The following is a 56,026-nucleotide window of genomic DNA, read 5'->3' on the forward strand; positions in this document are numbered from 1 at the left end:
CGCAGCAGAGAACGGGTCGAGGCCAATTCTTCCTGCATGCTCAAGTAGCGTTTGAGCATCGGCGACAGCGTGCGCAATTCGTCGAACAGGGCAAACCCGATCGCGCCGATCACCGTGCCGGCGTCATCGTGGATCGGCAGGCGCATCACCACCAATGGCTCTTTCGGCGTGTCCTGCATGTCCAGAAGGATGGGGCGACCGGTGCGCACGACTTCGCGCAACAGACTGCCGGGGATCACGCTTTCACAGGGCTTGCCGATTGCGCCTGCCGCCGATTCAAGACCAAAACGCCGGGCGTAGCGCTCGTTCATCCAGACGATGTTGGCATCGCGGTCGACAATCACCGTGCCTTCGCTGGACTGCTCGATGATCTCGAACAACGAACGGATCGCCAGGCTGCGAACCCGTTGGTAGTCCTTGAGGCTTTCGGTGGTGTTCATGGCGGCTGATCCTGATTGTGTATGGCCTGTGCCGGCCCCTTCGCGAGCAGGCTCGCTCCCACAGTAGATTGGGTCGTTCCCAAATTTTGTGTCCGGCGTGAACCTTGTGGGAGCGAGCCTGCTCGCGAAAGCCTCGACCCGGTTTCAAGCCGAACACATATGACGCCTACCCCGGATGCGCCGCCGCCAACAGCTCTTTGGTGTACGGATGCTGCGGCGCGTCGAACACATCATGACTGGCGCCACGCTCGACCACTTTGCCGTCCTTGATCACGATCATGTCGTGGGCCAGCGCGCGTACCACTGCCAGATCATGGCTGATGAACAGATAGGTCAAACCGTGTTTTTCCTGAAGCTGACGGAGCAAGGCGACCACTTGTTTTTGCACCGTACGATCCAGCGCTGACGTCGGCTCATCAAGCAGGATCAGCGCCGGTTTCAACACCAGCGCCCGCGCGATGGCAATGCGCTGGCGCTGACCACCGGAGAACTCGTGGGGGTAGCGATGGCGACTATCCGGGTCGAGGCCGACCTCTTTAAGCACGCGGATCACTTGTTCATCGCACTCATCGGCAGTCGACTCGCAGTGCACTTCCAGGCCTTCGCTGATGATCTGCGCCACTGACATGCGCGGGCTGAGGCTGCCGAACGGATCTTGAAACACCACCTGCATCTGTCGGCGCCACGGACGCATCTGTTTCTGATTGAGACCGTCGAGCGCCTCGCCCTGAAAGCGGATACTGCCTTCGGAGTCGAGCAGGCGCAGGATCGCCTGACCCAGCGTCGACTTGCCGGAACCGGACTCGCCGACGATGCCCAACGTCTTGCCACGCTGGATGCTCAGGCTGATGCCATCCACCGCCCGCAGGTATTGCTTGCGCTGGAACAGGCTGCCGCCGACGACAAACTCAACCTTCAGATCATTGACCTCCAGCACGTTTTCGCGTTCATCCCGGGGCAGGGCTTCGCCTTCGGGTTCGGCGTTGAGCAGCACGCAGCTGTAAGGATGTTTCGGCTCGGTAAACAGGGTTTCGCAGGGCGCCTGTTCGACGATTTCCCCGGCCTTCATCACGCACACGCGCTGAGCAATGCTGCGCACCAGATTGAGATCATGGCTGATCAGTAGCAGCGACATGCCCAGGCGTTGTTGCAGGGATTTGAGCAGCAGCAGGATCTTGCGCTGCACGGTCACATCGAGCGCCGTGGTCGGTTCGTCGGCGATCAACAGCTCGGGTTCGCAGGCCAGGGCCATGGCGATCATCACCCGTTGCCGTTGCCCGCCAGAGAGTTGATGCGGGTAAGCCTTGAGGCGTTCCTTGGGTTTCTGGAGGCCCACCAGACCGAGCAGTTCGAGGATGCGCGCCTGCGCCGCTTTGCCGCCGAGGCCACGATGCAACAGCAGGGTTTCGCCAATCTGTTTTTCGATGGTGTGCAGCGGATTGAGCGAGGTCATCGGCTCCTGAAAGATCATGGCGATGCGGTTGCCGCGCAATTCGCGCAAGACCTTGGGATCCGCACCGATCAGCTCCTGTCCGCGATAGCGAATGCTGCCAGTGGTTTGCGCTTCGCTTTCCGGCAGCAATTGCAGAATCGAATGAGCGGTTACCGATTTGCCCGAGCCCGATTCGCCCACCAACGCCAGACATTCGCCGGGGCGAATGTCCAGACACTGGTCGCGCACCACGTTCTGGCCATGGAAGGCAACGTTGAGGTTACGGATTTCAATCAGGTTGTCAGTCATGGCCACGCTTCAGGATCGAGGGTCGAACGCGTCTCGCAACGCTTCGCCGATAAACACCAATAAGGAAAGGATCAGCGCCAGGGTGAAAAACGCCGTCAACCCAAGCCACGGTGCTTGCAGGTTCTGTTTGCCCTGACCGATCAACTCACCCAGCGAAGCACTGCCGGCAGGCATGCCGAAACCGAGAAAATCCAGCGCGGTGAGGGTGGAAATCGCCCCGGTCAGAATGAACGGCAAGTAGCTCAGTGTCGCGTTCATGGCGTTGGGCAGAATATGCCGGAAAATCACCTTGCGGTCGCTCAGGCCCAGCGCACGGGCGGCTTTGACGTACTCCAGATTGCGTCCGCGCAGGAACTCGGCGCGCACCACATCCACCAGTGCCAGCCAGGAAAACAGCGCCATGATCCCCAGCAGCCACCAGAAATTCGGTTCGACAAAACCGGAGAGGATGATCAACAGGTACAACACCGGCAGCCCTGACCAGACCTCCAGCAAACGTTGCCCGAGCAGATCGACCCAGCCACCGTAGTAGCCCTGCAATGCCCCGGCGGCGATGCCTATCAGGGCGCTGACAAAGGTCAGCATCAAGGCAAACAGAATCGACACCCGCGCGCCGAATATGACCCGTGCCAGCACATCCCGCGACTGGTCGTCAGTACCCAGCCAATTGACTGACGTCGGCGGGCTCGGCGCCGGTTTGGTGAGGTCGTAGTTCGGCGTGTCGTCACTGAACGGGATCGGCGGGAACAGCAGCCAGCCACCGTCCTTGCGAATCAGGTTCTGCACGTAATCGCTGCGATAATCAGCCTGGAACGGCAGTTGTCCGCCGAACTCCTGCTCGGTGTAGCGCTTGAACACCGGGAAGTACCATTGGCCTTGATAGTTGACGACCAGAGGCTTGTCATTGGCGATCAACTCGCCCCCCAGTGTCAGCACAAACAGGCCGATGAACAGCCACAGCGACCACCAGCCACGACGGTTTTTCTTGAAGCGCTCGAAGCGCCGACGGCCCAGAGGCGAGAGCTTGAGCATCAGGCGTTCCTCGCGGCGAAGTCGATACGCGGATCGACCAGCGTGTAACACAGGTCGCCGACCAGTTTTATCAGCAGGCCGAAGAGGGTGAAGATGAACAGCGAACCGAACACCACCGGGTAGTCCCGCGAAACCGCGGCTTCGTAGCTCATGCGCCCGAGACCGTCGAGGGAGAAGATCACTTCGATCAGCAACGAACCGGCGAAGAACACACTGATGAACGCCTGCGGGATACCGGACACCACCAGCAGCATCGCATTGCGGAACACATGGCCGTACAGCACACGGCGTTCGCTCAGGCCTTTGGCGCGGGCGGTTACCACGTACTGGCGAGTGATTTCATTGAGAAACGAGTTTTTCGTCAGGATCGTCAGTGTGGCGAAACCACCAATCACCAGCGCCGTGACCGGCAGCACCAGGTGCCAGAAATAGTCGGCGATTTTGCCGAGAGTCGACAATGATTCAAAGTTGTCCGAGACCAGGCCACGCACCGGAAACCAGTTCAGCGACGTGCCGCCGGCAAACACCACGATCAGGAACATCGCAAACAGAAACGCCGGCATCGCGTAGCCGATGATGATCGCCGTGCTGCTCCAGATATCGAAATGACTGCCATGATGCACGGCCTTGCGGATCCCCAGCGGGATCGACACCAGATAGGTGATCAGCGTCGCCCACAACCCGAGGGAAATGGTCACCGGCATTTTTTCCAGGATCAGATCGGTGACCGTCGCGCCACGGAAAAAGCTCTTGCCGAAATCCAGTTGCGCGTAGTTCTTCAACATCAGCCACAAGCGTTCGTGGGCCGGTTTGTCGAAGCCGTACTGTTTTTCGATGTCCTTGATCAGTTGCGGATCGAGGCCGCGACTGGCACGCGAAGTGCCGCTCATGGTTTCGCTGGCGCCGCCACCGACACTCGCGCCGCCGATCCCTTGCAGGTGGGCGATGGCCTGTTCTACCGGGCCGCCGGGCGCGGCCTGAATGATCACGAAATTGACCAGCAGAATGATCACCAGCGTCGGGATGATCAGCAGCAGGCGCCGCAGTATGTAACCCCACATCAGTGCGGCCCTCCGGGTCTGCCACGGGCAATTTTTTCGGCGGTCATCTGCTGATTGGTCAATGGTGTGCTGCTTATTTCCCACCAGCTCTCGATGGCTTCGTCATTGCTGGCTTGCACCGACGGTATGCCGAAACGGTTCCACCAGACGGTCGAGGTGCCGGGTGGATAGTAGTTGGGAATCCAGTAGTAATTCCATTGCAGCACCCGATCCAGAGCATGGGCGTAATGCAGCATGTCGGACTGGGTTGAGGCGCGAATCAGGCCGTTGATCAGCGTATCCACCGCCGGGTTTTTCAACACCATGTAGTTGTTCGCGCCCGGGTCGTTGGCCGACGCGGAAGCAAAGTAATTGAGCAACTCGCCTCCCGGCGAAGTGCTGACCGGGTAGCCCGTGACGATCATGTCGTAGTCGCGGCTCATCAGGCGATTGACGTATTGCGAGGAGTCGATGCGGCGAATGTTCAGGTCGATACCGATCTGTTTCAGCGTGCGCTTGTACGGCAGCAGCAAGCGATCCATGCCGTTCTGGCTGACCAGAAAGGTAAAGGTCAGCGGCTCGCCCTGGGCATTCACCAGTTGATCGCCATCCGGTTTCCAGCCAGCCTGTTCGAGCAATTCGAGTGCTTGCAATTGTTTGTCGCGGATCAGGCCGCTGCCGTCGGTCTTCGGCGCTTCAAAGACTTTGCTGAAGACTTCGTCGGGAACCTGGCCGCGCAGCGGTTCGAGGATTTTCAGTTCCTGTGCATCGGGCAATTCGCTGGCCGCCAGTTGCGTGTTGGAAAAGTAGCTCTGCTGGCGGATATACATACCGCGCATCATCTGCCGGTTGCTCCATTCGAAGTCCCAGAGCATGGCCAGGGCCTGGCGCACACGGCGATCGGCGAATACAGGTTTTTGCAGGTTGAACACAAACCCCTGGGCTGATTGCGGCGCCTCGGTGGCCAGATGAGCTTTTTGCAGGCGCCCGTCGCTCAGTGCGGGACTGTCGTAGCCGATCGAGTAGCCGGTGGCCGAGAACTCGCGGTTGTAGTCATAGGCACCACCGCGCAGCACTTGCCGAGCGACGTCGGTATCACCGAAGTACTCGATGCTGAAATGATCGAAATTGTAGAGGCCGCGACTGACCGGCAAGTCTTTGCCCCACCAGTCGGCGTTGCGCTCAAAGGTGATGCTGCGCCCCGAATCGACTTTGCCGACTCGATAGGGGCCGCTGCCCAGTGGCGGTTCATAGCCACCACCCCCGGCGAAATCGCGGCTCTTCCACCAATGTTCGGGAAATACCGGAAGGGTCGCGACGTCCAGGGGCAGGGTGCGGTTTTCATTGCTCTTGAAGTCGAACCGCACGGTCAACGGGCCTTCCACTTCGACGCCTTTGACGTCAGCAAACTGGGTGCGATAACGCAGGCTGCCCTGAGTCATCAATAAATCGTAGGTGTAGCGTACGTCTTCGGCGGTAATCGGCTTGCCATCGGCAAAGCGTGCCTTGGGATTGATGAAGAACCGCAGCGACAGACCATCGTCCGAGCGCTCCATCTTTTGCGCAACCAGGCCATAGACGGTGTAAGGCTCGTCCAGCGAGCGCTGGGCCAGTGGCGAATAAAGCAAGCCATCGATCTGAGTAACGCCGATGCCTTTGTCTATATAAGGAAGGACATGGTCGAAGTGGCCAATCTCGATGGCCGAGCGGCGCATCGTTCCGCCCTTGGGGGCTTGCAGGTTGGTGTAGTCGAAGTGGCTGAAACCGGCAGGGTACTTGGCAGGTTCGCCGTAAACGGTCAGCGCGTGTTGCGGTGCAGCGCTCACGCCAGCGGCACCCGTCAGCAGGGTGAGGGCGGTGAGCATCAATGTGGGGAAAACCAGTCGCATTGTCAGCCTTGGAACCGGGAAATCGATAAGCGCAAGTTGTACGCGAGAGGCGCGTGAGCCGCCAGCCGTATGTGTAACTGAAACGCAACGGCCCACCAGAAGGCGGGCCGTTGGTAAACAATCAGGCGACGGATCAGTCCTGACGGCTGGTGACTTCCAGCAGGTGATAACCGAACTGAGTCTTCACCGGACCTTGCACAACGTTGATTGGCGCGCTGAAGACCACGGTGTCGAATTCCTTGACCATCTGGCCAGGACCGAACGAGCCCAGGTCGCCGCCCTGACGGCTGGACGGGCAGGTGGAGTTGGCTTTGGCGACTTCGGCGAAATCAGCGCCGCCTTCGATCTGGGCCTTGAGTTCGTTGCACTTGTCTTCGCTGGAAACCAGGATGTGGCGGGCAGTGGCTTTAGCCATGGGGAAACTCTCCAATCTATTTCAGTAAAGTGTGGAGCCTACCGGATTCAGTGGGCGAATTCTCGGCAAAGTTCCGTTCGATTGTCCGTGGCTTTGATCAGAGATTCGCGGCGCACAGACGTTCGGCATGTTCAACGTACAGTCCAATCGGATCGGGCACAGCCGTGACGGGACTGGCTGTGCGGCGCAGGCTGCCCAGATGGTCAAGCGGATAGTCGGAGCGGATCACCTGTCCCAAGTGAGAGCTGAAACGGCCGACGAAGCCATCGTTCTGCTGCGTCTCGGTCATGAAATATTGCGACAGTGCATGGCAAATGTGCTGGGCGGGATCGAGTGTCGACGGGCTGTTTGCCGGCAGGACGCCGCTCCATGAGTAATAACGCACGCCGTTGACCTGTTCCGGGCCGTGTCCGCCCCAGGTCTTGGGCAGGCCCTGCGGAAATTTGTCGTTGAAATCGCCCACTCCTTCGGTCGTCAGCGCATTGAGCGCCGCCAGCGCGTTCTGCGGCAACGTCATGCTGCCGCTGAGCAACGAAAGGAAGTTGGCAAACAGCGTCGCGACGTTCTGTGCGACAGCCTCCGGCAGGCGCCCGGGTACCAATGCCTTGCGCAGAAAATCAGCCAGTTCCGAACCGTGGTTCGGCCCGCTGACGGAAGTCACCGAGGCTACGGCGTGTGGTGCAAGCGCAGCAGCGTATCGAGCCGCCAATGCTCCCTGACTGTGTCCGATGAGATTGACTTTGTCGGCACCTGTGCCACGCAGGACACGATCAATCTGTGCAAGCAGTTGCTCACCCCTTGTTTCGTTTTTGTGGGTGGCAGAAAGGTGTGGAACAAACACTCGGCTGCCGGCTGTTTTCAAGGCGTCCTTTACATCATGGAACAGCTCGAAATGACCGATGCGCTCGAATCCGAACAGGCCGTGTACCAACAGGATGGGATAGCGAGTTGAAGCATTCCGTTGCATGTTCTTACCTTTTTCACAGAAGTTCATCGGGGAATCCGGAGGCCACTCTAAAACACTCATCTCGTTGAAGAAGTAGGAAGAGACTTCTCTTGGCCGATGAATCTGGACTAGGAGTTGTACGAATTTTCAGATACTTGTGAAATCCGAATCGGAACTTGCAGCCATCTATCGCTGGGTTGATCGCGTTTTTGTGCAGTTTGCCTACCGAGTTCGATGCCTTTGCCGAGTGCCTGCGGCGGAGCCGGCTGACATCGGAAATGTGAGGGGTAGCGTTCAATGTTGGTTGTCGGCGCCGCCCACGAAGCGGCGTTTTTTCCAAGGAATGGAGGCACTAATGAACACGCACGAAGTCGAGTTTTGCTACCGGATGCGCCACCACGTCAGTCCTTGTGTGGCGAGCGAGTTGCTGCCAGCGGTCACCATCGATTCTCTGGAGGGAACGGTGCTGGATCCTTCGCTGGGCAAGGTCGTTGTCCGAATCGCTCCTTATCCAGGCATGGCTTGCGGCGATCAGTTGCTGTTGAGTTGGGAGGGCCTCGATATAGAGGGCTTTGCTTATCAGCATGAGATGGTCCGCCATGTCAGCGCAGCCCAGGTCGGCAGGGATGTGATTTTCGTCATCAAAGGCCTGCATATCGCGGCGCTGGATGGCGGTTCGCTGCAGATCCACTGGAAGTTGCGCAGTGCTGGAGCCGAGCCTGCGCTGTCTTCGCCTGTGCAATTGTCTGTCGGAGATGCACGGTCGCAGTTGCTCGCACCGATTGTCGAGGGGCTGATCGGCGGGACGCTGGATCCGGCGCGAGTGCCCGAAGGCACGCTTGTCGTGCTCCAGCCTTATGCTCGAATGGCGGCGGGGGATCGGATTACGTTGCAGTGGGGCGCAGATGCATTGCCGGCAACGTTCAGCGATTGCTTGAAGGTCGAAGCCTTTGCAGTCGCGGAGGTGTTGTCATTTTGGGTGGACGGGGCGCATATCGCTGAGCATCTTGGTGGCGAGGTGATGGTGCGCTATCGCGTCGAACAGGTCGATGGAACGGTTCGCGAATCCGAAGCTGCAAGGATTCTGGTCACCCCGTTTCTGCGTGGTGAACTGGACGCTCCTGATGTGCTTGAGGCTGAAGATGGCGTGCTGTTGAAAGAGGATTCGATCGATGGCGTCACCATCGTGATGGGTAATGCTCAGACGCAGGAAGGCGAGTTGGTTTACCTCAAGTGCGACGGGGATCTTTTCAATCACCGGGATGACCGCGAAATCACTCGTGAGTCGGCGGGAAAACCACTGATCTTTATCGTGCCGCACCGATTCTGGCGTGAGCACCATGGCACGACTGTGCGTGTGTCTTACACGGTTGAGCGTCTGGACGATGTCAGTCAGGAGTCTGCGGTGGCGCGGGTGCGAGTGGAGGTTTAGCGGCAGCGTCGCCCGCCTTCCGGATTGCAATCAATTCGGAAGGCGGGCCTGGCAATCAGCCTTTGGCGTGTGCAGCAAGACGCTGCGCGGCGTCAAGGAGCAAGTGTTCCGTTGCGCTGAAACCGAGGCAGCCATCAGTAATCGAAACCCCGTAACGCAGGGATTCGCTCAGCGGTTGGCAACCTTCGAACAGGTGAGACTCAATCATCATGCCGATCAGAGCACGATCACCTTGCAAGCGTTGCTCAAGCACTTCGTTGAATACGGCAGGCTGACGCAATGGGTCCTTGCCGCTGTTGGCGTGGCTGCAATCGACCATGATCCGGCTCGGAATTTTCAGTCGGTTCAGGTCGGCATGGATTTTTGCCACGCTGTCGCGATCATGGTTCGGCCCTTTATGGCCCCCGCGTAGCACCAGATGGGTGTCGGGGTTGCCTGGCGTTTGGATGACGGCCGGATGCCCTTGGCTGTCGACGCCGAAATGCCGGTGCGGATGGGCGGCCGAACGCATGGCGTCAACGGCAATGGCGGCGCCGCCGTCGGTGCCATTCTTGAAACCGACCGGCATGCTCAGTCCACTGGCCATCTCCCGGTGGATCTGCGATTCAGTGGTGCGGGCGCCAATTGCGACCCAGCTCAACAGGTCATCGAAGTATCCGGCCGCCATGGGTTGCAGCAACTCGGTGGCCACCGGCAAGCCGAGGCGGATCATTTCCAGCATCAGCTCGCGCGACAGCGTCAGGCCGCCAGCCATGTCGTCACTGCCATCAAGATGCGGGTCGTAGGCCAGGCCTTTCCAGCCGACCGTGGTACGCGGTTTCTCGACGTAGGCGCGCATCACCAACAGCATTTCGCCGCTTACGTCTTCAGCCAGTCGAGCGAGCTTGCCGGCGTACTCAAGTGCAGATTGTGGATCGTGGATAGAACAAGGGCCAACGATGACCAGCAGTCGCGGGTCCTGGCCATTGAGAATGGCGCGAATCGCCTGACGATGGGCGGCGACTTGCAGGTTCAGGGCATTGCTCAGAGGCAATTGCTGTTTGAGTTGCAACGAGCTGGGCAGACGCAGGGTCAATGCTTCGTTGGCAGAGTTCAAAGTGGACAGCGGCAGAGCAGAAACGGACGAGTTCATATTTGGTCTTCCTGGGCTGGCGGCGGGTTCTTCCCGCTCGCTCGGCCCTACTGGGGTGTTCGACAGTTGGCCGTATTGGCTACGTGTATGTGCTTGCCACCTGTAGGTGACCGATCGGAGGCGGCAGGCTGTCCCGAGCGGAAGCTGGTAAATCGCCAGGCGCTGGAGCTGTCGTAACGGTAATAAGTGGCGTAGTTCATGTCGTGAATCCTCAAAATGTCTGGTGTGTTGCGGAAAAAGTCTGGGGCTGAAAAAACAAAACCCCCGGTCGGGAGGCCGACCGGGGGTTGAGAATTCTCTGGTAGGCGACCCGTTTTCATGGGCGCCGTTTGGGTATCAGGCGCGCCAGTGGCTAAACCAATACCCAAAATAAAAGCTGACCGGAGCGCAAACGTCATTTACCCGGGCAGCCGCAACCGAGCGCAAGGCGCTGGCGGTACGAAGCTGTGAAAGGGCGTTGAACATGGTCTGTCTCCGATGAATGGGCCGAGCTTACTAGAGGCCGATATGCCTCAGCAATCAGAAATTGCTATCGCATAATCAACAAAACGCCTATTGCTCGATTCACGCAAGAGTTGTGACACTCTGCGCTTCGCTTGATTGCCAAGGATGAACCGTGTCGACATTGACCATTGCCGCAGCCCAGAGCATTTCCATTGCCGGTGACCTCTCCGGGAATATTGCCCGACATCGTCGCTTCCTTGAGGCAGCAGCAGAGCAGGGTGTCGAGTTGCTGGTTTTTCCCGAGCTGTCGCTGACTGGCTACGAAGGAGAAACGGCCGCAGCGTTGGCGATCGAACCGCAAGATGCCGTGCTGCAACCGCTTAGGGATCTGGCCCGAAAGCTTGGGGTGACTGCCGTCGTCGGCATGCCAGTTCGGCTGGAGGACAGTGATTCGGTGCGCATTGGTGCTCTGGTCCTGGGGGCTGATGGTTCGCTCGGCGTTTACAGCAAGCAGCATTTGCACGCGGGCGAGGAATTGGTTTTTGCACCCGGTCTCGGCGGTCCGACATTGAACATCGGCGGCGAAGTGGTCGCGCTGGCAGTGTGCGCCGATTTCTCACATGCCAGCCATGCCGCGACGGCCGCAGACCAGGGCGCAGGCTTGTACGCGGCCGGCGTGTTGATCAGCGAAAAAGGTTACGCGGCCGACACAGCAATACTTCAGGGCTACGCCCGGCAACACGCAATGGCTGTGTTGATGGCCAATCACGGAGGGCTGACGGGTGGTTGGCAATCCGCTGGGCGCAGTGGCATCTGGTCTGAAGACGGTTCACTGATCGTCGCAGCTGCGGGGGCGGGCGACCTTTTGGTCGTGGCTCAGTGTAACGATGGTGTGTGGCAGGGACGGGTTGTCCCTGTGGTTGGCACGCCATGACATTTCAGCTTCGAGAGGCAGTGCCAGAGGATCTGGCGTTTGCCCGCGATCTCACCTGTCAGAACATGTTGCGCTATTACATTCGCCATGACCTGTTATGGCAGGACGAAGCGTTTGACGTGGCATGGTCAGGGCGGCAGAACTGGCTGGTAGTGCAGGGCGGGCTGACGGTGGGCTTTCTCAGTCTCAGCCGGGATATGCGCGCACTGTACATTCGTGAATTGCAGATTGCTGAAGCGTTTCAGGGGCGAGGTGCGGGTTCCTGGGCGATTGATCAGGTTATCGACATGGCCCGCAAAGAAAGGCGCCCGGCTTTGCGACTGACCGTATTCGAAAACAATCCGGCAAGAAACTTGTATGAAAGAAAAGGACTACAGGTTCAGGGTGCGGACGAGTGTTTTCTGCGAATGCAGCTTGATATCAGTACACGTGTGCTCTGAAAGCCACGGCCGGCAAGCCCTCAATGATGAATTGAAACTTTTTAAATGACGCATTCTGCTAGGTCTGCGTGGCACTTTTTGCTAAGGTGTCCGGCATTCCAATATGACCATATCGCGAGGTGTCTGCTTGATTAGGGTGCTAGTGGTCGATGACCATGATCTCGTTCGTACAGGCATTACACGTATGCTGGCCGATATCGATGGCTTGCAGGTGGTTGGCCAGGCCGAATCCGGGGAAGAGTCCCTGATCAAGGCCCGAGAGTTGAAGCCCGATGTGGTGCTGATGGACGTCAAGATGCCTGGCATCGGCGGCCTGGAAGCCACGCGCAAACTGTTGCGCAGCCATCCGGATATCAAGGTTGTCGCGGTTACGGTGTGTGAAGAGGATCCTTTCCCGACACGCTTGCTACAGGCAGGGGCTGCGGGTTATCTGACCAAGGGTGCCGGATTGCCGGAAATGGTCCAGGCCATTCGCCTGGTGTTTGCCGGTCAACGCTATATCAGTCCGCAGATCGCCCAGCAGTTGGCTATCAAGTCCTTCCAGCCGTCCAACGATTCTCCCTTCGATGCGTTGTCCGAGCGGGAAATTCAAATCGCCTTGATGATTGTCGGCTGTCAGAAGGTACAGATCATTTCCGACAAGTTGTGTCTGTCGCCGAAAACCGTGAACACCTATCGCTACCGTATTTTCGAGAAGCTTTCGATCAGCAGCGACGTCGAGTTGACACTGTTGGCGGTTCGTCACGGCATGGTTGATGCCAGCCTCTGACCATGACTGAAACATTCGATTCCGGCGCGTTTCTGTCGACAGTCAGCGGGCGCCCTGGCGTCTATCGCATGTTCGACAGCGATGCGCGCCTGTTGTACGTGGGCAAGGCCAAGAACCTCAAAAAGCGTTTGGCCAGCTACTTTCGCAAAACCGGTCTGGCGCCTAAAACTGCTGCCTTGGTCGGGCGCATTGCGCAGGTCGAAACGACCATCACCGCCAACGAAACCGAAGCGCTGCTGCTTGAGCAAACCCTGATCAAGGAATGGCGGCCGCCGTACAACATCCTGTTGCGCGACGACAAATCCTACCCCTATGTGTTTCTGTCCGATGGCCAGTTCCCGCGTCTGAGCATTCATCGCGGAGCGAAAAAAGCCAAAGGCAAATATTTCGGTCCCTATCCAAGCGCTGGCGCCATCCGCGAGAGCCTGAGTCTGCTGCAAAAGACTTTCTTCGTTCGCCAGTGTGAAGACAGCTACTACAAAAACCGTACCCGGCCATGCCTGCAGTATCAGATCAAGCGTTGCAAAGCACCTTGTGTTGGCTTGGTCGAGCCTGAGGTTTATGCCGAAGACGTGCGCCACTCGGTCATGTTCCTTGAGGGTCGCAGTCACGCGTTGACCAATGAGCTGTCGACGGCGATGGAAGAGGCGGCGATCAATCTGGAGTTCGAACGAGCCGCCGAGTTGCGGGATCAGATCGCACTGCTACGTCGAGTCCAGGATCAGCAAAGCATGGAAGGCGGCACGGGGGATATCGATGTCATCGCGGCATTCGTCAACCCGGGCGGCGCCTGCGTGCATTTGATCAGTGTGCGTGGCGGACGCGTGTTGGGCAGCAAGAATTTCTTCCCGCAAGTCGGGATCGAAGAGGACGTATCGGAAGTCATGGCCGCGTTTCTTGGCCAGTATTTCATCAGCAGCCCTGAGCGCGATTTGCCCAGCGAACTGATCGTCAATGTGGTGCACGAGGATTTCCCGACGCTGATCGAAGCGATCCATGAGTTGCGGGGCCGCGAGTTGGCGATCAGTCATCGGGTGCGCGGCACGCGTGCGCGCTGGCAGCAACTGGCTGTAACCAACGCCGAGCAGGCATTGGGCGCACGTCTGGCCAACCGTCAACACACCGCAGCGCGGTTTGAGGCGCTGGCCGAAGTATTGAACCTGGATGAACCGCCGCAACGTCTGGAATGCTACGACATCAGTCATTCCAGTGGTGAAGCGACGGTTGCGTCCTGCGTGGTGTTTGGCCCTGAAGGTGCGATCAAGTCGGACTACCGCCGTTACAACATCGAAGGTGTCACGGCCGGTGACGATTATGCCGCCATGCATCAGGCCCTGACGCGACGCTTCAGCAAACTCAAGGAAGGCGAGGGCAAGTTGCCAGACATCTTGCTGGTGGACGGTGGCAAGGGCCAACTGTCGATGGCCCGGGATGTTCTGAACGAGTTGGCTGTGCCCGACCTGATCCTGCTGGGCGTTGCCAAGGGCGCCACGCGCAAGGCCGGCTTCGAAACGTTGTATCTAAATGATGCGGCGCATGAGTTCACATTGCGTGGCGACTCGCCGGCGCTGCACCTTATTCAGCAGATTCGCGATGAGGCTCACCGCTTCGCTATCACAGGACATCGCGCACGCCGTGGCAAAACCCGCCGTACATCAACACTGGAAGGCGTTGCGGGTGTTGGGCCGACCCGACGTCGCGACTTGTTGAAACATTTTGGTGGATTGCAGGAGCTGTCTCGTGCAAGCATCGAAGAGATCGCCAAAGCCCCGGGGATCAGTAAAAAGCTCGCAGAGTCGATTTATGCGAACCTGCATAGCGAGTAGAATGCCCCTTCACCTCGTAGCCAGTTGTGCCGATGAATATCCCTAATCTGATTACCGTTCTACGCGTCCTGCTTATCCCGATCTTCATTTTGCTGTTCTATCTGCCTTATCAGTGGAGTTACATGGCGTCCGCTTCGGTGTTTGCCTTTGCCGCAGCGACTGACTGGCTGGATGGTTATCTGGCCCGCCGTCTGGAGCAAAGCACTCCGTTCGGAGCGTTTCTCGATCCGGTCGCTGACAAACTCATGGTCGCAGTGGCGCTGGTGCTTCTGGTCCAGGAACATGGCAATCTCTGGCTCACCTTGCCAGCGGCTGTCATCATCGGTCGCGAGATTGTAGTGTCGGCCTTGCGTGAGTGGATGGCCGAACTCGGCGCCCGCGCCCACGTAGCCGTTTCCAATCTCGGCAAATGGAAAACCGCAGCGCAGATGCTCGCGCTGGTGATTCTGCTGGCCAACCCGAAGGACTTCAGCTTCTGGGTAATCTTGGGTTATGCCTTGCTGATGGTCTCCGCCGGCCTGACGTTGTGGTCGATGGTGCAGTACCTTCGTGCTGCCTGGCCGCACCTGAAGACGGATGTTGAAAAGAAATAAAACTTTTTTGAATCAAGGGGTTGACGGAGCTTCTTAATTCTATAGAATGCGCATCACCAAGCGGGAATAGCTCAGTTGGTAGAGCACGACCTTGCCAAGGTCGGGGTCGCGAGTTCGAGTCTCGTTTCCCGCTCCAAGTTTAAAACGCATTTGTTGTTGTGCTACTGATAACAAATGTTTTGAGGCCGAGTAGCAAAATGGTTATGCAGTGGATTGCAAATCCACCTACGCCGGTTCGATTCCGACCTCGGCCTCCACTATAAACAAGCTCCGTAGATCCATGATTTACGGAGCTTTTTTATTTGCACTGCGCTGCAAGATTTAGTCTTGAAAAACGGGCATTGCGAACTTGCTTCACCGGGAAGTGATGTATATATTTCCCGCTCTGCTGTTCAAGGTTGGATCCTTCAAGGATTGCTGCTTTGCAGCGGAAGACTGCAGCACCGCGCTACCGCCCGAATGGCGAAACTGGTAGACGCATGGGACTTAAAATCCCCCGCTCGTAAGGGCGTGCCGGTTCGATTCCGGCTTCGGGCACCATCTTGAATCAAGGGTTTGCGGGCGAAAGCTGATGCAAACCCTTGTTTGTTTCCGGTCCGCTATTTTGATGTTGGTCCGCATTCCCTGGTCTGCATGACATCCTTACCTAATGACAGGTCGCGATATTGAGCGGTCGCGACTGGTCTACAGTTGTCCCAAGTGTCAGTTACTGGGGGGCAATGAATGTTCAGCCGTTATCCCGAGCAGAAGCAGAGTCGCAAGGTACTCTGTTCACTGGGTGCCGCAATCCTCGCATTGGGAGTATTTCTGATTGCAATCGAGGGCGTGGGTGGAGTTCTTTTCACTGTCATGGGCGGCGGCTTGATGTTGGCGTGTTTCACCGGTGAACGAACATTCGCAAGGATACTTCGCCTGCTGAGTTGGTTTTGAGTGGAGGAGGATTCCCCGTTCCTGATCAGGCTGCCGTAGGGGACTGCTCTCCACCATTTGCCGGCCAGCGCTCCGACCATCAGGAGAGAGCCAAGTGTTTCAGTTCGATCCCTGCAGGGGGCGAAAATATAAAAGGCCTGCATGAGTTTTCTCATGCAGGCCTTTTTTGTGCCTGCTTTTTACTAAGCGCTAAACAAATGCCTGGCCACTAAAGCCGCGAGGCAGGCGCTGAAGTCCGGCCATTGCTGTCAGGCGATCGATCCATTCTGCGCGCCAGTCTGTTGCACTGTGCGTGGTTTTGCCTTGACGAGACATTCGGCGGGCCGCGTTGCGCTGATCCTTTCGTGCCTGCTTGTAGGCATCGGTATTGCGGCAGCTGCGGCACTTCACGCGGTTGAGCTCACGGCTTGCCGAAAGCTGTTTGCCTTTGTGCCCACAGGCCAGGTGCCCGTCGACGTTGAAATGGATAACCATAAACCGTCTCCTGTGTGACGTGTATTGATTTTGACAACTCACGGACCACACCGTTCGGCGTTGGGGCGCAGGCAAAAAAACACCCGCATGCGGGCGGGTGTGAGGGTGTTTTGCAAAGGAGTGATTTCACTGTAGACGCGCAGATGTGATCGTTATGTGAAAACGCAATCGCGGGGGAGAATAAACATTTCGGGCAGGCAAATACGCGGTGACCTGTGTGTCACCGCTTGTGAGGCAAATTCCTGAGACCTTGGCGAAGTCGCTGTCATCTGAACCGAGGCAATGGCCGATCGACAGGTTTTAGCGCCGACAGCGTATTGCGAATCAGCGGAGCATCCTTCTCGATATCGTTGAGCCGGTCACGGATGCGCAGGGCGGTCGGGTGTCCGCCTTGGTGGTCGACCCAGTCGGCAATCTCTTTGCAGGCGGCCGCCAGGCGCGCTTGCCGGGCGTCGAGCAGGGTGAGGAGGGTGGTGATGGACTCTTTTTCGGACATGGAACACCTCCGTTCTATGAAACCTGAGCTGCAGCAAAAAGCCCGCGTATTGCGAGCCTTCTGCCGTGGGGTGCTGCTCCTTCAGCTGGTTTCAGTATAGACCCGCTTCTGATCGGCATCAGACTGAAGACTGGCGGGCCGGTGATAGGGTACTGGCTGCGTTGAGGCGTTTGCATTCACGTCGTGCGTCCTCTTCCGCGTCGTAGCCATCGCCGATGAAGCCGCTAGTACGCGTGTCGCAGATGCGAAACCAGCTTTGCGCTTCGGCTGGATCATGCTGGCTGTCACCGGCGCGTCGACCGTGAATGATGATCTTGTTGCAACGCTTCACGACGAAAATGTCTTCCATGGCGTCACCGCAGCTGATTCGTGTCAGATCAACTATAGAAGCCCTCGGCGATCGTGCAAAAAATACCCAGCTCAGCTCGTCGGTTGCCAGCGCCAGCCTTCGCGGTGCCAAGTCAAATGATGGCTCGGGTTTAACGCGCGCAGAAACGCCTGATCGTGGGAAACCGCAACAATCGCCCCGGGAAATGTCTGCAAGGCGAGTTCGAAAGCTTGCACCGACGGCAGATCCAGATGGTTGGTGGGCTCATCCAGCAGCAGCAATTGTGCGGGTGTCTGGCGCCACAGCGCCAAGGCGAGGGCAGCTTTCAAGCGTTCGCCACCACTGAGCGAGGCGCATGGCCGCGTGGCGCGCTGTGCGTCCAGTTGTAATTGCGCGAGGTAACTGCGCAACGTGCCTTCGCTCAGGGGCGTTTGCTGGGCCTGTAATTGATCGACAATGGAAATGTGGTCATCCAGCAGTTTCAGCTGTTGATCGAGGAAGGCAAAAGGCACATGCGTGATGCACTCGCCACTTGATGGCGTCCATTCACCCGCCAGCAATTTCAACAGCGTCGATTTGCCACAACCGTTGTGACCGCTGACTGCGATGCGCAGCGGTCCCTGAATGGTGAGGTCAAGCCGGGTGGAGGGCGCATCTGCCGGCAACCATGGCAGACACGCGTCGATCAGTGTGCACACTCGACGATTGTCGGGAACCGCACTGCCCGGCAGATTGATCAGCACGCCGTCGTCCGGCAATACGTTTTCGTACGCCTTATGCACGCGCTCATCCAGATCGGATTTGCGTGCCTGATGGCCGACCTTTACGTAGCCCATGATGTCTCGCGCGGCCGCTTTCAGCGCAGCCCGTTCGAAGCCAGAGACGTTAGCGGTTTGTGCGTTGCGACGGCTGCCGGCTGCATGGCGCTGAATGGTGTCGTGCTCGCGTTGCAGTCGCGTACGTTCGCGCTGACGTTCGATGCGGGCCTGATCGAGTTGTGCCTGCGCTGCTTGTTGATGTATTCGGCGTTGCTCGGTGAACTCCGAAAATCTGCCGCTGAAAACTGTAGCCCCCAGCGGCGTCAGTTCGACGATTCGCTGCATCTGCTCCAGCAATTGCCGGTCATGACTGACGACGATCAGTCCGCCACGCCAGCGGTCGAGCGAGCTCATCAGCCACTGTCGACCGGCAGTGTCGAGGTGATTGGTGGGTTCGTCGAGGACGAGCAATTGCGCCTGACTCAGCAGCGCACCGATCAAGGCAATCTTGGCTTGCTGGCCGCCGCTGAGATGTTCGGTCAGATCCGTCGCGGTGATATCGGTCAGCCCAGCCTCATCAAGCATTTGACGCAAGCGTTCTGCCAGATCCCAGCGTTCGTCGATAAGGTCGAAATCTTCGGCTGTTGCACGACCCTGTTTAAGTCGTTCCAGTGCGCCGGTCACCGGGGCTGTTCCTGTCGCGTCAGCTACGGTTTGTCCACGTGTGGTGACGAAGGTTTGCGCGACATAGTGCGCGGACGCTGAACGTGCCACGCTGCCGAAATCAGGCTGCAACTGCCCGGCAATCAAGCGTGCGAGCACACTTTTACCGACGCCATTGCGCCCGACGATAGCGGTCGGTTGACCATCGAAACTCAGGTTCAGGGCTTCGAACAGCGTTACGCCATTGGTGAACTGAAAACCCAGTTGATTCAGGGAAACGAGTGCGGCTGTACGCGAGACGTGAGTCATCGGCACCTCCAAAAATGTCGTGAAAACTGACAAGCGCCGAGAGCGGCGTGTCGCGATTGCATTTTTAGAAGGCTGAGTTGTTCACTTCTGCGGTCATCCGGAGGAGGGGAAGGTCGCTAGCCTAGATGACGCTGCGCAGTGGATCAAGGTGCGTCGGTCATTTCGCTCATTCGCTCGAGAAACATTGCCAATGCGACTTCCTCGGCCCGCAAGCCCTTGCGCACACGCGGACGAGGCAGCTCAGCGAGCGCGCCGAGCATGAATTTTTCCACCACGGCAGGGTGGATGTAGCATTTTCGGCAAACCGCCGGGGTGTTGCCGAGTTGCTTGGCGACGCCTTTGACCATCTCCACCACATGCCGTTTGGCTTCGGTCTCGGATGCCCATTGCAACTCACGCAACACCGCCAGGGCTAAAGCACTACCGGCCCAGGTGCGGTAATCCTTGGCGGTGAAATCGGCGCCGGTGAGGGTCTGCAGGTAGGCGTTGACGTCGGAGGAACTGACGGTGTGGCGCTCGCCGTTTTCATCCAGATACTGGAACAGGTTCTGCCCGGGAATCTCCAGACAACGCTTGATGATGCGCGCCAGGCGCCGGTCCTTGACGGTGATCTGATGTTCGATGCCACTCTTGCCGCGAAACTGGAACAGGATCGCGCTGCCGTTGACCTCGACATGTCGACTGCGCAGGGTGGTCAGGCCATAGGAGCGGTTGTCGCGGGCGTATTGTGTATTGCCGACGCGAATCAGTGTGGCGTCGAGCAGGGTGATCACCGTGGCCATGACCTTGTCGCGACTGAAGCCGGGCGCGGCCAACAACGCCTCCAGTTGTTGGCGCAACTTTGGCAGCGCCAGACCGAACTCGCGCAGCCGCGAATACTTGTCGGCATCGCGCACTTCGCGCCAGCGCGCGTGATAACGATATTGCTTGCGGCCACGGGCATCACGGCCGGTGGCTTGCAGATGACCGCGCGGGTCGGGGCAGATCCACACATCGGTGTAGGCCGGCGGCACGGCGAGCGCGTTGATGCGTTTGATTTCGTCAGGGTCGCTGATGCGCTCGCCCGACGGTTCGAAATAGCTGAACTTGCCGCGCAGTTTTTTGCGGGTGATACCGGGCTGGGTGTCATCGACGTAATGCAGATCGGCTGGCAGTTCTACGGTCAGCGCGGTGTCGGGCATGGCGGTTTCCTTCGGTGGCGCGGCGGTCTGTAAAAGGATTGACCGCATGCCGCTGCCGTGGTGCCGAATGATTTAAGCGAGGACCGCAACTGCTTTGATCTGCGCCCACAATTGCTGGCCCGGGTGCACACCCAACTGATCTCTGGAATAGCGCGTGATGCGCGCGAGCAGCGGGGTGCCGCCAGCATCGAGACGAATCAGCACGTGGGCGGCGTTATCGGCCGATTGCTCGCTGACCACCGTCACCGGCAGTCGATTGAGAATGCTGCTGGCCTCGCTGTTCTGCAGGGTCAGGCTGATGTCCCGGGCGTGCACTTTGCAGCGCAAGGCCTGGCCCAGTGCCATCGGCGCGTGGGTGACGCGAATGCTCATCTCGGTGGCCGGTAGCTGCAGGCTCAGCAATTGATATGCGGCGTCGTAAGCGCTGACCTGACCTTCAATGATCACGCCGGCGTCATCGCCCATCGCCATCGGCAGATCCAGACGTGCGAGGGTTTCGCCAATCGGGCCGCTGGCCAGCGCTCTGCCTTCGCTGAGCAGCACCAGATGGTCGGCCAGCCGTGCGACTTCATCCTGCGCATGGCTGACGTACAGCAGGGGAATGTCCAGCTCGTCATGCAGGCGTTGCAGGTACGGCAGGATTTCACGTTTGCGCTGACTGTCGAGCGCCGCCAGTGGCTCATCCATCAGCAACAGTTTCGGGCTGGTGAGTAACGCTCGGGCGATACCGACACGCTGGCGTTCGCCGCCCGACAAATGTTGCGGATGGCGTTCGAGCAAATGACCGATGCCCAACAGTTCGGTGGCCTGCGCCATGTCGACCCGGCGCTGGGACTTGGCGATGCGCTTGAGGCCGAATTGCAGATTGGCCAGCACCGACAGATGCGGGAACAGGCTGGCCTCTTGAAACACGTAGCCGAGCGCACGTTTGTGGGGTGGGACGAAAATGCCATTTTCGCTGTCCTGCCAGACTTCGTCATTGATCTGAACGAATCCTTGTCCGGCGCGCTCAAGCCCGGCGATACAGCGCAGGCAGGTGGTTTTGCCAGAGCCCGAGTGCCCATAAAGCGCGGTCACGCCACGACCCGGCAGGTTCAGGTCGACATCGAGGCTGAAACCCGAATAGACCCTGTTCAAACGTACATCGATCATCGATCAGCTCCAGCCTGCGCGGGTCTTGCGGCTGGAGTACAGCGCCAGCAACACCAGAAACGAGAACACCAGCATCGCCCCGGCCAGCCAGTGCGCCTGTGCGTATTCCATCGCTTCGACGTGGTCGTAGATTTGCACGGAAACCACGCGGGTCTTGTCGGGAATGTTGCCGCCGATCATCAGCACCACGCCGAACTCACCGACGGTATGCGCGAAGCCGAGGATCGCCGCCGTGATAAAACCGGGGCGGGCCAGCGGCAGAATCACGCTGAAAAAAGTGTCCCACGGATTGGCGCGCAAGGTCGCGGCCACTTCCAGTGGACGGGTGCCGATCGCCGAAAAGGCGTTTTGCAACGGTTGCACCACGAACGGCATGGAATAGATCACCGAACCGATCACCAGTCCGGTGAAGCTAAAGGTCAGGGTGCCCAGCCCCAGCCATTGGGTGAACTGGCCGAGAAAGCCGTGCGGGCCCATCATCAGCAGCAGATAGAAACCGATCACCGTTGGCGGCAAAACAAGGGGCAGGGCGACGATCGCCCCGATCGGGCCGCGCAGCCACGAACGGGTGCGCGACAGCCACAGGGCAATCGGAGTGCCGACAACCAGCAGGATTGCGGTGGTCAGGGACGCCAGTTTCAGTGTCAGCCAGATCGCCGCGAAATCGGCACTCGTCAGCGACATTTAGAGTTGGTAACCGTAGGACTTGATCACCGCAGCGGCTTTCGGGCCTTTGAGGTATTCGACCAGTGCCTTGGCGGCGGCATTGTCTTTGCCTTTGTTCAGAATGACGGCGTCCTGTTTGATCGGGTCGTGCATATCAGCAGGGACGATCCATGCCGAACCGCTGCTGACTTTGCCATCCTTGTAGATCTGCGACAGGGCGACAAAGCCCAGTTCGGCGTTGCCGGTCGAGACGAACTGGTAAGCCTGAGTGATGTTCTGGCCTTCGACGATCCTGGCTTTGGTGGCCTCGGTCAGTTTGAGCTTTTCCAGCACTTGCGTGGCGGCCAGGCCGTATGGCGCGGCTTTCGGGTTGGCGATGGACAGGTGCTGGTACTCGTTCTTTTTCAAGACCTCGCCCTTTGCATCGACATAACCTTCTTTCGCTGACCACAGCGCCAGAGTGCCAATGGCATAGGTGAAGCGCGAACCCTTGACGGTGTCGCCTTCTTTTTCGAGTTTTTCCGGGGTGGTGTCGTCGGCGGAAAGAAACACTTCGAACGGCGCGCCGTTCTTGATCTGGGTGTAGAACTGGCCAGTGGCGCCGTAAGCTGCAACCAGTTTATGCCCGGTGTCTTTTTCGAAATCGGCAGCGATGGCCTGGATCGGCGCGGTGAAATTGGCCGCAACCGCCACCTGCACTTCATCGGCCTGTACAGCGCCGACGGCGAATACCGCAAGCAAAGAGGCCAGACAGCTAGGGGCAAAACGCGAGGCACGAATGGTCATGTAACAGCTCCGTGGTTGGCAGGTGCAGAGGGCAGCTATTGTTGGAAATGGACTGCGCCGATGCGAGGGGTGTTCGCTATATAGCGAAATATATAGCGAAATGCCGCCAAACAGGAAGTGTTGGTTAGAACCAGAGTGAGGGCGCTCGACACCTCACTGTGCCTGGCGTCATTGGCGAGTGAGTTTTGCCAGTGCGCCTTCGGCTAATTGCCGGGTCAATTCTGCACTGCTCAAGTCCTGACCCAGGGTGAATGCCTGACCGGCCCAGAGGTTGGCAAACTCGGCCTCGTTGATCGCTCGCAACGGCATCAATGCACCGCCGGCCAAGGGAAATGCCGGCGCCTTCGGCGACATCGGGCCCAGCTCACGCATGACGCGGTTGAGAATGCCACGCGCTGGACGTCCGGTGAAGAGATTGGTGATCGCGGTTTCGCTTTCCTTGGCGGTACGCAGTGCTTTGTGGTGAGTGGCGCTGACTTTTGCTTCCGGTGTGAACAGATAGGCGGTGCCGACCTGTGCCGCCGACGCTCCCAAAACGAACGCCGCCGCCACGCCTCGCGCATCGGCAATGGCGCCGGCGGCAATCACCGGTAGGTTCACCGCATCGACCACTTGAGGCACCAGGGCAAACGTACCGACCTGACTGCTCAGGTCATCACTGAGAAACATGCCCCGATGACCGCCAGCCTCGTAGCCCATGGCGATAATCGCGTCGCAGCCGTGCTGTTCCAGCCAGATCGCTTCATCGACAGTGGTGGCCGAGGACAGAATTTTTGCACCGGTCGCCTTGACCCGATCAAGCAGGGATTTTTCTGGCAGACCGAAGTGAAAGCTCACGACCTCAGGTCGAAATTCTTCCAGCACTGCGCAGGCTGCCGCATCGAACGGCGCCCGATTGGACACCGGCGTCGGTGCGTCGAAATCGGCGCCCAGTTCGCGGTAGTACGGCTCGAGCAGATGCTTCCATTCACGCGCGCGTTGCTCATCGGCCGCCGGTGGCTGATGGCAGAAGAAGTTCACGTTGAAAGGCTTGTCGGTGTGTTGGCGAATGGTTTTCAGCTCTTCGCGCAATTGCTCGATGCTCAGCATGGCGGCCGGCATCGAGCCCAGGCCACCGGCATTGCACACGGCGATGACCATGGCCGAATTCGTCGCGCCGGCCATCGGGCCCTGAATGATCGGCAGTTCAATGCCGAGCAGGTCAAGAATGCGCGTGTCTGGCCATTGGCTCATGAAGGCTGGTCTCCGAACGGTGAAAGGCAGAGCCGGTTTTTAACAGCAAAACCGGATCCGCAGCCAGTTCGAAATTCAGAACAACCCGTGCAGTTTTTCAGCGTCGATGAAATCCGCCGCCTCCACCGCCGCCAAACGAGTGATTCATGAATTGCGAGGAGTTGTGAAAGTTGTTGGTCCGCTGGTTGCCGAAGTTGCGCGCAGCGGAGTCACGGTTGAGGTTCTGCAACTGCGCATTGTTGTTGATGGGTGCGCTGCGGGTCGCGCCGCCGCCGACCATCGACTGCCAGCCGTTGTCGGTCTTTTTGTACACGTTGCCGTCGTGGCCGGCATAAACGTTGTCGCCGACGCGTGCAGCGCCGCCGTTGCGTCCGCGAATGCCGCCATATTGGGTGGTGTTGCCGGTGTTGGGGTTGTATACGGCGCCCCGGTTGGCGGTGACCTGCGTACCGTTGCGCACGTTGCCGGCGGTGACCCGTTCGCCGGCAATTGCGCCACCGTTCGGTCCGACTGCCACGCCGCTGCGTCCGGCTGCGTAATTGCCGGTGTAGACGTTATGTACGGCGCCCCGTTGACCGGCGGCTGCGACGCCAGTGCGGGAGTTGTAGGAAGCGCCGACCTGACCGGCCCAGCGATTGCCAGTCCAGGCGTTGTAACCGGCGCCGTAGCGGCTGACCGTGGCCCGGTCGCCCCACTGATGATAAATGTTGCCGGTGGTGCCGGCCCAGCCACCGGGACCCCAGGCCACTGCGCCACCGCGATAACCGTAAGCGGCGCCACCCCAGGCCAAAGGCGCCGGATACAGATGCGGACCCCAGGCGTAACCCCAGCCGTAGTTGCCCCACCACGGGTAAGCGCCCCAGCCCCAACCCATCGCTACAGTGCTGCCGCCCCAGCTCCAGCCAAAGCCGAAACCAAAGGTCCAGCCAGTCCACGGCGTATAGCGGATGGCGACGCCGAAACCGTAAGTCACCGGCGGCCCATACCAGACGCTGCCCACCCACGGTGTGTAGGGATAACCGGTGCCATACACCACGACGCCCGTGGCCGGATCCAGATTCGAACCCTGATACCCCGGCGTGTAGCCGACCACTACCGTGTCCCCGCTGGACTCGTAGACTTTGACGTAGGTGAGGTAATGCATCGGCGAACTCGGCGGGATCGAATAGATCACTGCCGGCACGGAACTGGCGACAACCCAAGGGCCATTTACCGTGGTGGCGGTGAACCAGATACCGTTCTCCACCGCATACCAACTGTTGTTGTCGACTCGGATGATGGGCGTGGCGCTGTTGACCAAGTATTGCAGGGGTGTGGTGTTGATGGCTTTGAGTTGCGGCTCGCCATCGAACTGCGGCGCGGTCATTTTAACCGCGCTTTTGTTGATGGCCGACGTCTGTGGAATGGTCGCGGCAATGGCCGCTTCCTTGGCTTGCGGCGTGCCGGCGACCGAGGCCTTGACGTTCTCTTTCGGGCTGTCGTCGGGAATGTTGGCGAAGTCCGCCGGCAGTTTGTCTGCGGGGGTAAACGTCCACGGGCCATTCATGTCAGTGGCGCGAAACCAGCGCCCGGAGATCAGCACATAGCTGTTCTGGTCACCGATTTCCTTGAAGATGTGCCCGGTGGTATTGCTGACATACAGCAACCCGGTGCCCTGAATGGGCGTCCATTGCGCTGCGCCGTCAGTAACCAGTAATTCCGTGGGGGTGGTGACGATGAAAATCTTCGGTTGTGGCGGTTTGGCCAGGCTTGGAATCTTGTCTTTCGGATCGCTTTGCCCAGTCAGCAGATCCACTTGCCGGCTCTGAATGGCGACCTGTTTGGCTTTCTCCAGCTCGGCAAACGGTGTGGCCAGGCGGGTATACGCGCCATTGATCTGGTCCGCGACCATCCAGCCATCAAAGACGTGCAGATAATGTTTGCCCTGCGCGTCTTTCAATAACAGCGGGCGAGTATTGATCACCCGCTGCAGCGCCGTGCCTTCTACCGGTCGGTACGCCGCGTCGCCATCGATATAGACGAGCAGGGCGGGTACGTCGGAACTGATAATCGTCGGCGGGGTGTTTTCCAGCGGCGCGCTGTCGGCTTTCTGTTCTGCAGAGAGTACGCCGACTGCAGCTTCGAGCTGATCAAGCGAAATGGTTTTCTTGCGGTTCTCGGCGTCTTTCTGCAGCGCCGCGACCCAGGTGTCGGCTTGAGTGGCATCGGCCGGGAAGTCGGCCTTGATGATTTTGTACTGATCCAGCGCGACCCAGCGCGTAGCCTTGTCGACCAGCGTATGTGCGCTGCACTGGACAATTCCGTAGGTGGACTTGCCATCGGCGCCGGTGGCTTCAACGGCCGCGCGAGCGTTGAGGGTGTAACCGTCCCAGCTGTCGAGTTGCGGCTGATACACCGTCAGTTTCGCTTTGCCGCTGCTGATGACTTGCGGCCAGGTCGGCTCGCTCGGGGCCTCTGCGGCCGGTGCTGCCCAGGCACTGCCGAACGCCAGCAGACACAGCATCAACATCACAAGTAACGAGCGCGGGTAAGGCATTGTCAGCTCCATCGACAGGCCGATTTCTGAAGGAATAACGGCGAAACCACGACCGTCGAAAAAGCATAGCCGCCCGCCATGGAAATACCCGGCCGATTTGCCGATTGGCGCAAAGTCGAATGTGGCAGCGTGTTGCGATGTGGTATTTCAGGGCACGACATTCCGAAACCAGTCATGCGAGGCAGTCATGTTCAGCGCCATTGTGATCGACAAAGACGACAGCGGTTATCGCGCCAACCTGCAGCAGGTCAACGAAGAGCAATTGCCCGAAGGCGATGTCACCGTCGGCGTTGCGTACAGCACGCTGAACTTCAAGGATGGCTTGGCGATTACCGGCAGCAGTCCGGTGGTGCGCAAGTTTCCGATGGTGCCGGGAATCGACCTGGCGGGCAGCGTAGAAGCCAGTTCCCACCCCGACTATAAAGTGGGTGATCAGGTGCTGCTGAATGGTTGGGGCGTCGGCGAGAATCACTGGGGCGGACTGGCGCAGAAAGCACGGCTCAATGGCGACTGGCTGATCCCATTGCCCAAAGCCTTCACGGCGGCGCAAGCCATGGCCATCGGTACGGCCGGATATACCGCGATGCTGTGCATTCTGGCGCTCGAGCGCAACGGCGTGACGCCAGAGCAGGGTGAAGTGCTGGTAACGGGCGCCAATGGCGGCGTCGGCAGTTTTGCCATCGCACTGCTGAGCAAGCTCGGCTATCGCGTCGTCGCATCCACCGGCCGCGTTTGCGAGCATGAATATCTGCAGCAATTGGGCGCTGGCGAAATCATCGACCGCGCGACCTTGTCAGCGCCCGGTAAACCACTGGCCAAAGAGCGCTGGGCAGCGGTGATCGACTCGGTGGGCAGTCACACCCTGGCCAATGCCTGTGCCAGCACTCGCTCCGAAGGCACCGTCGCCGCGTGTGGTCTGGCGCAGGGCATGGATTTCCCGGCTTCGGTTGCCCCGTTCATTTTGCGTGGCGTGACCCTGGCCGGCATCAACAGCGTGACCCAGCCCAAGGCTCGCCGTCTGGAAGCGTGGGATCGACTGGCCAAGGATCTGGATTTCTCGTTGCTGGCATTGATCAGCCATGAAATCGGTCTGAGTGAGGCCATTGATGCGGCGCCAAAGTTGCTCGCCGGGCAACTTCGCGGACGGGTTGTGGTGGACGTCAATCGCTGATAGCTGTTTACCCTGGGTCTTTCAAGGCTGCGTCTCGCGCTCAAGCAACTGACGCTTGCGCTCGACGCCCCAGCGATAGCCCGAAAGGTTGCCATCGCTGCGCACCACGCGATGGCAAGGGATCGCCACTGCCAGGCGGTTGGCCCCGCAAGCCTGAGCCACCGCGCGCATGGACGTCGGTGCGCCGATGCGCTGGGCAATTTCGGCGTAACTGGCCGTGTGGCCCGCCGGAATTTCCCGCAGTGCTTGCCAGACACGTTCCTGGAACGCCGTGCCGCGAACGTCCAGCGGCAGATCCAGGCCAATCGCCGGAGCTTCGATAAATCCCACCACCTTGGCGATCAGTTGTTCGAAACCGGCATCGGCGCCGATCAGGTTGGCCTGGCGAAACTGATCCTGCAGATCGCACACCAGTTGATGCGGATCGTCGCCCAGCAGAATCGCGCACACCCCACGCTCGCTTTGCGCCACCAGAATCGCGCCGAGCGAGCACTGGCCAACGGCGAAGCGGATGTCGTTGTTCTTCCCGGCCGCACGATAGTCACCCGGTTTCATGCCCAGCAAATGATCCGCTGACTCGTAGAAACGGCTGTTGGAATTGAAGCCCGCGTCGTACAGCGCATCGGTCACCGAACCGCCATCTGCCAGACGCTCACGGACTTTGCGCGAACGATGGGCCGTTGCGTAGCCTTTGGGCGTCAGTCCCGTCGCGGCTTTGAAGACACGGTGGAAATGAAACGGACTCAGGCCGGCGGTCTCCGCCAGTTCATTCAGTGCCGGCAAGGTCTCGGCGGATTCGATAAGACGGCAGGCAATGGCGACGGTCGCGGCATGCTGCGCGGCCACATCACTCTGATCTTTGCTGGCACGCTTGCTCGGACGATAGCCCGCGGCTTCGGCCTGTTCAGCAGTATCGAAAAACTCGACGTTCTGCGGTTTCGGCAGCCGTGAGAGGCTGCTCGGACGGCAGTAGATACCCGTGGTTTTTACTGCGTAGACAAATTGCCCGTCCGCCCGTGAGTCTCGCGCAACCACAGCGGCCCAGCGTGGATCGTTTTCGGTGTTGAAGGTGGTCGAAAGCGTTTTCATGAGCGGTTATCCGTTGACCTGTTTGATTCAGGTTAACCAGCGTCGCAAGGCACAACACTCCGGGCCTTGCGGTCGAACTTTTTGCAGATTATCCGGCCATGCGAAAGGTCAGATTGATCCGCTGTTCACCCAGACGTGGATGCCGGCCCTGTTTGATCGGCAGCACACCGTGATAGCGCAAGCGATCAACGCCGCCCCAGACCACCATGTCGCCATGCAGCAAGGCAATGCGCTGGCTCTTGTCGCTGCGACTGAAACCACCGAAGAGGAACATCGCCGGCAACCCGAGTGACAGCGAAACGATCGGCGCGCTGTAGGACTTTTCGTCTTTGTCCTGATGCAATGACATCTTGGCACCGGGGAGATAGCGGTTGATCAGGCAGGAATCAGCATTGAAGTCAGTAAATCCTGCTCGCACCGCTGCCGACTGCGCGAGTGTCGAGAATACTTGCGGCATCGCTGGCCAAGGCAAATCACTGAGCGGATCGACGCTCGAGTAACGATAACCGTGGCGATCAGTAATCCAGCCCAGAGCGCCGCAACTGCTGGTGCCCACCGACATGCTGAATCCACCCGGTGTGACCATGTGGCGCAAGGGGGCTACGGCAAGAATCGCATCCAGCGCCGGCAGGATCTGCTCGATCAGCGGCAGGGCGAAACCATGCAGCACCCACGATTGCTCGCCAATCTGTTCGGCGCGCGGGCGTTGCTCGGGTTCGTGATCGGCGAAGAGATCGAAAGTGTTCGGTTGCATGGCAGTCATGTGGCGTCGTGAAAGATGATGCCTAGGGTATGCCTTTTTCCACTGTGCAGGCGACTGACGCCATGGCGCATGGTTACCCGATAATCACCGCGCAGGCCTTTGACCGGGCGCTGGTTGACAGCAAAGATCACCGCATCTCCTTTCTTCAGATCCAGCACGTGCGGCCGAGATTGCATGCGCGGGCGTTGTTCGGTGAGAACAAATTCGCCCCCGGAAAAGTCTTGACCGGGTTCTGACAGAAGAATCGCCACTTGCAGTGGAAATACCGATTCGCCGTACAAATCCTGGTGCAGGCAGTTGTAGTCCTGCGGGCCGTACTGCAATAGCAGAGGAGTCGGGCGGGTCTGACCGGCGGCATGACAGCGCTGTAGAAATTCGGCGTGATCCAGCGGAAAACGCTCGGCCAGGCTCATGCGTTCGTACCAGCGATTGGCCAACGGAACCAGGCGTGGATACAGCGCGCAGCGAAGGCGTTCTACGGGTGTCGGCAGGGGGTAGCGAAAGTATTTGTACTCGCCGCGACCGAAACCGTGGCGGGCCATGATGACCTGCGAGCGAAACGGTTCGGTCTGCGGATACAGCGCACTCAATCGATCACAGGTTTCGGCCTGCAGCAGCGAACGGATGATCGCACAGCCGTCCTGATCCAGTTGCTGCTCAAGGCTTGCCCAGTCGAGCGAATCCAGCCGGGAAGGGGACATCGACATGCTGACTCCTTGACTCATGGTCGAAGAAAGTCAGTCTAGGCAGGGCCTTGCGGCAGAACACTCCGCCGCTTGCGGTCGAATTCCTGTCGGTGCTTACAGCGCTTTGCTGACGGCGATCTCACTGATCACGTCGTCGCTCTGGCCGTGAAGGGCATCCAGAGCAGCCTTGGCTTCTTCTTCAGTGCCGTTTTCCAGCTGCGCGAACTCGAAGCGGCGCTCGCCATTGAGTTTGTATTTGATGACGTATTTGGTCGTTTGGGCCACGGTCATGCATTCCTTCCTGGTTGAGCGACGTGTCTCAGCTGAGTTTGGTGCTGGAACGACGGATGATCTTGATCGAGTGAGTCAGTGTCGGCTTGCGCGTCACGCTGATCGCACGGCGGTTGACGGTGTCGATGGTGATGTTCCAGAAACCGGTGCTCGGCGCGGTAATACGGGCCGGGAAGGTGTCGAAGGCGCCGCCGTGATAGGTGTGACGGCCGCCATTCTTGAAGCTGCGGAAGTTGGCGTCGTTCATCAGACGGATGTTGCACATTTGCGAGCATTGGATGACGACGATGTCGTCTTCGTTGAGGTGTTCGCGCTGGTGAATGAATTTCATGGGCGCCTCCAGAAGGGCTTTTTCTACAAAATCAAAACGATAGCTTGTCGATTGGGCGCAGTTTATCAGCCCGCACGGGTTATTATCTGGCCGTCGGGCGTTGGTTTGACAATTTTGAACAGATATTCGCAATCGGATGCGGGTTAAATGCAGAAGACCCCGGAGAAAAACGGCATTTGTGCTGTCGGACGGTCTTTAACGGAGGTTTTGTATGAAGTGGGGTGTGGTGTGTCTGCCGTTGGTTCTGGCTGTGGGTGGTTGTGCGAGTGTTTCCGAAATCAATGAAACGCTGCCGACCATGAGCGTAATCTCCGGCAAGAAACCCCATGAATATGCCCAGTGTCTGGCCGAAAAGCTGGCAGACAGCCGCGGCGCGCTGCAAGTCCAGCCGCACAAGGACGGGGTTCGGGTGATCGTGCCGGGGAAACTTTCCACCGGCGCAGCAGCGGTGTTTGATATCGAAGATCGCTCGGGTGGCAGCAGCATAAAGCTGCATGAGCGCATGTCGAATGTGCCGGTTCGCCCGCGTGATGTGCAACGCGCCGCCAATGCGTGTATTTCCGGCTGATAGACTGATCATCATCAGCACCAATGCCGTCGCAGCGATGCTGTGACGGCATTTTTATTTCTGGAGTCGCGATGAAGCGAGAGCAAGTACGTGAGCGCCATGCAGAGGGCCTTATCTCTGCCACCCATGTCATCCAGAACCCGGCGAATCCGGGGGAGTGGATCGTGTTTTTCAAGAAGAGCGCCGGACGCAGCTACTTTCTGGTGGACGATAATGACGAAGTCGAGTCGTTCGCTCGCCTCGACGATCTGATCGAAGTCGTGCGCGGACTCGGTATCAAGTTCGCCGAAATTCACATGTAAGGTTTATTTGCAGACCACCACAACGCTACGGTTCTTGTAGTTGCCGACATCGACGCCAAGGGTTTTGTCACTTTCTTTGGGCTGAGGCGTGCCGTCTGTGCCGACGATGCGATAACCGGTGCCTGCGCAGGACGCGTCGGCTTTTTCATAGCAGCTCGCCCAGGAATTGGCTTCGCCGGAGCAATCGATGGCCAGGCCCTGTTCGCCGTTTTTCAGGTAAGCAGGCTGAGATGTGGCACAGCCGGCCAGTGCCAATACCGCAATCAGTGGCAGCAATTTTTTCATGGTCATGTTCATGGTCTTCAGCGAGGGGGACTAGACGCTGTGACAGCGCCGGTGGCAAAAGGTTATAGCGTTTGGCCACTTGTTTGTAAGTGGGCACAAAAAAGCCCTGCTCAAGGGCAGGGCTCGGGCGTATCGCAGCTGATCAGTCTTGATCTTTGCCACGGCGTTTCGCCGATGCCGGCGTGTCCGTGAACACGGAAGCTACATCAGTCGCCATTTGTTCGCTGTCGAAAGGCCCGGCGATGTGTTCGCCATTGGTGGTGGTCAGCGTCCACTTGCCGTCTTTCTTGTCGATCACATACCCGTTGATGATTTTTACCGCAGCCATCTATCTGTCTCGTTCGCTGGTTCAAAGGCGCCATGATACCGGCAAATGCTGGCATTGGGGGGCGATGAGCGTATGGTAATCCGGATTGTCGACAGCTTTGAGCTACGCTGATCTGGCTGCGCCAGGATGTCGATGGAACTATCGGCGAGAATATTTCTCTATGTTGGCATCGGTTAGCCAGTGCGGGGCATTGTAAGGTGCACGCCGCCTGATTAGACTGCGCCGAAACTCGTACACACAGCCCTTTCAAGGACTTATATGATCAAGAAATGCTTGTTCCCAGCAGCCGGTTACGGTACTCGCTTCCTGCCAGCGACTAAAGCCATGCCTAAAGAAATGCTGCCGGTGGTAAACAAGCCACTGATCCAGTACGGCGTTGAAGAAGCTCTGGACGCTGGCCTGACGGAAATCTCCATCGTCACCGGTCGTGGCAAGCGTGCTCTGGAAGACCACTTCGACATCAGCTACGAGCTGGAAAACCAGATCAAAGGCACCGACAAAGAGAAATACCTGGTCGGTATCCGCAAACTGCTCGACGAGTGCTCGTTCTCCTACACCCGTCAGACCGAAATGAAAGGTCTGGGCCACGCGATCCTGACCGGTCGCCCGCTGATCGGTGACGAACCGTTTGCCGTGGTCCTGGCGGACGACCTGTGCGTCAACCTCGAAGGCGACGGCGTACTGACCCAGATGGTCAAACTGTACAAGCAGTTCCGCTGCTCGATCATCGCCATCCAGGAAGTCGATCCGCAGGAAACCAGCAAGTACGGCGTGATCGCCGGCGAAATGATCCGCGACGACATCTACCGCGTGCACAGCATGGTCGAGAAGCCAAAGCCGGAAGACGCGCCATCGAACCTGGCAATCATCGGTCGTTACATCCTGACCCCGGACATCTTCGACCTGATCGAACAGACCGAGCCAGGCAAGGGCGGTGAAATCCAGATCACCGACGCCCTGATGAAGCAAGCCCAGAACGGCTGCGTCATGGCCTACAAGTTCAAAGGCAAGCGTTTCGACTGCGGTGGTGCTGAAGGCTACATCGAAGCCACCAACTTCTGCTTCGAGAACTTCTACAAGACTGGCAAGGCTTACTAAGAGCGCTTGATCGGTTTGCAAGAAAAACCCGCTTCGGCGGGTTTTTTCATTTTACGCCCCCATATGACTGGCAGTGCTTGCCCAATGGGTGTCTGCAGGTATGCTGATCCCCTGCCGAGGAGATAGAAATGGCCTACGATTTTGACCTTTATGTGATTGGTGCCGGTTCCGGCGGTGTGCGTGCTGCGCGTTTTGCGGCCGGTTTCGGTGCAAAAGTGGCGGTGGCGGAAAGCCGTTATCTGGGCGGGACCTGCGTCAACGTCGGCTGTGTGCCGAAAAAACTGCTGGTGTACGGTGCGCATTTCGCCGAAGACTTCGAGCAGGCGTCCGGTTTTGGCTGGAGCCTGGGTGAGGCGAATTTCGATTGGGCGACGCTGATCGCCAACAAGGATCGCGAGATCAATCGCCTCAACGGCATATACCGTAATCTGCTGGTCAACAGTGGTGTGACCTTGCATGAGGCGCACGCGAAGATCGTTGGCCCGCATGAGGTTGAGGTGAATGGTGAGCGCTACACCGCGAAAAATATTCTGATTGCCACCGGTGGCTGGCCGCAGATTCCGGAGATTCCGGGGCGCGAACACGCGATCGGTTCCAATGAAGCGTTCTTCCTAAAAGAGCTGCCAAAGCGTGTGCTGGTGGTTGGCGGCGGTTACATCGCGGTCGAGTTCGCCGGAATTTTCCACGGCCTCGGTGCAAACACCACGCTGCTGTATCGCGGCGATCTGTTCCTGCGCGGCTTTGATGGCTCGGTGCGCAAGCATTTGCAGGAAGAGCTGACCAAGCGTGGTCTGGATCTGCAGTTCAATGCCGATATCGCGCGCATCGACAAGCAGGCTGACGGCAGCTTGAAAGCCACTCTCAAGGATGGTCGTGTGCTGGAAGCGGATTGCGTGTTCTACGCCACTGGGCGGCGTCCGATGCTCGACAATCTGGGCCTGGAAAACACCGATGTGCAGCTCACCGACAAAGGCTTTATCAAAGTCGACGAGCAGTACCAGACCAGCGAGCCATCGATTCTGGCGCTGGGCGATGTCATCGGTCGTGTGCAACTGACGCCCGTGGCGCTGGCCGAAGGCATGGCGGTGGCGCGGCGTCTGTTCAAGCCTGAGCAGTACCGTCCAGTGGATTACAAGATGATCCCGACTGCGGTATTCAGCCTGCCGAACATCGGTACAGTCGGTTTGACGGAAGAAGAGGCGCGCGAAGCCGGCCACGATGTGGTGATCTTCGAAAGCCGTTTCCGACCGATGAAGCTGACCCTGACCGAGTGTCAGGAGAAAACCCTGATGAAGCTGGTGGTCGACGGCAAGACTGATAAGGTTCTCGGCTGTCACATGGTCGGCCCGGACGCTGGCGAGATCGTTCAGGGTCTGGCGATTGCGTTGAAGGCTGGCGCGACCAAGCGCGACTTCGACGACACGATCGGGGTACACCCGACAGCCGCCGAAGAGTTTGTGACTATGCGTACGCCGGTCGGCGCTTAAGCGCTTTTCGGTTTGTCTGTGTCTGGCGCTGCCGCAACGGTAGCCGCCAGACGCTGGCTTTCTTCCAGGCTCGTCCGAGCCTTGTTCAATTCCTTTTCCAGTGACTGGTTGAGCAGCGTCTGCTCCTCGATGTTCTGCTTGAGTGTCTGGCTTTCCAGTGTGGCTACGCGCAGGCGTTCCTGGAGGAGGGTGCGTTCGCTGTCGACGCGGGTCGCTTGCTCCAGCAGTTGATCCTGACGCTGATTGCTTTGCTTGAGCTGATCCTGCAGCAAGCTCAGCTCGCGCTGCGTGCCCCGGTTTTCCGTAAGCAGGCGTTCGTTGTCGCGGTGCAGTTGCGTGATCTCGTCCTGACGAACCAGCGCACTTTGCTGCGCCTGACGCAGTTCGGCCTGAATCTGTTGCACTTGTGCTTCGTGACGGCTCTGTTCCTGCTCGCGCTGCTCTTTGCTGGCGTTGCGATAGTGCTCCAGTGCATCGCGAGCATGCAGGTGTTTTTCTTCCAGCGAGCGGATCTGCTCGTCCTTGTCCTGCAGGCGCAATTCAAAGTCGGCCAATGCCTGATTCAGTCCGGCATTGCGGGTTTGCTCGGTTTGCAGCATCGATCGGGTGTTGTTCAGGGCTTCGGACTCACGCGCCAGCGCTGCGCCTTGAATGTCGTGCTCCTGTTCGAGCTTTTCCAGCGCCTGGCGAGTTTGTTTCAGTTCCGACTCCAGTGCTTCGCGCTGCTCCTCGAACTGCTCGCGGGCCTGCTCGATAGGCTCTTGCGCCTGCTCTTTGAGGCGTTGGGCGAGGCGCGAGACGAGGGCGGTCAACTCATCATTGATCGGCTCTGCCGAGGCTTCAACTGGCTGCGCGCCGTCATCCAGCTCTTTCAGATAGCGATGGATCGTGGTTTTCGAGCCGGTGTTGCCCATTTCAATGCGTACTGCATCGATGCTCGGGTGTTCGCCACGGGCGAGGATTGCTGTGCGCGCGATCTGCACGAGGGCTTTGGTAATGCCGCCACGGGCCATGTGAACTCCTACGGTTACGTACTGTGGTACATGCCACTAAAGTACGCAGTGTACCATCTCAAAAATAAAGATAAACCTTTGATAATTAAGACGCGGGATATACTGGTATTACCCAGTGTCAGACGGCAAAATGCGTTTCTGCATCCCTGTCTCAGTACGCCAGCGAGAAAACAGCCCATGAGCGATCTGGATCGCTATCTGCAAGCCGCCACCCGCGATAACACCCGCCGCAGCTATCGCGCGGCCATCGAGCATTTCGAAGTGAAGTGGGGCGGGTTCTTGCCGGCCACAGCCGATAGCGTTGCGCGTTATCTGGTGGCACACGCCGAAGAGCTGTCGATCAATACGTTGAAGCTGCGCTTGTCGGCGCTGGCGCAGTGGCACAACAGCCAGGGGTTTGCCGATCCAACCAAGGCGCCGGTGGTGCGCAAAGTCTTCAAAGGCATACGTGCGTTGCATCCGGCGCAGGAGAAACAGGCGGAGCCGCTGCAGTTACAGGATCTGCAGCGAGTGATTGATTGGCTCGAACATGAAGTACAAACCGCGAGAGAACAGCAGGATCGGCCCTTGCTCCTCAAGGCTTACCGTGATCGCGCACTGATTCTGCTGGGCTTCTGGCGCGGCTTTCGCAGCGACGAGTTGTGCCGCTTGCAGGTCGAGCACGTGCAGGCCCACGCCGGCAAAGGCATCACCTTGTATTTGCCGCGCAGCAAGGGTGATCGGGAAAACCTCGGGCAAACCTATCAAGCGCCGGCACTACTCAAGCTCTGCCCGGTGCAGGCCTACATCGACTGGATCACCGAAGCGGCGCTGGTGCGTGGCGCGGTTTTCCGCAGCATCGACCGTTGGGGCAACCTGAACGAGGAGGGGCTGCACGCCAACAGCATCATTCCTCTGCTGCGTCAGGCATTGCAGCGCGCTGGTATTGCCGCCGAAAACTACACCAGCCATTCCCTGCGCCGAGGCTTTGCCACGTGGGCCCATCAAAGCGGCTGGGATCTGAAATCATTGATGAGTTACGTCGGCTGGAAGGATATGAAGTCCGCAATGCGCTATGTTGAAGCCAGCCCATTCCAAGGGATGGCTCGGATTACGGATAACCCGGCTTCGTCGTAGATATCGTTTTCTTCTATTAATACAGTCGGCTAATAGCGAAAACAAATCAGCAGCATCAGGTTTGCCAATGAGCCATCCGTCAAGTGAGTGGGTAGGATTCACCCATCGAATTCACAACCACTGACGGAGAGTCATCAATGCCTATCATCAACAGCCAAGTAAAACCGTTCAAAGCTACCGCGTTCAAAAACGGCGACTTCGTTCAAGTCTCGGACGCTGACCTGAAAGGCAAGTGGTCGGTCGTGTTCTTCTACCCAGCCGACTTCACCTTCGTTTGCCCAACCGAGCTGGAAGACCTGGCTGACAACTACGCTGCCTTCCAGAAACTGGGCGTAGAGATCTACAGCGTTTCCACCGACACCCACTTTGCCCACGCTGCCTGGCACAACACTTCGCCAGCCATCGGCAAAATCGAATACACCATGATCGGCGACCCGACCCACGCCATCTCCCGCAACTTCGACGTGCTGATCGAAGAAGTTGGCCTGGCTGACCGTGGCACCTTCGTGATCAACCCTGAAGGCCAGATCAAAATCGTTGAGCTGAACGATGGCGGCGTTGGCCGTGACGCTTCCGAGCTGCTGCGCAAGATCAAGGCTGCTCAGTACGTTGCTGCTCACCCAGGCGAAGTTTGCCCAGCCAAGTGGAAAGAAGGCGAGGCCACTCTGGCGCCGTCCCTGGACCTGGTCGGCAAGATCTAAGTCTGTGACACGCAACTCAGGGCGGTACGCCGCACCTTCTTAAGTACGCTGCACCGCCCAATAAAAATGCCCGGGCGAGTTTCGCTCGGGCTTTTTTTCGCCTCAAAATAAAGGAAATCGCCCGTATGTTGGACGCCAATCTTAAAGCCCAGTTGAAATCGTACCTGGAACGGGTCACCCAGCCGATCGAGATCGTTGCCTCCCTCGACGACGGTGCGAAATCCCGTGAAATGCTGGACCTGCTGAAAGACGTTGCCAGTCTTTCGAGCCAGATTACTTTGATCGACAGCGGTGACGACGCGCGCAAGCCATCGTTCTCGATCAACCGCCCGGGCGCCGACATCAGTCTGCGTTTCGCCGGCATCCCGATGGGCCACGAATTCACTTCGTTGGTACTGGCCTTGCTGCAAGTCGGCGGCCACCCTTCGAAAGCCAGTGTTGAAGTGATCGAGCAGATCCGCTCGCTCAAAGGCGAGTTCAGCTTCGAGACGTACTTCTCGCTGTCTTGCCAGAACTGCCCTGACGTGGTCCAGGCACTGAACCTGATGGCCGTGCTCAACCCGAACATTCGCCACGTCGCTATCGACGGTGCGTTGTTTCAGGACGAAGTCAATGATCGCAAGATCATGGCCGTGCCGAGCATCTACCTCAACGGTGAAAACTTCGGTCAGGGCCGCATGAGTCTGGAAGAGATTCTCGCCAAACTCGACACCGGCGCGATCGAGCGCCAGGCCGAGAAAATCAGTGCCAAAGAAGCTTTTGATGTACTCGTCGTCGGTGGTGGCCCGGCCGGTGCTTCGGCAGCGATTTACGCCGCACGCAAAGGTATTCGCACGGGTGTTGCGGCTGAGCGCTTCGGCGGTCAGGTGCTCGACACTATGGCCATCGAGAACTTCATTTCCGTGCAGGAAACCGAAGGGCCAAAACTGGCCACGGCGCTGGAAGAACACGTCAAACAGTACGACGTCGACATCATGAACCTGCAGCGCGCCGACAAACTGATCCCGGGCAAGAATGGCGAACTGCACGAAGTCCGTTTCGCCAGCGGCGCGACCCTGAAAGCCAAAAGCGTGATTCTGGCGACTGGCGCGCGGTGGCGCGAAATGAACGTGCCGGGCGAGCAGGAATACCGTAACAAAGGCGTGGCGTACTGCCCGCACTGCGACGGTCCGTTGTTCAAAGGCAAGCGTGTGGCGGTCATCGGCGGCGGTAACTCCGGCGTTGAAGCGGCCATCGATCTGGCCGGTATCGTTTCGCACGTAACCCTGCTGGAGTTCGATGTACAGCTGCGCGCCGACGCCGTATTGCAGCGCAAACTGCACAGCCTGCCGAACGTCACCGTGATCACCAGTGCACAAACCACGGAAGTCACCGGTAATGGCGAGAAGGTCAACGGCCTGCGTTACAAGGATCGCAACACTGACGAGCTGCGTACTGTCGAGCTGGAAGGGATCTTCGTGCAGATCGGTTTGCTGCCGAACACTGACTGGCTGAAGGGCACTATCGAGCTGTCGCCGCGTGGCGAGATCATCGTCGATAACCGTGGTGAAACATCGATCCCGGGCATCTTCGCTGCGGGCGACGTGACCACTGTGCCGTACAAGCAGATCGTGATTGCGGTGGGCGAGGGCGCCAAGGCTTCGCTGAGCGCATTTGATCACTTGATCCGCACGTCGGCGCCGGCTTGAACGTCCTGCCAGAAATGAAAAAACCCGTGAGCGATCACGGGTTTTTTTATTGTGCGTCAAAAGCGGCCCCTCACCCCAGCCCTCTCCCGAAGGAGAGGGAGCCGACCGAGGTGCCTGGCGTTTTCCATCGACCTGAAAGCGCCAGTCGATTATGGATTCAACGCCAATCTTTCAAGTCGGCGTATCTCTCCAATATCCCCCAATCAGTTCCCTCTCCCCCCGGGAGAGGGTTAGGGTGAGGGGCTTTTCAGCCTTTACAGCGGCGCTGGCTGAATGATCTCGACCCAGTAACCATCCGGATCCTTGATGAACGCCAGGCTTTTCATGCGGCCATCGCTCAGGCGCTTCTGGAAGTCGCAGCCCAGTTCTTCGAAACGCGCACAGGCCGCGACGATATCCGGCACCGAAATGCAGATATGACCAAAACCACGCGGGTCAGTGTTGCCATTGTGATAGGCGAAATCGGCGTCGTTCTCAGTGCCGTGGTTGTGAGTCAGTTCCAGAATGCCTGGAATCGACTTCATCCACTCGGTACGAGCGGCGGTGTCGGCCGGGATCTGTGCCTTGTCGACCAGCGCGAGGAAATACAAGCTGAATTCCGCTTCCGGAAAATCACGCTTCTCGACCAGCGAGAAACCCAGTACGCGAGTGTAGAAGTCCAGAGATTGGGTGATGTCTTTGACGCGCAACATGGTGTGGTTGAAGACGAAGTTGCGGGTTGCGCTGTCTGGGGTGGCGGTGACGCCGGGGAAAGTGTTGAGTTCGTGCAGGCTCATGGGCCCTCCAATAACTATGGGCGAGTGAATGGGCGCAATGATACGCATGCCTGCCGGCATCGCCAAATGAAAGGGCAGACTTGCCCTGCGTGCGGGTGAGGCTCAGACTTTACGGCTCAATCTGCGAGTGTGTCCGGCAATGATCCGACTGTTCAAATTCCTGTTTGTGTTTTTCGCGTGTTCTCTGGGCGCTGTCGGTGCATCAGCGAGTGAGCCAAGCATTACCTGGCCGGCCGGCTGGCAAGTCGAGGTACTACCTGAAACGACTGCGCAGGTTTCCCGCCAGCGTGCGGTCAAGAACGACGTCGATGGCAATCAGGTGATGGTCATGGAATTGATCATGACGCAGGTGGAAAGTGGGCATCAGGTCAACTTGCAAGGCGTGCTGCTGGAAATGCGCAAGTCGATCCAGAAGGACTTCTTCCAGGGCGGCTACCAAAGTGTCTGCAACAAAGTGCATCCGGCCACGCTGGGTACGTTATCGGCGTTGGAAACCACTTGCACGATCACCGAAAACGGTCGACATGTGTTGTCGCAAACCCTGGTTGCAGCGGTCGAGGCGGACAAGGCTTATGTGCTTTCCTACGCTGGGCAGGCCGAGGTTTATAAGGCGAGCGCCGACGAGATAGTGGCGGTGAGAAACAGCTTGAAACTTTAAGCCGCTGTACTCTTCGCGGGATGGTTAGATACCCGAAGGCATTAAGCACAAAGTTTAATGTTGACCCTGATTCGCAACATTGCGCATCAAAATGTTTGGGTATCTGGCTCAGTAACGTTACAGAAAAGTCGCAACTTGTTCGATGAAAATCATTTCATTTGTTAGATATTGTCAATAAAAAAGCCCTGCATGATGCAGGGCTTTTTTGTTGGCGCTGGATTAACCGCGCAACCAGGAATCAACGGTGGCTGCACCGTATTGTTCCTTCCACGCTTTCAGGCCGCGGTGGTTGCCGCCCTTGGTTTCGATCAGTTCACCGGTGTGCGGGTTCTGATAGACCTTGACCACGCGGGCGCGGCGGGTTTTAGGTGCTGCAGAGGTCTGCAGACCGGATTTTGCCGGGTTCGGATCGAGAATGGCGATGATCTCTTTCAGGCCTTTGCCGTAGTGTTTCATCAGCCCCTGGAGCTTTTCTTCGAATTCGATTTCTTTCTTCAGCCCGGCATCGTTCTTCAGCGATTCCAGCTGCTTGAGCTGTTCCTGAAGGGCCTTTTCAGCTGCACGAAATTCAGCGAGTCTGGACAATATCTTTACTCCAATAGTGTGTTTGGCTGATACCAACCGCAAACAAAGCTATAAGCCAAGAGCCTTGAAGCGACTCGGTGATAAATGGCTCACCTGCCAATTTTGCTCAGGTTGAAAAAATTGTAGTAGTTAATGCGCCAAGAGTAAATCCTGATGTTGTCTTCATGTAACAACAGCGGTCTTTTGTATCAATTTGGTGCGTCTGATCGTTGCGCTCGTCTTAATCAGGCTTAGTTAATGGTGAGTTAATGCGCTGATGAAGTCCGCAGCCGGCATCGGTTTGCCGAACAGGTAGCCTTGCAGGAAGTTGACGTGATGCGCCGTCAGATAATCGGCTTGCGCCTGAGTTTCGACACCTTCGGCAACAATACCCAAATCAAGCTTGGCTGACAGTTCGATAATGGTGTCGAGAATGTGCCGGGACAGCGCATCGATGCCGATCATGGCGACGAAACTCTGATCGATCTTGAGAAAGTCGACATTGAATTTGCGCAAGTAGCCGAGGCTCGAGTGGCCGGTGCCGAAGTCGTCAATCGCGATCTTCACGCCCAGTGCATGCAATTGCTCGAACAGTTGCCGGGTGATGTCGGTCGGTTCGATCAACTCCCGCTCGGTCAGCTCCAGCACCAGGCTGATGCTGTCGGGCACGAACGCGGCAAGAAACGCCCGGCAGTCCTCAACCAGTTCGAGGTCCTTGCAATGGCTCGCAGTAATATTGATGCCGATATGAAACGGCGGGGTGAAGGTTGCTGACAGCGGCCCCAGCAGCGCCGCGGTCTGTTGCATCAGGGCGCGGGTCATCGGCACGATCAGGCCCGAATGCTCGGCGAATGGAATAAACAGATCCGGGCGCACCAGCCCTTCTTTGGGGTGTGTCCAGCGCATCAAGACTTCGGCTCCCGACCATTTCTTGCTGTCGCCATGCACTACGGGCTGGAAGTAAGGAATGAACTCGCCGGCCTCGAGCGCGCGGAGCATCTCGTGGCTCGGCGACGTAGAGCGCTTTTGCAAGACATGTCCGATGGCACCGGCCACCACGCCAAAAAAGATCAACAGACTGAACAGCGGCGGATATTCATCGGCCATGTAGCGCCAGGTTTCGCCCTCGGGAAAACCGGCGGAGACACTGAACGCGTAACGCGAAGAATCCAGTGTGTGTTGTGCTAACGGTAACGAGGGCAGGGCGCCATTGTGTACTTTGCCGTCGGCCGACAGCCAGTTATCGCCCACTTGCAGCACCAGCAACATGTGCCGGCCGATCAGACGCAACATGTTGCTTAGATGGTAACCGTCGAGTGTCGTCAGGGCGCCGCCACGACCTTCGCTGAGCCGATAGACCAACAGGGCGGTGTTGGGAGTCACCGGGTTGCCATTCATCAGCCACAACTTGCCCTGGTTATAGTCGCCCGCGTTGACGGCTTCTTTATAGTCGCCAAACAACGAGCTGCAATAGAGATTGTCGTCCCACACCAGATTGGTCGAGCGCACGAACGGGCGGCGGGTTACTTGTTCGCGTAAAGCGAGTTTGACGTTCTCACACATCTGGCCGGCCAGTGGCAGCAGTTCACGGGCTGCCTGGGCGGTGTTATCGAGCATCAACTCGAACTGGCGCAACGCCTCTTCGGCAGTCTGTCGTGAACCTTGCTCCAGCGTGCGTTCGGCCTGTATGTAAAGAATCGCGCTGCCCAGCAACACCGGAAGCAAACCGCTGAGCAGGGTGAAAACGGCGCGGGTGCTGCGCTTGCGGCGGGGTCTGACGGTTAACGGCATGGGCGCATCCTGTCGCGATAGAGTGGGGCTCTCGAATGCAGGCCGGATCACGGCGCGCCGCTGAAAAACACATCAGCCAGAGGGGAGGATAGATGGCCGAAGGCGCTTGCGCCGCTCATCAGTGCTGCATCCGCGTTGCCAGCTCGATAAAGGCCAGCGTAGCGGGTGACGCCTGACGCTGATCGAGGACGGCAAGTGCGACCTGACGCTGCACGGCGGGCAACAACGGCCTCCTCACGTAGCGCGGCGTTGCTTCCTCTGGCAATGAACCTTCGGCAACAATCGTGATGGCGTCACCACGGCCGACCGTGTCGAGGGTGCTGAGCAGTTGCGAGCAGCGATAGCGAATGTTCGGTTGCAAGCGCGCGGCCATGAACAGCCGCGACACCAGTTCCGAAGAACCGGCCTCGGTCAGCACGAACGGAGTGTCGCACAAGTCCTTGAGGCTCAACGCCGGGCGCGTTGCCAGCGGATGGCCCACCGGGAGCAGCGCAACCATCTGGTCTTCGATCAAGGCAAACGTATCGAAGCGCTCCTCTGGCAGCACCACGAAACCGATGTCGATCCGCCGCTCTTCCAGCCATTGAATCACTTGTCGATCCGGCCCTTCATCGATGTGCACTTCGATGCCCGGATGTGCCTCGCGATATTGCCGCAGAATATCGGGCAGCAGCTTGATCGACGAAGTCGGGCCGAACGAGCCGATGCGCAAGGTGCCGCTTTTCATGCCGCGTGCATCCGCGGCTTCCTGGCGCAAGGTGTTGGCCAGCCCGAGCATGGCGCGGGCGCGCAGCAGCAATTGCTCACCGATGTCACTGAGCTCCACGGACGACTGATGCCGGCGCAGCAGTTCGACACCGAGTTCCTGCTCCAGCGACTTCATCGCGTGGGACACCGCCGACTGCGAAATCCCCAACCGATGGGCCGCGAGGGTGAAACCGCGCAGTTCGGCGACCAGCGAGAAGATTTCCAGTTGGGTGAGGGTCATGAGTTTTTGCTCATTTTACGATGACATGGAATGAGGTGAATGATACGGCATTCCTCAAGTTCGTTGGTCTGGAGCGTCATGCGTAACGTCGAACAGTTGCACACAACATCGTCTGAAATCCCTGTTTATCTAACATTGGCTGCGGTGACCATGATCTGGGGCGGGACCTTTGTCGCCGGACGTTTCCTCGCGGGCAGCCTGAGTCCGATGTTCGCCGCCAGCCTGCGCTTCCTGCTCGCCAGTGCGGCGTTGCTTGGCTTCCTGTGGCTGGCGCGGATCCCTTTGGCGCGGCCGACTCGACGACAATGGCTGCAACTGGCACTGCTGGGGTTCTTCGGGATCTTCTTCTATAACCTGTGCTTTTTTTACGGCCTGCAATACATCAACGCGTCGCGGGCTTCGTTGATTGTGGCGTTGAACCCGGCGGTGATTGGTCTTGTCTCGTGGTGGTTGTTCAAGGAACGTCTGGGCCGGGTGAAAACCGCCGGCATTGCGACCTGCATGGTCGGCGCCGGCCTGGTGATCATCAGTCGCAATCCGCAATTGCTGGCCGCAACGCCGCACGCATGGATCGGAGATTTGTTGATTCTCGGCTGTGTGCTGGGCTGGGGCGTTTATTCGTTGTTTTCCCGTGATCTGAATCGGACGTTGGGGCCGGTGCAGACCGTGACGTACTCGATCCTGATCGGCACAGTCATGTTGTGGGCGCTGGCGGCGTTACGCGGCGAACTGAGCTGGCAGGCGCTGAATAATCTGGGCCTGGCGCAATGGCTGAGCCTGCTGTACCTCGGCGTCCTGGGCTCGGCGCTGGCCTACATCGGCTATTACGACGGCATCCGTAAAATCGGCGCGACACGCAGCGGGGTGTTTATCGCGCTTAATCCGTTGACGGCGGTCATCCTTGGCGCGCTGCTGCTGGGCGAGCAATTGACAGCGGCCATGTACCTCGGTGGCGCGCTGATCCTGACTGGCATTTACCTGTGCAACAAACCCCTTGCACCGGTCGCAAAAAAGCGGATTTTATAGGGAGGGCAGACAAGCCTATTTACGCTGTGTAGAATCGGGTTACGCATACAATAATAATCGTCTTCTGGCAGCAGAAGCCTCGCCCGCAAGAGCCTTGGGTCGACAATGAAGATATTCGGGTTTCAACTGATCTACGGTGACTTCCTCGCCCGCAGTGTGCGTGGCATCTCCTGTGCGCCACCCACCGACCTCGCAGACTGACAAATAACCCTGGTTAATTTGATAAGAATGATGAGGCGTCACCATGACAGATTTATACGAAAACCCAATGGGCCTGATGGGCTTTGAATTCATCGAGCTCGCATCGCCGGTGCCGGGCACCCTGGAGCCGATCTTCGAGATCATGGGCTTCACCAAAGTCGCCACCCACCGCTCCAAGAACGTGCACCTGTACCGTCAGGGCGCGATCAATCTGATCCTCAACAACGAGCCCAACAGCGTCGCTTCGTACTTCGCCGCCGAGCACGGCCCGTCGGTGTGCGGCATGGCGTTCCGCGTCAAGGATTCGCAAAAAGCCTACAACCGCGCACTGGAACTCGGCGCCCAGCCGATCCACATTGAAACCGGCCCGATGGAGCTGAACCTGCCGGCGATCAAGGGCATTGGCGGCGCGCCGCTGTACCTGATCGACCGTTTCGGCGAAGGCAGCTCGATCTACGACATCGACTTCGTGTTTATCGAAGGCGTTGATCGCAATCCGGTTGGTGCCGGCCTGAAGATCATCGACCACCTGACGCACAACGTGTATCGCGGTCGCATGGCCTACTGGGCGAACTTCTACGAGAAGCTGTTCAACTTCCGCGAGATCCGTTACTTCGATATCAAAGGCGAATACACCGGCCTGACCTCGAAAGCGATGACCGCACCGGACGGCATGATCCGCATCCCGCTGAACGAAGAGTCGTCCAAGGGCGCGGGCCAGATCGAAGAGTTCCTGATGCAGTTCAACGGCGAGGGCATCCAGCACGTCGCGTTCCTCACCGACGACCTGATCAAGACCTGGGATCAACTGAAGAAGATCGGCATGCGCTTCATGACCGCGCCGCCGGACACCTACTATGAAATGCTCGAAGGTCGTCTGCCGAACCATGGCGAGCCGGTGGATCAGCTGCAATCGCGCGGCATCCTGCTCGATGGCGCCTCGGAGCAGGGCGACAAGCGTCTGCTGCTGCAAATATTCTCGGAAACCCTGATGGGGCCGGTGTTCTTCGAGTTCATCCAGCGTAAAGGCGACGATGGTTTCGGCGAAGGCAATTTCAAGGCGCTGTTCGAGTCGATCGAGCGTGATCAGGTGCGTCGCGGTGTACTCGCAACCGAGTAATCCGCTACACCGCTAAACACTGTAGGAGTGAGCCTGCTCGCGATAGCGTTTTCAGATCCGGCAATGCTGGTGACTGAATGAACGCAATCGCGAGCAGGCTCACTCCTACATTTTTTTGTGTTTGGCTTAAGGACGGCGTTGGCGCGTCAGGTGTTTAAAGCCTTCGAAGATCAGCACCAAAACCGCCAGCCAGATCGGAATATAGGTCAGCCATTCCCCGGACTTGATGCTCTCACCGAGCAACAATGCCACACCGAGCAACAACACCGGCTCAACGTAACTCAACAAACCAAACAGGCTGAATGGCAGCAAGCGACTGGCAATGATGTACACCACCAGCGCCGACGCGCTGATCAGGCCGAGCAACGGGATCAGCCACATCAGGCCTGGGTACTGATCAAACACGCCAAAGCCTTGCTCGCCACCCTGCACAAACCAGTAGGCGACCGGCAGCATCAGAGTCATGTCGATCCACAAGCCGCCGAGGTTGTCGGTCTTCAGGTATTTACGCAGGACGAAGTACAGCGGATAGCCGACGACCACCACCAGTGTCGCCCAGGAAAAACCGCCGACCTGGTACAACTCGTTCAACACACCGAGGGTGGCGAAGAACACCGCAACCTTTTGCAAATACGACAGGCTCTCGCCGTAGGCAATTCGCCCGGTCAGGACCATCGCCAGTGGCAGCAGGAAGTAGCCCAGCGACACGTCGAGGCTGTAGCCATTGAGCGGCGCCCACATGAACAGCCACAGTTGCACGCCAAGCAGGGCGGCCGAGACGATCAACCCGGCGACCAGTTTTGGCTGTGCCGCGACCATCCGAATCAGCTCCAGTACCCGCCGCCATTCTCCGGACACCAGCATGAACACGGTCATGCACGGTACGGTCAGCAGCATCCGCCAGCCAAAGATCTCCACGCCACTCAACGGTGTGAGCAACGAGGTGTAGTAATACATGACGGCAAACAGCACCGAGGCTGAAACCGATAGAGCGATACCTTTAGACAAACTGTCCTCGCGGGTTGATGGTCAAACGGGGCGCGAAGGATACGTGGTTTTTGTGCTGAATATTGGCCGGATGCTCAATATTCTTCACGCACATTCCCCTGCGACAGCTCCTGCACAAGCGTAGTCAGTGTGAGTAAACATCACTGCGCAACCTTCAACGGATTGCCGAAGCGCCTCAGGTACATCTCGCCGAACTTGTAAGAGGCGTAATCGGTGATGTGGCCAATGTCACGATAGACCGGCAAACCGTCGACAGTGGTCATGCACGCGTTGTCTTTGCATTGAACGATTTTCGGGTCAATAACGATCAAGCCGGGGTATTCAGTCTTCAGGTCATTGAACAGTCGTTCGAGCACCGGCTCTTTCGCGCCTGACCATGGCGCCGTGGCGCAGAGGCTGCTTTGCTCGGCACTGCCCATCAATCCGCGCAGCTTGACCTGGTGCAGCAGGCAGGTGTTGATCCCCGCAGGCATAGGCAGCGTGTTCTCCAGAAAGACCGGAGTAGCACCGGATTCGACAATGATATCCAGGGCTTTGCGGATCGCTGTGCCGAGGCGTTGTTGCGACAGCTCCGGGCTGCGCGGGTCATCCAGTTTGGTGACGATGTCATCCTTGAGATAAGCCTCCCAGAACTGACCCACGATCACATACTTGAAATGCTTCTTCGCGATCAGGTCGTAATAGCGTTGAGTGGCGTTGTGGCATTTTTGATACAGCCCGTTCGTGTATTTACTCACGTCATAGAGGTAGATCCCGGGCAACGCCAGACATGCCGGATAACCCTGTGTGAGGACGGCAAGATTGGCATCCCTGGCCAGTGTTTCGACAAAGCCCCAGTAGTGATTCGAAAATGAATCGCCCATCAGCAATATTTGCGGCGCGGCCTGCGCGGCGCCCGCTATGCAGCCCGGATCGGCGCCGTCACTGACACCCAGGCATCCCTCCCGAGTGGCCGGAACAGACGCTTTCAAACCGTTGAAGACGTTGTTGTAGCCTTCGTTGAAGCGGTTCGGCCAGCCTTCCTGTCTGACGCTGGCCGCGTGGAGCAGCGACAGGCCGATTGCGGGCAGGATCATCAGCACGACAAGGGTTTTGGCAAAGCCGAGCCTGGCCTTTCGAAAGCGGTTTTCGATCAGCACGTAGCAGAGCCAGGCCATGACGAACGTGGAGACGAAGTAAACGACCGTCGCTGGCGCGGTGAGGGTGATGCCCATGTAATTCATCAGCGCCAGGATCGGCCAGTGCCACAAGTACAGGGAGTACGAAAGCGTGCCGATGAACACCAAGGGTTTGAACGCCAGCAGTTTCGAGGTAAAGCTCGCATCGCCAATCCCCTGAAACAGCAAGGCTGCAGTGGCGAGGCACACGGCAATGGCGTGGTAGCGCGGAAAGCCCGGCAGGATATCTGCCAGAGTGGCGCAGTAGAGGATCGTCGCCAGCGAAAACGCACAGACCAGCGTGGCGCTCAGGCGATTGAGCCTGAACGTGTCCGTGCTGAAAATGACCGCACAGGAGCCGATCATCAATTCGAAAATTCGCGCGGTGAAGAAGTAGTAGTTTTTGTCAGGAACCGAGTAAGACAAGTACAGCGCGAGCGCCATTGCCGCCAGGGTCAAACCGAGCACCACCGCCTTGAACAGGCTTTTCGCCAGATAGCGATAGAGCAACCAGAGGCCCAGCGGCAGGGCCAGATACCACTGCCATTCGATGGCCAGCGACCAGGTGTGCAACAGCGGCAGGCTGGCCGCATCAGGCGTGGCGTAGCCCGTTGTGACTTTGGAAAAATACTGGTTGGAGATGATTAGCGATGTGTACTTTTCGCTTTTCAGAAAGTCGACATAGTCATCGGGCAAGTACAGCAGCGTTGTGACAATCAGGGTCACGGCCAGCAACGCAATCACCGCTGGCTGCAAGCGCCAGATTCGCCGCGTATAGAACCCCGAGAACGTGAATGTGCCGTTGTTCAGCGATTTCATGATGATCGCGGTGGTCAGATAACCCGAGATCACGAAGAAGATATCGACGCCAATAAAGCCGGACGGGAAAAGCGTCAGACCGCCGTGAAAAATCAACACCAGCAACACGGCGATTGCGCGTAGCCCGTCGATATCCGCACGGTACTCGATCGATGGTTTGCGATCCCCGGTAGCCACAGTCGCCGCCGGCGAAAGAGGCTCGTGCAGATTTTTCGCGCCACGCAGTTTGAACAACAGCCCGCGCAAAGGCTTGCTGGATACCTCAACGGGGCGATTGAGCATTTATCAGTCCCTGGTCATTTCCGGGCGATCAATCAACTGTCCGTTTGATCGCGCTTGATCCGTTGAAAGACAGCCGAGGGTATCGGCTGTCGAAGGCCTGCGGTAAAGCTCAACCTTGATGGGGTTTACGCCCCGACACAAAATGACTGACATCGTTGAATCCCGGTGTCGACGCGTGACCCGGCGAGACCAGCGAATCGATAAACGCCTCATCCTGCGCCGTGATCTGCACGGCCTGCGCCTTGGTGTAAGCATCCCACTGATCTTCAGTTCGCGGCCCGACAATCGCCGACGTCACTGCGCTGTTATTCAACACCCAGGCAATCGCAAACTCGACCATCCCGACCCCGCGTTGCTCGGTGTACTGCTGAATCTGTTGGGCGATGCGCAGCGATTCTACGCGCCACTCGGTTTCCAGAATGCGCTTGTCCTGGCGTCCGGCGCGGCTGTTGGCGTCCGGTTTGACATCCGGCGCGTACTTGCCGCTGAGCACGCCCCGGGCCAGCGGACTGTAAGGCACTACGCCAAGGCCGTAGGTTTGTGCCGCGGTGATCTGCTCGGTCTCGGCCTGGCGGTTGACGATGTTGTACAACGGCTGACTGATCACCGGACGGTCAACGCCGAGTTTATCGGCGACGCGAATCACCTCGGCAATCCGCCAGCCGCGATAGTTCGACAGGCCCCAATAACGAATCTTGCCCTGACGAATCAGATCGCCAATCGCCGACACGCTCACTTCCAGCGGCGTGTTGTGGTCTTCGCGGTGCAGGTAATAAATGTCGAGATAGTCAGTGCCGAGCCGGGTCAGGCTGGCATCGATGCCATTGAAGATGTGTTTGCGGCTCAAACCGCTGCGATTCGGCACGCCGTCCACCGGGCCGAAACCGACCTTGGTCGCCAGCACCCAGTCATGCCGATGGCGGGCAATCGCTTCACCGACAATCTCTTCGGACCGACCGTTGGTGTAGACGTCGGCGGTGTCGATGAAATTGATCCCCTGATCCCAGGCCTTGTCGATGATTCGCAGCGAATCCTCAGCGCTGGTCTGCTCGCCAAACATCATCGTGCCGAGGGTGAGGGTGGACACCTGCAAGCCCGAGTGACCGAGTGTGCGATAGCTCATGCCGAAATCCTTTTGTCGGTGGGAAAGGGTTAATCAAATACCAGAAGCGTGCGATGCGGCAAAGTGATTTATCGACTCAGCGCTGCACAGCGCTCACGCAAAAACACCTGCAACACCCTGACCCGTTCCGACACCTGCACCCGATGCGGACACAGTAAATTGAACGGCACGCTTTCCCCGTCCCAATCATCAAACAACGTCACCAGCCGCCCGGCGCGGACATCTTCAGCGATGTCGAGCCACGCCTTGTACGCGATGCCATGCCCGGCCAGCGCCCAGCGGCGGGCGACTTCGCCGTCGTCGCTGAGGTAGTCGAGCCAGTTGCAGCACGCCGCTCAATCCTTCGCTTTGTTGTTTAAGTGCCTGTTCACCCTCGGCCAGCGCCGCCAGTGCCAAATTGCTCGGGCTCAAGCCGGGCCGGCGGCCGCCGTTTCCGTTTCCGGGGCGTTGGCTGTATCAGGATGAACACGCCGTGGTGCATGTGATCGAGCGGCCGTTGCCCGATGACACTGAACTGAGCCACATCGCGTTTCGTACTGATGAGCCGGCGCAAGCGGTGTTGCAGCGGGTGCGTGACAGTGGTTTGCCGTATCAACTGGCGCAGGTGCCGGGCGAGGGGGTTGCGCAGATTTTTGTGCAGATGCCGGGTGGTCTGGTGATTGAGCTCGACGCATTAGAAGCCCCTCACCCTCACCCTAACCCTCTCCCGAAGGGAGAGGGGACTGACCGAGGTGTTTGAACGAGCTACGCCGACGTGCAATACCGAGTTGAACTCAGGTTCTGAAAAGCATCCAAGTCGGCTCCCTTTCCCTTGCCGCCGATGGGAGATAGGGGACTGACCGAGGTGTTTGAGCAAGTCACACCAAGGTTCAATTTCAAGTCGAACTCAGACCTTGAAAAGCCCGAAGATCGGCTCCCTTTTCCCCTCGCCCCCTTGGGGGAGAGGGCTGGGGTGAGGGGGGGAAGATCTACAGACCACCACAAAAACCAAGCCAGATACCCAACGAAAAACGACCCTGAAAAGGGCCGCTCTTCTTCGCATCAAAACCTCAAGCGCGCAAAGTGCGCGTCATGCGCAACGCCAGCAGACTCCCGCCCACAATCACACCCGCCAGCAGATACAGCGCGGCATCGGTCGAACCGGTGCTGTCCTTGACCCAACCCACCAGATAAGGGCTAAGGAAGCCAGCCATCTGCCCCATCGAGTTGATCAACGCCAGACCACCGGCCGCAGCGCCCGCACTCAACATGGCCGTCGGCACCGGCCAGAACATCGGCAGACCCGTCAACGCGCCCATGGTGGCAATGGTCAGGCCGAGAATCGCAATCGCCGGGTTCGCCGCAAAGTTAACGGCGATCACCAGACCGATCGCGCCCATCAGCATCGGCACCACCAAATGCCAGCGACGCTCCTTGCGCAAGTCTGCCGAACGCCCGACCACTAGCATGAACACCGCCGCCAGCAGATACGGAATCGCACTCAGCCAGCCGATCACCAGGTTATCGCTGAATCCGAGGTTCTTGATGATCGACGGTAGCCAGAAGTTGATCGCGTACACGCCGCTCTGGATGCAGAAGTAGATCAGACCAAACGCCCAGATCGCCGGGTTCTTGAACACCGCCAGCAGTGAATCGGAGGTGGTTTTCGGCTTGTTTGCCAGGTCTTCCGCCTGATCCGCCTCAAGCACTGCACGCTCATGCGGGCTCAGCCACTTGGCGTTGGCGAAGCTGTCGCTCAGGAGGAAATAGGCAAGGGCACCGAGGATCACCGTCGGAATACCCTGCAGCAGGAACATCCACTGCCAACCGGCCAGACCGCCCTGGCCCGCTGCGAAGTGATTGAGAATCCAGCCAGAGAACGGGCTACCGAGCAAACCGGACACCGGGATCGCCGACATGAACAACGCCATGATCCGCCCACGGCGGAAGGTCGGGAACCACTGCGAGAGGTACAGCACGACGCCCGGGAAGAACCCGGCTTCGGCCGCACCGGTAAACAGCCGCAGGGTGTAGAACTCGGTCGGGGTGGTGACGAACAACAGGCAGGTCGACAGCGTGCCCCAGGTGATCATCATTACGGCAATCCAGCGCCGAGGGCCGAATCTGGTCAGGGCCAGGTTGCTCGGCACGCCGCACAGCACGTAGCCGATGAAGAAAATACCGGCACCGAGGCCGTATACGGTTTCGCTGAATTTCAGTGCATCGAGCATCTGCAGTTTGGCAAATCCAACATTGACCCGGTCGAGGTAGTTGAACAAGTAGCAGATGAAAATGAAGGGGATCAAACGCAGGGTGATGCGTTTGTAGACGGCGTTTTTATCGTCATCGATGGTCTGGGTAGCTGCGGCGCTCTGCGACATAGCGGCTCTCTCTTTATTATGATTTTTTGCGATGCAAAGGGTAACGTTGATCGCCCCGAGAGTCTCGGTCACCTTTGGCCGGATTGTCTTTGTGCCTGAGCACAGGGTTTGCCGCCAGACCCTGTGCGGGTGAACAACCGCCAGTGCCATAAATCAAGGATTGCCCCTGCTATGTTCGAACTCGATCACGACCTCGCCCAGGACATCGTCGACCGGGCCATGGCCATTTTGCCCTACAACGTCAACGTCATGGACAGCCAGGGGTTGATCCTTGGCAGCGGCGAACCGGAGCGCATCAACACCCGTCACGAGGGCGCGCAACTGGTGCTGGCCAACGGTCGCGTGGTCGAGATCGATGCGCAAACGGCCGTGCATCTGAAGGGCGTGCAGCCGGGTATCAACCTGCCGCTGTTGCTCGATCAGCGCTTGATCGGTGTGCTCGGCATTACCGGCGAACCGGAGCAACTGCGCACGTATGCCGAACTGGTGCGCATGACCGCCGAAATGCTCGTCGGCCAGCGCAATCAGCAGGCCGAGCAGCAATGGCGGCGCCAGCGTTGCGATGATCTGCTGGCGTTGCTGTTGAGCGAGGCCGGGGACTCGCCGCGTCTGGTCGATGAAGCGCAGCAACTCGGGCTCAAACCGCAACTGACGCGGGTGCCATATCTGTTCGAACTGGGCCTTGAGCACGGGCCGGGGCAAACCGTTGAGGCACTGAGTGCCTGGCTGACCTCGCGTTATCCCGACAGTTGGTGCGTGAGTTCGGCGAAGTCATCGCTGCTGTGGTGTCGACCAGCAAGTCAGCACCTCGAGCACGATCGCTTGCTGGAAAAGCTCGACGGTCTGGGCTGGAAGATTCTGCGCATCGCCGTGGGCGGGCAGGCCGATGGACTCGCCGGTCTGCGTCGTTGTTATCGGCGCGTGGGCGACTTGCTCGCCTACGGCCGCGAAGTGTTGCCGCATTCGCGATTGCTGACGCTGAACCGTTATCGATTGCCGGTGATGTTGTGGCGCCATCGCAATGACGACGCGCTGGACGAATTACTCAAACCCCTGCGCAAAGTGATCGCCAAGGACGGCAACGGCCAGTTGCTGGCGACGCTGCGCAGTTGGTGCGACCACGACGGGCAGAGTCAGGCCTGTGCGGATGCGTTGGGGATTCATCGCAACAGCTTGCGTTATCGGATGGAGCGGATTGCCGAGTTGAGTGGGGTTGATCCGCTCAGGCTGGACGGGATGCTGGCGCTGTATCTCGGGGTGCAGCTTCTACCCCAGACTGATCCGAACTGATTGGGCGCCTTTAAGGAAGCCTTCGCGAGCAGGCTCGCTCCCACAATGGAATGCGGTCAACCTGTGGGAGCGAGCCTGCTCGCGAAGGGGCCGTAACATCAAAAAACAGATCTTTTGTGAAAATGAACAATAAACGCCCCCGCCACTTGTGCAGCGGACCGGCGTCAACGCGCGGGCCGACTGGCAGCATGAGGGGCATTGCAACCGGAGAATTCGCATGAAGATCGTCATCGCCCCCGACTCGTTCAAGGACAGCCTGAGTGCCCAAGGCGTCGCCGAAGCCATTGCCCTTGGCCTGGCCCAGGTCTGGCCGCAGGCCACACTGGTCAAATGCCCAATGGCTGATGGCGGCGAAGGCACGGTCGAATCGATTCTGGCTGCCTGCGAAGGCGAACTGCGCCGCACCCGTGTGCGTGGCCCGTTGGGCGCGTCGGTTGACGCGGCGTGGGGCTGGTTGCCACACAACCACACCGCAATCATCGAAATGGCCGAGGCCAGCGGCCTGCAACTGGTGCCACCGGGGCAACGGGACGCCTGCATCAGCAGCACCTTCGGCACCGGCGAACTGATCCGTGCCGCGCTGGATGCCGGCGCGCAACGAGTGATTCTGGCGATTGGCGGCAGTGCAACCAACGATGGCGGCGCCGGGGCAATGCAGGCGTTAGGCGTGAAGTTGCTCGATGCGCAACATCAGTCGCTGGTGCCCGGCGGTTTGGCATTGGCGCAACTGGCACAACTGGATCTGAGCGAACTCGACCCGCGTCTGGCGCAGGTGCGTTTCGATATCGCCGCTGACGTCAACAACCCGCTGTGCGGCCCGCACGGTGCCTCGGCGATTTTCGGCCCGCAGAAAGGCGCATCACCGACGCAGGTGCAGCAACTCGATCAGGCGTTGGGCCACTTCGCCGAGCTGTGCGCACAGGCCCTGGGCAAAGACGTTCGTGACGAGCCGGGCAGTGGCGCGGCGGGCGGTTTGGGTTTTGCCGCCAAAGCGTTTCTCGGGGCGCAATTTCAGGCCGGGGTGGAAGTGGTTGCCGAACTGGTCGGCCTCTCCGAAGCGGTCAAAGGTGCCGATTTGGTGATCACCGGGGAAGGGCGCTTCGATGCGCAGACCTTGCGCGGCAAGACGCCGTTCGGTGTCGCACGGATTGCCAAACAGCACGCCGTGCCGGTGATCGTCATCGCCGGAACGTTGGGCGAGGGTTACCAGGAACTCTACGATCACGGCATCGATGCAGCATTCGCCGTGACCAGCGGGCCGATGCCCCTAGAACAGGCCTGCGCCGAAGCACCGCGCCTGTTGCGCGAACGCGCGACGGACATCGCCCGCGTCTGGCAGCTTGCCGCGAAATCCTGAGCAA

At 58.6% G+C, this 56,026-nt stretch carries 55 protein-coding genes, 3 tRNA genes and 1 pseudogene (1 of these 59 only partly in view); 24 read left to right on the forward strand and 35 right to left on the reverse strand.

Features of this window, described 5'->3' with window-relative positions; all coding sequences use genetic code 11:
• The 7 genes from QOM10_RS13100 to QOM10_RS13130 all read right to left on the reverse strand — a co-directional run.
• Window positions 1–440, reverse strand: partial view of a sigma-54 interaction domain-containing protein gene (locus QOM10_RS13100; RefSeq protein WP_316918229.1) — the 5' end (the start) only. Its footprint begins 967 nt before the window's first position; the window shows 440 of its 1,407 coding nt (coding positions 1–440); the start codon lies at window positions 438–440; the stop codon falls past the left edge of the window.
• Window positions 441–606: 166 nt separating this feature from the next.
• Window positions 607–2,181 carry an ABC transporter ATP-binding protein gene (locus QOM10_RS13105; RefSeq protein WP_316918230.1) on the reverse strand — a complete coding sequence of 525 codons (1,575 nt, stop codon included), beginning with the start codon at window positions 2,179–2,181 and terminating at the stop codon, window positions 607–609.
• 9 nt (window positions 2,182–2,190) lie between these two features.
• On the reverse strand, window positions 2,191–3,213 hold the full coding sequence (locus tag QOM10_RS13110) for an ABC transporter permease (protein ID WP_127927145.1): 1,023 nt from the start codon (window positions 3,211–3,213) through the stop codon (window positions 2,191–2,193).
• Window positions 3,213–4,274 (reverse strand): microcin C ABC transporter permease YejB, encoded by a 1,062-nt coding sequence (locus tag QOM10_RS13115; RefSeq protein WP_034154280.1) that lies wholly within the window; start codon window positions 4,272–4,274, stop codon window positions 3,213–3,215. The genes QOM10_RS13110 and QOM10_RS13115 overlap by 1 nt, the downstream gene beginning before the upstream one ends.
• A complete protein-coding gene (locus QOM10_RS13120; RefSeq protein WP_316918231.1) occupies window positions 4,274–6,142 on the reverse strand; it encodes an extracellular solute-binding protein in 1,869 nt (622 codons plus the stop codon). Before QOM10_RS13120 ends, QOM10_RS13115 begins: the two co-directional genes overlap by 1 nt.
• A gap of 133 nt (window positions 6,143–6,275) precedes the next feature.
• Complete coding sequence (locus tag QOM10_RS13125; protein ID WP_007912303.1) at window positions 6,276–6,557, reverse strand: peptidylprolyl isomerase; 282 nt, start codon at window positions 6,555–6,557, stop codon at window positions 6,276–6,278.
• Window positions 6,558–6,654: 97 nt separating this feature from the next.
• The gene (locus QOM10_RS13130; RefSeq protein ID WP_127930386.1) at window positions 6,655–7,524 is read right to left on the reverse strand and encodes a lipase family alpha/beta hydrolase; all 870 of its coding nucleotides are present in this window, start codon (window positions 7,522–7,524) and stop codon (window positions 6,655–6,657) included.
• 334 nt (window positions 7,525–7,858) lie between these two features.
• On the opposite strand from QOM10_RS13130, the gene QOM10_RS13135 reads away from it, so the two are divergent.
• The gene (locus tag QOM10_RS13135) at window positions 7,859–8,935 is read left to right on the forward strand and encodes a hypothetical protein (RefSeq protein ID WP_127927149.1); all 1,077 of its coding nucleotides are present in this window, start codon (window positions 7,859–7,861) and stop codon (window positions 8,933–8,935) included.
• 55 nt (window positions 8,936–8,990) lie between these two features.
• On the opposite strand, the gene QOM10_RS13140 is transcribed toward QOM10_RS13135, so the two are convergent.
• Complete coding sequence (locus QOM10_RS13140; RefSeq protein ID WP_127927151.1) at window positions 8,991–10,067, reverse strand: 3-deoxy-7-phosphoheptulonate synthase; 1,077 nt, start codon at window positions 10,065–10,067, stop codon at window positions 8,991–8,993.
• A 616-nt stretch (window positions 10,068–10,683) separates the two neighbouring features.
• Between QOM10_RS13140 and QOM10_RS13145 the strand changes: the two genes are divergently transcribed.
• From QOM10_RS13145 to QOM10_RS13185, 9 genes are all read left to right on the forward strand, one after another.
• The gene (locus QOM10_RS13145; RefSeq protein WP_127927153.1) at window positions 10,684–11,445 is read left to right on the forward strand and encodes a carbon-nitrogen hydrolase family protein; all 762 of its coding nucleotides are present in this window, start codon (window positions 10,684–10,686) and stop codon (window positions 11,443–11,445) included.
• The gene (locus QOM10_RS13150) at window positions 11,442–11,885 is read left to right on the forward strand and encodes a GNAT family N-acetyltransferase (RefSeq protein WP_127927155.1); all 444 of its coding nucleotides are present in this window, start codon (window positions 11,442–11,444) and stop codon (window positions 11,883–11,885) included. The genes QOM10_RS13145 and QOM10_RS13150 overlap by 4 nt, the downstream gene beginning before the upstream one ends.
• Window positions 11,886–12,012: 127 nt before the next feature.
• Complete coding sequence (uvrY, locus tag QOM10_RS13155) at window positions 12,013–12,654, forward strand: UvrY/SirA/GacA family response regulator transcription factor (RefSeq protein WP_016984198.1); 642 nt, start codon at window positions 12,013–12,015, stop codon at window positions 12,652–12,654.
• A gap of 2 nt (window positions 12,655–12,656) precedes the next feature.
• Window positions 12,657–14,480 (forward strand): excinuclease ABC subunit UvrC, encoded by a 1,824-nt coding sequence (gene uvrC, locus QOM10_RS13160; RefSeq protein WP_127927157.1) that lies wholly within the window; start codon window positions 12,657–12,659, stop codon window positions 14,478–14,480.
• A 32-nt stretch (window positions 14,481–14,512) separates the two neighbouring features.
• Window positions 14,513–15,073 (forward strand): CDP-diacylglycerol--glycerol-3-phosphate 3-phosphatidyltransferase, encoded by a 561-nt coding sequence (gene pgsA, locus QOM10_RS13165; protein WP_007950102.1) that lies wholly within the window; start codon window positions 14,513–14,515, stop codon window positions 15,071–15,073.
• A 60-nt stretch (window positions 15,074–15,133) separates the two neighbouring features.
• A tRNA-Gly gene (locus tag QOM10_RS13170) sits at window positions 15,134–15,209 on the forward strand.
• Between the two features lie 47 nt (window positions 15,210–15,256).
• Window positions 15,257–15,330 (forward strand) — tRNA-Cys (locus tag QOM10_RS13175).
• A gap of 196 nt (window positions 15,331–15,526) precedes the next feature.
• Window positions 15,527–15,613, forward strand: a tRNA-Leu gene (locus tag QOM10_RS13180).
• Between the two features lie 183 nt (window positions 15,614–15,796).
• Window positions 15,797–16,003 carry a hypothetical protein gene (locus QOM10_RS13185; protein WP_127927159.1) on the forward strand — a complete coding sequence of 69 codons (207 nt, stop codon included), beginning with the start codon at window positions 15,797–15,799 and terminating at the stop codon, window positions 16,001–16,003.
• A 189-nt stretch (window positions 16,004–16,192) separates the two neighbouring features.
• Here the strand turns inward: QOM10_RS13185 and QOM10_RS13190 are convergent, their stop codons facing one another.
• From QOM10_RS13190 to QOM10_RS13235, 10 genes are all read right to left on the reverse strand, one after another.
• On the reverse strand, window positions 16,193–16,477 hold the full coding sequence (locus tag QOM10_RS13190; protein ID WP_150752059.1) for a hypothetical protein: 285 nt from the start codon (window positions 16,475–16,477) through the stop codon (window positions 16,193–16,195).
• A 265-nt stretch (window positions 16,478–16,742) separates the two neighbouring features.
• Window positions 16,743–16,973 (reverse strand): hypothetical protein, encoded by a 231-nt coding sequence (locus QOM10_RS13195; RefSeq protein ID WP_008082703.1) that lies wholly within the window; start codon window positions 16,971–16,973, stop codon window positions 16,743–16,745.
• A 118-nt stretch (window positions 16,974–17,091) separates the two neighbouring features.
• Window positions 17,092–17,322, reverse strand: coding sequence for a hypothetical protein (locus QOM10_RS13200; RefSeq protein WP_127927163.1), 231 nt, complete (start codon window positions 17,320–17,322; stop codon window positions 17,092–17,094).
• Between the two features lie 71 nt (window positions 17,323–17,393).
• Entirely contained in the window at window positions 17,394–19,031 is a 1,638-nt protein-coding gene (locus tag QOM10_RS13205; protein ID WP_316918232.1) for an ATP-binding cassette domain-containing protein, read from the reverse strand.
• A gap of 143 nt (window positions 19,032–19,174) precedes the next feature.
• Window positions 19,175–20,212: a DNA topoisomerase IB gene (locus QOM10_RS13210; RefSeq protein WP_150752103.1), complete on the reverse strand. Its 1,038-nt coding sequence runs from the start codon at window positions 20,210–20,212 to the stop codon at window positions 19,175–19,177.
• Between the two features lie 72 nt (window positions 20,213–20,284).
• Window positions 20,285–21,364, reverse strand: a complete 1,080-nt coding sequence (gene modC, locus QOM10_RS13215; RefSeq protein WP_316918233.1) for a molybdenum ABC transporter ATP-binding protein — start codon at window positions 21,362–21,364, stop codon at window positions 20,285–20,287.
• A gap of 3 nt (window positions 21,365–21,367) precedes the next feature.
• Window positions 21,368–22,048, reverse strand: a complete 681-nt coding sequence (modB, locus tag QOM10_RS13220; protein WP_103307181.1) for a molybdate ABC transporter permease subunit — start codon at window positions 22,046–22,048, stop codon at window positions 21,368–21,370.
• On the reverse strand, window positions 22,049–22,816 hold the full coding sequence (modA, locus tag QOM10_RS13225) for a molybdate ABC transporter substrate-binding protein (protein ID WP_150752062.1): 768 nt from the start codon (window positions 22,814–22,816) through the stop codon (window positions 22,049–22,051).
• Between the two features lie 168 nt (window positions 22,817–22,984).
• On the reverse strand, window positions 22,985–24,049 hold the full coding sequence (locus tag QOM10_RS13230; RefSeq protein WP_316918234.1) for a nitronate monooxygenase: 1,065 nt from the start codon (window positions 24,047–24,049) through the stop codon (window positions 22,985–22,987).
• A gap of 97 nt (window positions 24,050–24,146) precedes the next feature.
• On the reverse strand, window positions 24,147–26,585 hold the full coding sequence (locus QOM10_RS13235) for an autotransporter (protein ID WP_316918235.1): 2,439 nt from the start codon (window positions 26,583–26,585) through the stop codon (window positions 24,147–24,149).
• 187 nt (window positions 26,586–26,772) lie between these two features.
• On the opposite strand from QOM10_RS13235, the gene QOM10_RS13240 reads away from it, so the two are divergent.
• Window positions 26,773–27,756 carry an MDR family oxidoreductase gene (locus tag QOM10_RS13240; protein ID WP_150752065.1) on the forward strand — a complete coding sequence of 328 codons (984 nt, stop codon included), beginning with the start codon at window positions 26,773–26,775 and terminating at the stop codon, window positions 27,754–27,756.
• Window positions 27,757–27,777: 21 nt separating this feature from the next.
• Here QOM10_RS13240 and ada read toward each other — a convergent pair whose 3' ends face one another.
• The 5 genes from ada to QOM10_RS13265 form a co-directional block, all read right to left on the reverse strand.
• Window positions 27,778–28,845 (reverse strand): bifunctional DNA-binding transcriptional regulator/O6-methylguanine-DNA methyltransferase Ada, encoded by a 1,068-nt coding sequence (gene ada / locus QOM10_RS13245; protein WP_127927176.1) that lies wholly within the window; start codon window positions 28,843–28,845, stop codon window positions 27,778–27,780.
• Window positions 28,846–28,933: 88 nt separating this feature from the next.
• Entirely contained in the window at window positions 28,934–29,599 is a 666-nt protein-coding gene (gene alkB / locus QOM10_RS13250; protein ID WP_316918379.1) for a DNA oxidative demethylase AlkB, read from the reverse strand.
• A 5-nt stretch (window positions 29,600–29,604) separates the two neighbouring features.
• The gene (locus tag QOM10_RS13255) at window positions 29,605–30,315 is read right to left on the reverse strand and encodes a 2OG-Fe(II) oxygenase (RefSeq protein WP_127927178.1); all 711 of its coding nucleotides are present in this window, start codon (window positions 30,313–30,315) and stop codon (window positions 29,605–29,607) included.
• Between the two features lie 93 nt (window positions 30,316–30,408).
• Window positions 30,409–30,585, reverse strand: a complete 177-nt coding sequence (locus QOM10_RS13260) for a hypothetical protein (protein ID WP_158013179.1) — start codon at window positions 30,583–30,585, stop codon at window positions 30,409–30,411.
• Window positions 30,586–30,613: 28 nt separating this feature from the next.
• A complete protein-coding gene (locus QOM10_RS13265) occupies window positions 30,614–30,916 on the reverse strand; it encodes a DUF1883 domain-containing protein (protein WP_007912251.1) in 303 nt (100 codons plus the stop codon).
• A gap of 211 nt (window positions 30,917–31,127) precedes the next feature.
• Between QOM10_RS13265 and QOM10_RS13270 the strand changes: the two genes are divergently transcribed.
• Window positions 31,128–31,484: a hypothetical protein gene (locus QOM10_RS13270; RefSeq protein WP_127927180.1), complete on the forward strand. Its 357-nt coding sequence runs from the start codon at window positions 31,128–31,130 to the stop codon at window positions 31,482–31,484.
• A gap of 71 nt (window positions 31,485–31,555) precedes the next feature.
• Window positions 31,556–31,786 (forward strand): hypothetical protein, encoded by a 231-nt coding sequence (locus QOM10_RS13275; protein ID WP_127927182.1) that lies wholly within the window; start codon window positions 31,556–31,558, stop codon window positions 31,784–31,786.
• Between the two features lie 3 nt (window positions 31,787–31,789).
• On the opposite strand, the gene QOM10_RS13280 is transcribed toward QOM10_RS13275, so the two are convergent.
• Both QOM10_RS13280 and QOM10_RS13285 read right to left on the reverse strand, forming a co-directional pair.
• Window positions 31,790–32,071 carry a hypothetical protein gene (locus QOM10_RS13280; protein WP_174245118.1) on the reverse strand — a complete coding sequence of 94 codons (282 nt, stop codon included), beginning with the start codon at window positions 32,069–32,071 and terminating at the stop codon, window positions 31,790–31,792.
• Between the two features lie 142 nt (window positions 32,072–32,213).
• On the reverse strand, window positions 32,214–32,399 hold the full coding sequence (locus tag QOM10_RS13285) for a hypothetical protein (protein WP_007912238.1): 186 nt from the start codon (window positions 32,397–32,399) through the stop codon (window positions 32,214–32,216).
• 258 nt (window positions 32,400–32,657) lie between these two features.
• Here QOM10_RS13285 and galU point away from each other — a divergent pair, with 258 nt between their 5' ends.
• Window positions 32,658–33,497: a UTP--glucose-1-phosphate uridylyltransferase GalU gene (gene galU, locus QOM10_RS13290; protein WP_007912230.1), complete on the forward strand. Its 840-nt coding sequence runs from the start codon at window positions 32,658–32,660 to the stop codon at window positions 33,495–33,497.
• A gap of 128 nt (window positions 33,498–33,625) precedes the next feature.
• Window positions 33,626–34,984 (forward strand): glutathione-disulfide reductase, encoded by a 1,359-nt coding sequence (gene gorA / locus QOM10_RS13295; RefSeq protein ID WP_160039743.1) that lies wholly within the window; start codon window positions 33,626–33,628, stop codon window positions 34,982–34,984.
• On the opposite strand, the gene QOM10_RS13300 is transcribed toward gorA, so the two are convergent.
• Entirely contained in the window at window positions 34,981–35,997 is a 1,017-nt protein-coding gene (locus QOM10_RS13300; protein ID WP_316918236.1) for a DNA-binding protein, read from the reverse strand. The genes gorA and QOM10_RS13300 overlap by 4 nt on opposite strands.
• A gap of 177 nt (window positions 35,998–36,174) precedes the next feature.
• On the opposite strand from QOM10_RS13300, the gene QOM10_RS13305 reads away from it, so the two are divergent.
• The 3 genes from QOM10_RS13305 to ahpF all read left to right on the forward strand — a co-directional run bounded on the left by QOM10_RS13305 (window position 36,175) and on the right by ahpF (window position 39,502).
• Window positions 36,175–37,113 (forward strand): site-specific integrase, encoded by a 939-nt coding sequence (locus QOM10_RS13305; RefSeq protein WP_316918237.1) that lies wholly within the window; start codon window positions 36,175–36,177, stop codon window positions 37,111–37,113.
• A 137-nt stretch (window positions 37,114–37,250) separates the two neighbouring features.
• On the forward strand, window positions 37,251–37,814 hold the full coding sequence (ahpC, locus tag QOM10_RS13310) for an alkyl hydroperoxide reductase subunit C (protein ID WP_007912224.1): 564 nt from the start codon (window positions 37,251–37,253) through the stop codon (window positions 37,812–37,814).
• 125 nt (window positions 37,815–37,939) lie between these two features.
• Entirely contained in the window at window positions 37,940–39,502 is a 1,563-nt protein-coding gene (ahpF, locus tag QOM10_RS13315; RefSeq protein WP_316918238.1) for an alkyl hydroperoxide reductase subunit F, read from the forward strand.
• A 254-nt stretch (window positions 39,503–39,756) separates the two neighbouring features.
• Here ahpF and gloA read toward each other — a convergent pair whose 3' ends face one another.
• Complete coding sequence (gene gloA / locus QOM10_RS13320; protein ID WP_127927194.1) at window positions 39,757–40,278, reverse strand: lactoylglutathione lyase; 522 nt, start codon at window positions 40,276–40,278, stop codon at window positions 39,757–39,759.
• A gap of 139 nt (window positions 40,279–40,417) precedes the next feature.
• Here gloA and QOM10_RS13325 point away from each other — a divergent pair, with 139 nt between their 5' ends.
• Window positions 40,418–40,936, forward strand: a complete 519-nt coding sequence (locus tag QOM10_RS13325; RefSeq protein ID WP_316918239.1) for a DUF4946 domain-containing protein — start codon at window positions 40,418–40,420, stop codon at window positions 40,934–40,936.
• A gap of 219 nt (window positions 40,937–41,155) precedes the next feature.
• Here the strand turns inward: QOM10_RS13325 and QOM10_RS13330 are convergent, their stop codons facing one another.
• The 3 genes from QOM10_RS13330 to QOM10_RS13340 form a co-directional block, all read right to left on the reverse strand.
• Complete coding sequence (locus QOM10_RS13330) at window positions 41,156–41,521, reverse strand: histone-like nucleoid-structuring protein, MvaT/MvaU family (protein WP_127927198.1); 366 nt, start codon at window positions 41,519–41,521, stop codon at window positions 41,156–41,158.
• Window positions 41,522–41,755: 234 nt separating this feature from the next.
• A complete protein-coding gene (locus QOM10_RS13335) occupies window positions 41,756–43,291 on the reverse strand; it encodes a cyclic diguanylate phosphodiesterase (RefSeq protein ID WP_316918240.1) in 1,536 nt (511 codons plus the stop codon).
• Window positions 43,292–43,409: 118 nt separating this feature from the next.
• Window positions 43,410–44,279, reverse strand: a complete 870-nt coding sequence (locus QOM10_RS13340; RefSeq protein ID WP_316918241.1) for a LysR family transcriptional regulator — start codon at window positions 44,277–44,279, stop codon at window positions 43,410–43,412.
• Window positions 44,280–44,357: 78 nt separating this feature from the next.
• Between QOM10_RS13340 and QOM10_RS13345 the strand changes: the two genes are divergently transcribed.
• Window positions 44,358–45,305 (forward strand): DMT family transporter, encoded by a 948-nt coding sequence (locus QOM10_RS13345; protein ID WP_150752074.1) that lies wholly within the window; start codon window positions 44,358–44,360, stop codon window positions 45,303–45,305.
• A 244-nt stretch (window positions 45,306–45,549) separates the two neighbouring features.
• Window positions 45,550–46,626, forward strand: a complete 1,077-nt coding sequence (gene hppD, locus QOM10_RS13350; protein WP_016984437.1) for a 4-hydroxyphenylpyruvate dioxygenase — start codon at window positions 45,550–45,552, stop codon at window positions 46,624–46,626.
• A gap of 126 nt (window positions 46,627–46,752) precedes the next feature.
• Here the strand turns inward: hppD and rarD are convergent, their stop codons facing one another.
• The 4 genes and pseudogenes from rarD to QOM10_RS13370 all read right to left on the reverse strand — a co-directional run.
• Window positions 46,753–47,634, reverse strand: a complete 882-nt coding sequence (rarD, locus tag QOM10_RS13355) for an EamA family transporter RarD (protein ID WP_127927206.1) — start codon at window positions 47,632–47,634, stop codon at window positions 46,753–46,755.
• Between the two features lie 140 nt (window positions 47,635–47,774).
• Entirely contained in the window at window positions 47,775–49,892 is a 2,118-nt protein-coding gene (locus tag QOM10_RS13360; protein ID WP_150752077.1) for an acyltransferase family protein, read from the reverse strand.
• A gap of 109 nt (window positions 49,893–50,001) precedes the next feature.
• On the reverse strand, window positions 50,002–51,015 hold the full coding sequence (locus tag QOM10_RS13365; protein WP_127927210.1) for an aldo/keto reductase: 1,014 nt from the start codon (window positions 51,013–51,015) through the stop codon (window positions 50,002–50,004).
• A 68-nt stretch (window positions 51,016–51,083) separates the two neighbouring features.
• Window positions 51,084–51,329, reverse strand: a pseudogene (locus QOM10_RS13370) (LysR substrate-binding domain-containing protein); the annotation flags it as partial.
• An 83-nt stretch (window positions 51,330–51,412) separates the two neighbouring features.
• On the opposite strand from QOM10_RS13370, the gene QOM10_RS13375 reads away from it, so the two are divergent.
• On the forward strand, window positions 51,413–51,754 hold the full coding sequence (locus tag QOM10_RS13375) for a hypothetical protein (protein ID WP_238704397.1): 342 nt from the start codon (window positions 51,413–51,415) through the stop codon (window positions 51,752–51,754).
• Between the two features lie 310 nt (window positions 51,755–52,064).
• On the opposite strand, the gene QOM10_RS13380 is transcribed toward QOM10_RS13375, so the two are convergent.
• Window positions 52,065–53,375 (reverse strand): MFS transporter, encoded by a 1,311-nt coding sequence (locus QOM10_RS13380; RefSeq protein WP_095120923.1) that lies wholly within the window; start codon window positions 53,373–53,375, stop codon window positions 52,065–52,067.
• Window positions 53,376–53,546: 171 nt separating this feature from the next.
• Here QOM10_RS13380 and QOM10_RS13385 point away from each other — a divergent pair, with 171 nt between their 5' ends.
• Together QOM10_RS13385 and QOM10_RS13390 are read left to right on the forward strand one after the other, a co-directional pair.
• Complete coding sequence (locus QOM10_RS13385; RefSeq protein ID WP_127927212.1) at window positions 53,547–54,665, forward strand: sugar diacid recognition domain-containing protein; 1,119 nt, start codon at window positions 53,547–53,549, stop codon at window positions 54,663–54,665.
• Window positions 54,666–54,882: 217 nt separating this feature from the next.
• The gene (locus QOM10_RS13390; protein WP_316918242.1) at window positions 54,883–56,022 is read left to right on the forward strand and encodes a glycerate kinase; all 1,140 of its coding nucleotides are present in this window, start codon (window positions 54,883–54,885) and stop codon (window positions 56,020–56,022) included.
• Window positions 56,023–56,026: the final 4 nt, after the last annotated feature.

It is taken from the genome of Pseudomonas sp. P108 (genome assembly GCF_032613195.1).
Lineage (GTDB): Bacteria > Pseudomonadota > Gammaproteobacteria > Pseudomonadales > Pseudomonadaceae > Aquipseudomonas.

Bases quoted from the DNA above. Each gene is read 5' to 3' on its own strand.
- QOM10_RS13105 (WP_316918230.1), bottom strand. From the start codon at position 2,181: ATGACTGACAACCTGATTGAAATCCGTAACCTCAACGTTGCCTTCCAT.
- QOM10_RS13110 (WP_127927145.1), bottom strand. From the start codon at position 3,213: ATGCTCAAGCTCTCGCCTCTGGGCCGTCGGCGCTTCGAGCGCTTCAAG.
- QOM10_RS13115 (WP_034154280.1), bottom strand. From the start codon at position 4,274: ATGTGGGGTTACATACTGCGGCGCCTGCTGCTGATCATCCCGACGCTG.
- QOM10_RS13120 (WP_316918231.1), bottom strand. From the start codon at position 6,142: ATGCGACTGGTTTTCCCCACATTGATGCTCACCGCCCTCACCCTGCTG.
- QOM10_RS13125 (WP_007912303.1), bottom strand. From the start codon at position 6,557: ATGGCTAAAGCCACTGCCCGCCACATCCTGGTTTCCAGCGAAGACAAG.
- QOM10_RS13130 (WP_127930386.1), bottom strand. From the start codon at position 7,524: ATGCAACGGAATGCTTCAACTCGCTATCCCATCCTGTTGGTACACGGC.
- QOM10_RS13135 (WP_127927149.1), top strand. From the start codon at position 7,859: ATGAACACGCACGAAGTCGAGTTTTGCTACCGGATGCGCCACCACGTC.
- QOM10_RS13140 (WP_127927151.1), bottom strand. From the start codon at position 10,067: ATGAACTCGTCCGTTTCTGCTCTGCCGCTGTCCACTTTGAACTCTGCC.
- QOM10_RS13150 (WP_127927155.1), top strand. From the start codon at position 11,442: ATGACATTTCAGCTTCGAGAGGCAGTGCCAGAGGATCTGGCGTTTGCC.
- uvrC (WP_127927157.1), top strand. From the start codon at position 12,657: ATGACTGAAACATTCGATTCCGGCGCGTTTCTGTCGACAGTCAGCGGG.
- pgsA (WP_007950102.1), top strand. From the start codon at position 14,513: ATGAATATCCCTAATCTGATTACCGTTCTACGCGTCCTGCTTATCCCG.
- QOM10_RS13185 (WP_127927159.1), top strand. From the start codon at position 15,797: ATGTTCAGCCGTTATCCCGAGCAGAAGCAGAGTCGCAAGGTACTCTGT.
- QOM10_RS13190 (WP_150752059.1), bottom strand. From the start codon at position 16,477: ATGGTTATCCATTTCAACGTCGACGGGCACCTGGCCTGTGGGCACAAA.
- QOM10_RS13195 (WP_008082703.1), bottom strand. From the start codon at position 16,973: ATGTCCGAAAAAGAGTCCATCACCACCCTCCTCACCCTGCTCGACGCC.
- QOM10_RS13200 (WP_127927163.1), bottom strand. From the start codon at position 17,322: ATGGAAGACATTTTCGTCGTGAAGCGTTGCAACAAGATCATCATTCAC.
- QOM10_RS13205 (WP_316918232.1), bottom strand. From the start codon at position 19,031: ATGACTCACGTCTCGCGTACAGCCGCACTCGTTTCCCTGAATCAACTG.
- QOM10_RS13210 (WP_150752103.1), bottom strand. From the start codon at position 20,212: ATGCCCGACACCGCGCTGACCGTAGAACTGCCAGCCGATCTGCATTAC.
- modC (WP_316918233.1), bottom strand. From the start codon at position 21,364: ATGATCGATGTACGTTTGAACAGGGTCTATTCGGGTTTCAGCCTCGAT.
- modB (WP_103307181.1), bottom strand. From the start codon at position 22,048: ATGTCGCTGACGAGTGCCGATTTCGCGGCGATCTGGCTGACACTGAAA.
- modA (WP_150752062.1), bottom strand. From the start codon at position 22,816: ATGACCATTCGTGCCTCGCGTTTTGCCCCTAGCTGTCTGGCCTCTTTG.
- QOM10_RS13230 (WP_316918234.1), bottom strand. From the start codon at position 24,049: ATGAGCCAATGGCCAGACACGCGCATTCTTGACCTGCTCGGCATTGAA.
- QOM10_RS13235 (WP_316918235.1), bottom strand. From the start codon at position 26,585: ATGCCTTACCCGCGCTCGTTACTTGTGATGTTGATGCTGTGTCTGCTG.
- QOM10_RS13240 (WP_150752065.1), top strand. From the start codon at position 26,773: ATGTTCAGCGCCATTGTGATCGACAAAGACGACAGCGGTTATCGCGCC.
- ada (WP_127927176.1), bottom strand. From the start codon at position 28,845: ATGAAAACGCTTTCGACCACCTTCAACACCGAAAACGATCCACGCTGG.
- alkB (WP_316918379.1), bottom strand. From the start codon at position 29,599: ATGCAACCGAACACTTTCGATCTCTTCGCCGATCACGAACCCGAGCAA.
- QOM10_RS13255 (WP_127927178.1), bottom strand. From the start codon at position 30,315: ATGTCGATGTCCCCTTCCCGGCTGGATTCGCTCGACTGGGCAAGCCTT.
- QOM10_RS13260 (WP_158013179.1), bottom strand. From the start codon at position 30,585: ATGACCGTGGCCCAAACGACCAAATACGTCATCAAATACAAACTCAAT.
- QOM10_RS13265 (WP_007912251.1), bottom strand. From the start codon at position 30,916: ATGAAATTCATTCACCAGCGCGAACACCTCAACGAAGACGACATCGTC.
- QOM10_RS13270 (WP_127927180.1), top strand. From the start codon at position 31,128: ATGAAGTGGGGTGTGGTGTGTCTGCCGTTGGTTCTGGCTGTGGGTGGT.
- QOM10_RS13275 (WP_127927182.1), top strand. From the start codon at position 31,556: ATGAAGCGAGAGCAAGTACGTGAGCGCCATGCAGAGGGCCTTATCTCT.
- QOM10_RS13280 (WP_174245118.1), bottom strand. From the start codon at position 32,071: ATGAAAAAATTGCTGCCACTGATTGCGGTATTGGCACTGGCCGGCTGT.
- QOM10_RS13285 (WP_007912238.1), bottom strand. From the start codon at position 32,399: ATGGCTGCGGTAAAAATCATCAACGGGTATGTGATCGACAAGAAAGAC.
- galU (WP_007912230.1), top strand. From the start codon at position 32,658: ATGATCAAGAAATGCTTGTTCCCAGCAGCCGGTTACGGTACTCGCTTC.
- gorA (WP_160039743.1), top strand. From the start codon at position 33,626: ATGGCCTACGATTTTGACCTTTATGTGATTGGTGCCGGTTCCGGCGGT.
- QOM10_RS13300 (WP_316918236.1), bottom strand. From the start codon at position 35,997: ATGGCCCGTGGCGGCATTACCAAAGCCCTCGTGCAGATCGCGCGCACA.
- QOM10_RS13305 (WP_316918237.1), top strand. From the start codon at position 36,175: ATGAGCGATCTGGATCGCTATCTGCAAGCCGCCACCCGCGATAACACC.
- ahpC (WP_007912224.1), top strand. From the start codon at position 37,251: ATGCCTATCATCAACAGCCAAGTAAAACCGTTCAAAGCTACCGCGTTC.
- ahpF (WP_316918238.1), top strand. From the start codon at position 37,940: ATGTTGGACGCCAATCTTAAAGCCCAGTTGAAATCGTACCTGGAACGG.
- gloA (WP_127927194.1), bottom strand. From the start codon at position 40,278: ATGAGCCTGCACGAACTCAACACTTTCCCCGGCGTCACCGCCACCCCA.
- QOM10_RS13325 (WP_316918239.1), top strand. From the start codon at position 40,418: ATGATCCGACTGTTCAAATTCCTGTTTGTGTTTTTCGCGTGTTCTCTG.
- QOM10_RS13335 (WP_316918240.1), bottom strand. From the start codon at position 43,291: ATGCCGTTAACCGTCAGACCCCGCCGCAAGCGCAGCACCCGCGCCGTT.
- QOM10_RS13340 (WP_316918241.1), bottom strand. From the start codon at position 44,279: ATGACCCTCACCCAACTGGAAATCTTCTCGCTGGTCGCCGAACTGCGC.
- QOM10_RS13345 (WP_150752074.1), top strand. From the start codon at position 44,358: ATGCGTAACGTCGAACAGTTGCACACAACATCGTCTGAAATCCCTGTT.
- hppD (WP_016984437.1), top strand. From the start codon at position 45,550: ATGACAGATTTATACGAAAACCCAATGGGCCTGATGGGCTTTGAATTC.
- QOM10_RS13360 (WP_150752077.1), bottom strand. From the start codon at position 49,892: ATGCTCAATCGCCCCGTTGAGGTATCCAGCAAGCCTTTGCGCGGGCTG.
- QOM10_RS13365 (WP_127927210.1), bottom strand. From the start codon at position 51,015: ATGAGCTATCGCACACTCGGTCACTCGGGCTTGCAGGTGTCCACCCTC.
- QOM10_RS13380 (WP_095120923.1), bottom strand. From the start codon at position 53,375: ATGTCGCAGAGCGCCGCAGCTACCCAGACCATCGATGACGATAAAAAC.
- QOM10_RS13385 (WP_127927212.1), top strand. From the start codon at position 53,547: ATGTTCGAACTCGATCACGACCTCGCCCAGGACATCGTCGACCGGGCC.
- QOM10_RS13390 (WP_316918242.1), top strand. From the start codon at position 54,883: ATGAAGATCGTCATCGCCCCCGACTCGTTCAAGGACAGCCTGAGTGCC.